General features: G+C 48.1%; 46 protein-coding genes and 4 pseudogenes. 22 read left to right on the forward strand and 28 right to left on the reverse strand.

Translation table 11 applies throughout. The annotated features are described in order from the left end of the window. The 11 genes from Q0986_RS13275 to ebsA form a co-directional block, all read right to left on the reverse strand. Nucleotides 1-347 (reverse strand): ATP-dependent metallopeptidase FtsH/Yme1/Tma family protein (locus Q0986_RS13275; RefSeq protein ID WP_299411015.1); only part of this gene is annotated, 347 nt, incomplete at its 3' end. A gap of 36 nt (nt 348-383) precedes the next feature. Further along, complete coding sequence (locus Q0986_RS13280) at nt 384-611, reverse strand: DUF2949 domain-containing protein (protein ID WP_299411018.1); 228 nt, start codon at nt 609-611, stop codon at nt 384-386. A gap of 171 nt (nt 612-782) precedes the next feature. Beyond that, complete coding sequence (locus tag Q0986_RS13285) at nt 783-980, reverse strand: electron transporter (RefSeq protein ID WP_299411020.1); 198 nt, start codon at nt 978-980, stop codon at nt 783-785. Between the two features lie 594 nt (nt 981-1,574). Next, nucleotides 1,575-1,727: a high light inducible protein gene (locus tag Q0986_RS13290; RefSeq protein WP_299411023.1), complete on the reverse strand. Its 153-nt coding sequence runs from the start codon at nt 1,725-1,727 to the stop codon at nt 1,575-1,577. A 311-nt stretch (nt 1,728-2,038) separates the two neighbouring features. Then, the gene (locus Q0986_RS13295) at nt 2,039-2,191 is read right to left on the reverse strand and encodes a chlorophyll a/b-binding protein (protein ID WP_299411026.1); all 153 of its coding nucleotides are present in this window, start codon (nt 2,189-2,191) and stop codon (nt 2,039-2,041) included. Nucleotides 2,192-2,254: 63 nt separating this feature from the next. After that, nucleotides 2,255-2,401 (reverse strand): chlorophyll A-B binding protein, encoded by a 147-nt coding sequence (locus Q0986_RS13300; RefSeq protein WP_299411029.1) that lies wholly within the window; start codon nt 2,399-2,401, stop codon nt 2,255-2,257. A 165-nt stretch (nt 2,402-2,566) separates the two neighbouring features. Next, nucleotides 2,567-3,385, reverse strand: coding sequence for a precorrin-4 C(11)-methyltransferase (gene cobM / locus Q0986_RS13305; RefSeq protein WP_299411031.1), 819 nt, complete (start codon nt 3,383-3,385; stop codon nt 2,567-2,569). A 54-nt stretch (nt 3,386-3,439) separates the two neighbouring features. Next, nucleotides 3,440-4,276: a prolipoprotein diacylglyceryl transferase gene (gene lgt / locus Q0986_RS13310; RefSeq protein ID WP_299411033.1), complete on the reverse strand. Its 837-nt coding sequence runs from the start codon at nt 4,274-4,276 to the stop codon at nt 3,440-3,442. A gap of 135 nt (nt 4,277-4,411) precedes the next feature. Then, nucleotides 4,412-4,660, reverse strand: a complete 249-nt coding sequence (locus tag Q0986_RS13315; protein WP_299411036.1) for a TIGR02450 family Trp-rich protein — start codon at nt 4,658-4,660, stop codon at nt 4,412-4,414. A gap of 43 nt (nt 4,661-4,703) precedes the next feature. Beyond that, on the reverse strand, nt 4,704-5,792 hold the full coding sequence (locus Q0986_RS13320) for a phosphotransacetylase family protein (RefSeq protein ID WP_299411038.1): 1,089 nt from the start codon (nt 5,790-5,792) through the stop codon (nt 4,704-4,706). Nucleotides 5,793-5,818: 26 nt separating this feature from the next. Then, on the reverse strand, nt 5,819-6,199 hold the full coding sequence (ebsA, locus tag Q0986_RS13325) for a type IV pilus biogenesis protein EbsA (RefSeq protein ID WP_299411040.1): 381 nt from the start codon (nt 6,197-6,199) through the stop codon (nt 5,819-5,821). A gap of 248 nt (nt 6,200-6,447) precedes the next feature. Here ebsA and Q0986_RS13330 point away from each other — a divergent pair, with 248 nt between their 5' ends. Further along, nucleotides 6,448-7,422 carry a radical SAM protein gene (locus Q0986_RS13330; RefSeq protein WP_299411042.1) on the forward strand — a complete coding sequence of 325 codons (975 nt, stop codon included), beginning with the start codon at nt 6,448-6,450 and terminating at the stop codon, nt 7,420-7,422. Continuing rightward, entirely contained in the window at nt 7,415-8,797 is a 1,383-nt protein-coding gene (locus Q0986_RS13335; RefSeq protein ID WP_299411044.1) for a glycosyltransferase family 2 protein, read from the forward strand. Before Q0986_RS13330 ends, Q0986_RS13335 begins: the two co-directional genes overlap by 8 nt. Nucleotides 8,798-8,953: 156 nt before the next feature. Here Q0986_RS13335 and Q0986_RS13340 read toward each other — a convergent pair whose 3' ends face one another. The 3 genes from Q0986_RS13340 to Q0986_RS13350 are packed head-to-tail and all read right to left on the reverse strand — an operon-like array spanning nt 8,954 to nt 13,676. After that, nucleotides 8,954-10,087, reverse strand: coding sequence for a CO2 hydration protein (locus Q0986_RS13340; protein ID WP_299411046.1), 1,134 nt, complete (start codon nt 10,085-10,087; stop codon nt 8,954-8,956). A 49-nt stretch (nt 10,088-10,136) separates the two neighbouring features. Further along, nucleotides 10,137-11,726: an NADH-quinone oxidoreductase subunit M gene (locus Q0986_RS13345; RefSeq protein WP_299411048.1), complete on the reverse strand. Its 1,590-nt coding sequence runs from the start codon at nt 11,724-11,726 to the stop codon at nt 10,137-10,139. Between the two features lie 48 nt (nt 11,727-11,774). Beyond that, on the reverse strand, nt 11,775-13,676 hold the full coding sequence (locus tag Q0986_RS13350) for an NAD(P)H-quinone oxidoreductase subunit F (protein ID WP_366918585.1): 1,902 nt from the start codon (nt 13,674-13,676) through the stop codon (nt 11,775-11,777). A gap of 730 nt (nt 13,677-14,406) precedes the next feature. Here Q0986_RS13350 and Q0986_RS13355 point away from each other — a divergent pair. The 7 genes from Q0986_RS13355 (at nt 14,407) to Q0986_RS13385 (ending at nt 21,089) form a co-directional block, all read left to right on the forward strand. After that, nucleotides 14,407-14,715 carry a carbon dioxide-concentrating mechanism protein CcmK gene (locus Q0986_RS13355; RefSeq protein ID WP_010469380.1) on the forward strand — a complete coding sequence of 103 codons (309 nt, stop codon included), beginning with the start codon at nt 14,407-14,409 and terminating at the stop codon, nt 14,713-14,715. Between the two features lie 109 nt (nt 14,716-14,824). After that, on the forward strand, nt 14,825-15,172 hold the full coding sequence (locus Q0986_RS13360; protein ID WP_299411050.1) for a carbon dioxide-concentrating mechanism protein CcmK: 348 nt from the start codon (nt 14,825-14,827) through the stop codon (nt 15,170-15,172). 13 nt (nt 15,173-15,185) lie between these two features. Next, complete coding sequence (locus Q0986_RS13365) at nt 15,186-15,473, forward strand: EutN/CcmL family microcompartment protein (RefSeq protein WP_299411051.1); 288 nt, start codon at nt 15,186-15,188, stop codon at nt 15,471-15,473. A gap of 221 nt (nt 15,474-15,694) precedes the next feature. Then, nucleotides 15,695-18,103, forward strand: a complete 2,409-nt coding sequence (locus Q0986_RS13370) for a ribulose bisphosphate carboxylase small subunit (RefSeq protein ID WP_299411053.1) — start codon at nt 15,695-15,697, stop codon at nt 18,101-18,103. 72 nt (nt 18,104-18,175) lie between these two features. Continuing rightward, nucleotides 18,176-18,727, forward strand: a complete 552-nt coding sequence (locus Q0986_RS13375; protein ID WP_299411055.1) for a hypothetical protein — start codon at nt 18,176-18,178, stop codon at nt 18,725-18,727. Between the two features lie 99 nt (nt 18,728-18,826). Continuing rightward, a complete protein-coding gene (locus Q0986_RS13380; protein ID WP_299411058.1) occupies nt 18,827-19,579 on the forward strand; it encodes a BMC domain-containing protein in 753 nt (250 codons plus the stop codon). A gap of 169 nt (nt 19,580-19,748) precedes the next feature. Next, nucleotides 19,749-21,089 carry an adenylosuccinate synthase gene (locus Q0986_RS13385; RefSeq protein ID WP_299411060.1) on the forward strand — a complete coding sequence of 447 codons (1,341 nt, stop codon included), beginning with the start codon at nt 19,749-19,751 and terminating at the stop codon, nt 21,087-21,089. A 47-nt stretch (nt 21,090-21,136) separates the two neighbouring features. Here the strand turns inward: Q0986_RS13385 and Q0986_RS13390 are convergent, their stop codons facing one another. After that, on the reverse strand, nt 21,137-22,201 hold the full coding sequence (locus Q0986_RS13390) for an acyl-CoA dehydrogenase family protein (RefSeq protein WP_299411062.1): 1,065 nt from the start codon (nt 22,199-22,201) through the stop codon (nt 21,137-21,139). A 240-nt stretch (nt 22,202-22,441) separates the two neighbouring features. Between Q0986_RS13390 and ndk the strand changes: the two genes are divergently transcribed. Together ndk and Q0986_RS13400 are read left to right on the forward strand one after the other, a co-directional pair. Next, on the forward strand, nt 22,442-22,891 hold the full coding sequence (gene ndk, locus Q0986_RS13395; RefSeq protein ID WP_299411064.1) for a nucleoside-diphosphate kinase: 450 nt from the start codon (nt 22,442-22,444) through the stop codon (nt 22,889-22,891). 68 nt (nt 22,892-22,959) lie between these two features. Next, nucleotides 22,960-23,631, forward strand: coding sequence for a DUF6348 family protein (locus Q0986_RS13400; protein WP_299411066.1), 672 nt, complete (start codon nt 22,960-22,962; stop codon nt 23,629-23,631). A gap of 461 nt (nt 23,632-24,092) precedes the next feature. Here the strand turns inward: Q0986_RS13400 and Q0986_RS23000 are convergent. Then, a pseudogene (locus Q0986_RS23000) lies at nt 24,093-24,207 on the reverse strand (integron integrase); the annotation flags it as partial. A gap of 350 nt (nt 24,208-24,557) precedes the next feature. Between Q0986_RS23000 and Q0986_RS13405 the strand changes: the two are divergent. From Q0986_RS13405 to Q0986_RS13435, 7 genes and pseudogenes are all read left to right on the forward strand, one after another. Further along, complete coding sequence (locus Q0986_RS13405) at nt 24,558-25,097, forward strand: hypothetical protein (RefSeq protein WP_299411068.1); 540 nt, start codon at nt 24,558-24,560, stop codon at nt 25,095-25,097. 203 nt (nt 25,098-25,300) lie between these two features. Beyond that, entirely contained in the window at nt 25,301-26,035 is a 735-nt protein-coding gene (locus tag Q0986_RS13410) for a hypothetical protein (RefSeq protein ID WP_299411070.1), read from the forward strand. 605 nt (nt 26,036-26,640) lie between these two features. Then, nucleotides 26,641-27,072: a hypothetical protein gene (locus tag Q0986_RS13415; RefSeq protein WP_299411072.1), complete on the forward strand. Its 432-nt coding sequence runs from the start codon at nt 26,641-26,643 to the stop codon at nt 27,070-27,072. Nucleotides 27,073-27,609: 537 nt separating this feature from the next. Then, nucleotides 27,610-27,984: a VOC family protein gene (locus tag Q0986_RS13420; protein WP_299411074.1), complete on the forward strand. Its 375-nt coding sequence runs from the start codon at nt 27,610-27,612 to the stop codon at nt 27,982-27,984. Nucleotides 27,985-28,015: 31 nt separating this feature from the next. Beyond that, nucleotides 28,016-28,129: pseudogene (locus Q0986_RS13425) on the forward strand (IS5/IS1182 family transposase); the annotation flags it as partial. A gap of 282 nt (nt 28,130-28,411) precedes the next feature. Continuing rightward, nucleotides 28,412-28,990 (forward strand): hypothetical protein, encoded by a 579-nt coding sequence (locus tag Q0986_RS13430; RefSeq protein ID WP_299411077.1) that lies wholly within the window; start codon nt 28,412-28,414, stop codon nt 28,988-28,990. A 218-nt stretch (nt 28,991-29,208) separates the two neighbouring features. Beyond that, the gene (locus Q0986_RS13435) at nt 29,209-32,334 is read left to right on the forward strand and encodes an alpha-mannosidase (RefSeq protein ID WP_299411079.1); all 3,126 of its coding nucleotides are present in this window, start codon (nt 29,209-29,211) and stop codon (nt 32,332-32,334) included. Between the two features lie 25 nt (nt 32,335-32,359). Here the strand turns inward: Q0986_RS13435 and Q0986_RS13440 are convergent, their stop codons facing one another. The 4 genes and pseudogenes from Q0986_RS13440 to prfB all read right to left on the reverse strand — a co-directional run bounded on the left by Q0986_RS13440 (nt 32,360) and on the right by prfB (nt 35,755). Next, entirely contained in the window at nt 32,360-33,127 is a 768-nt protein-coding gene (locus tag Q0986_RS13440) for a WecB/TagA/CpsF family glycosyltransferase (protein ID WP_299411081.1), read from the reverse strand. A 236-nt stretch (nt 33,128-33,363) separates the two neighbouring features. After that, nucleotides 33,364-33,828 (reverse strand): peroxiredoxin, encoded by a 465-nt coding sequence (locus tag Q0986_RS13445; protein ID WP_299411083.1) that lies wholly within the window; start codon nt 33,826-33,828, stop codon nt 33,364-33,366. A 160-nt stretch (nt 33,829-33,988) separates the two neighbouring features. Further along, entirely contained in the window at nt 33,989-34,648 is a 660-nt protein-coding gene (locus tag Q0986_RS13450) for a Fe2+-dependent dioxygenase (protein WP_299411085.1), read from the reverse strand. Next, nucleotides 34,645-35,755: pseudogene (gene prfB, locus Q0986_RS13455) on the reverse strand (peptide chain release factor 2). Before prfB ends, Q0986_RS13450 begins: the two are co-directional and overlap by 4 nt. A 330-nt stretch (nt 35,756-36,085) precedes the next feature. Here prfB and Q0986_RS13460 point away from each other — a divergent pair. Then, nucleotides 36,086-37,105: a sirohydrochlorin chelatase gene (locus tag Q0986_RS13460; RefSeq protein ID WP_299411089.1), complete on the forward strand. Its 1,020-nt coding sequence runs from the start codon at nt 36,086-36,088 to the stop codon at nt 37,103-37,105. Between the two features lie 11 nt (nt 37,106-37,116). On the opposite strand, the gene Q0986_RS13465 is transcribed toward Q0986_RS13460, so the two are convergent. Then, nucleotides 37,117-37,938 (reverse strand): class I SAM-dependent methyltransferase, encoded by an 822-nt coding sequence (locus Q0986_RS13465; protein WP_299411092.1) that lies wholly within the window; start codon nt 37,936-37,938, stop codon nt 37,117-37,119. Nucleotides 37,939-38,197: 259 nt separating this feature from the next. Here Q0986_RS13465 and Q0986_RS13470 point away from each other — a divergent pair, with 259 nt between their 5' ends. Further along, nucleotides 38,198-38,866: a hypothetical protein gene (locus Q0986_RS13470; RefSeq protein WP_299411094.1), complete on the forward strand. Its 669-nt coding sequence runs from the start codon at nt 38,198-38,200 to the stop codon at nt 38,864-38,866. Here Q0986_RS13470 and Q0986_RS13475 read toward each other — a convergent pair whose 3' ends face one another. Beyond that, a complete protein-coding gene (locus Q0986_RS13475) occupies nt 38,867-39,583 on the reverse strand; it encodes an ROK family protein (protein WP_299411096.1) in 717 nt (238 codons plus the stop codon). It abuts the gene before it with no gap. Between the two features lie 204 nt (nt 39,584-39,787). Between Q0986_RS13475 and Q0986_RS13480 the strand changes: the two genes are divergently transcribed. After that, nucleotides 39,788-40,387 (forward strand): redoxin domain-containing protein, encoded by a 600-nt coding sequence (locus Q0986_RS13480; protein WP_366918586.1) that lies wholly within the window; start codon nt 39,788-39,790, stop codon nt 40,385-40,387. Nucleotides 40,388-40,390: 3 nt separating this feature from the next. Here Q0986_RS13480 and Q0986_RS13485 read toward each other — a convergent pair whose 3' ends face one another. Further along, nucleotides 40,391-41,074 (reverse strand): DJ-1/PfpI family protein, encoded by a 684-nt coding sequence (locus tag Q0986_RS13485; protein WP_299411100.1) that lies wholly within the window; start codon nt 41,072-41,074, stop codon nt 40,391-40,393. Between the two features lie 83 nt (nt 41,075-41,157). On the opposite strand from Q0986_RS13485, the gene Q0986_RS13490 reads away from it, so the two are divergent. Next, complete coding sequence (locus Q0986_RS13490) at nt 41,158-41,892, forward strand: LuxR C-terminal-related transcriptional regulator (RefSeq protein WP_299411102.1); 735 nt, start codon at nt 41,158-41,160, stop codon at nt 41,890-41,892. A 31-nt stretch (nt 41,893-41,923) separates the two neighbouring features. Here Q0986_RS13490 and Q0986_RS13495 read toward each other — a convergent pair whose 3' ends face one another. The 5 genes and pseudogenes from Q0986_RS13495 to Q0986_RS13515 all read right to left on the reverse strand — a co-directional run. Continuing rightward, entirely contained in the window at nt 41,924-42,814 is an 891-nt protein-coding gene (locus Q0986_RS13495) for an aminotransferase class IV (protein ID WP_299411104.1), read from the reverse strand. Between the two features lie 92 nt (nt 42,815-42,906). Then, on the reverse strand, nt 42,907-43,236 hold the full coding sequence (locus Q0986_RS13500; RefSeq protein WP_299411106.1) for a DUF1825 family protein: 330 nt from the start codon (nt 43,234-43,236) through the stop codon (nt 42,907-42,909). 297 nt (nt 43,237-43,533) lie between these two features. Further along, nucleotides 43,534-43,719, reverse strand: a complete 186-nt coding sequence (locus Q0986_RS13505; RefSeq protein WP_299411108.1) for a hypothetical protein — start codon at nt 43,717-43,719, stop codon at nt 43,534-43,536. A gap of 37 nt (nt 43,720-43,756) precedes the next feature. Continuing rightward, nucleotides 43,757-44,173, reverse strand: coding sequence for an ATP synthase F1 subunit epsilon (gene atpC, locus Q0986_RS13510; protein ID WP_012165534.1), 417 nt, complete (start codon nt 44,171-44,173; stop codon nt 43,757-43,759). Between the two features lie 9 nt (nt 44,174-44,182). Further along, nucleotides 44,183-44,398: pseudogene (locus Q0986_RS13515) on the reverse strand (F0F1 ATP synthase subunit beta); the annotation flags it as partial.

Below are 44,398 nucleotides of genomic sequence, written 5' to 3' on the forward strand. Positions count from 1 at the left end.
GTGAACCAGCGATTGCTGGGGGGAGGGGTGGCGGCGAATTCAACTCCTTTAGCTTCCAGTAGTTTGGGGAGTTCTAGGTCGAAGATAGGCGTGGTTTCTAAGATTTGAGGCTTCTCACCTTCCGCTGTTTCCAATTGGTATCGAATCAAATCTTGGCCAACCGAAACCCTCGCCACCTGCTCATCCTGGACTTGCTCAATAAAGAAACTGTAAGGAACTCGTGGCACTTTTGGTCCCAATACAAAGGGAAGGACGAGATTCGCTATCAGCAAGATTGCAGGTAGAAATAACAGCAGACTAGTGATGAGGTTAGGACGGGGACGTTGAGGCTTATCTTTGATGGGCATGGTTCTCTTCCTAATCTTGAAGGGTCACTAAAATGTTTAGGCTGCTGAGGTCGATTCGCTCTCAGAGCGAACGGCAAGCTGCTCTAGCCACTCGAAAACTTGGTTCAGTTGCGATAGCGAGATAAAACCGAACTGCCAGAGAATGATGGGCAGTTGGCTGGCAAGCGTATGATGCTGTTTGACGGCGATTGCGATCGCATCATCAGCAATCTGTAGCTCCTTTTTTAAATATTGGATCAGCTTGGCTTGAGCAGAATAGTTCATGGCGGGGAGTCGTCAATGAGGATAGCGAGAAATCGAATTGCTGATAGCGATTGTTGGCTAGACAGTCATCTTCTTTATCGTATCTATCTCAGCAGAGATTTATCGGGAACTGTACTTAGAGTGGAACGAAGTGGATGAAGTGGATGAAGTGGATCGTCCAAGACAGCTGTTTTAGGCGAGCAGCCCTAGGCGTTTGCCATTGTCACGAGCAAGACGAATCCAATTTTGCCGCTGAGTGCGTTCAATACCCACTTGATTACAGAAGTTAGTAATGGCTTTGGAGTGCAGGGCAATAGCCTGACCTCTGAGCTTAGTGAATTTGGGTTGACCCACGGCGTTGCGCGTCAAGATGACAATAGGGGCAAACATAATAGACTCCGTTTGTAACTTTATGTTAACTATATTAACATAAAGTTACAAAACAGCAAGGTTTAAGCTAAATCTCGATTAAACTGATTTGAATGATTATATCGGCTGATATTCAGCAATGAATATATATTCAGATGCCATTTTTGATTCTTTTTATCTTTATATTAGCTATTCTCTTCAATTATTTATCTATATATAAGTGCTTTTAGAGGCTTTGTCTGTGAGATGTATCTGAGCATTTGTAAAATTTAGCAAAATAGTCTTTACAAAAAAAATGTCTGTCAATGATATTGCTTTACACAAATTTCACCTGGTCCATGCCATCAAGCTGAAGCAGTTGCCTGGATCGGTAGAAAATATGTTTGATGTGGATTGAGGGAGCCTTTGCAGATCAAGGGTTTTATAAGGCTCCATTACTTGAATGGCAATTTGTTTTAGCGCGTCGACTGTATAACAAAAGTTAATCTGCATAAGGCTGAGAATGGGAGTGACCCATCCATACAAAAAGCCCCAGCACAAGGCTAGGGCTAGAAGACAAGGAAGAAGAGAACATTTGAGGATAGCAGTTGTTTCGTATACTATCCGAGCTGAATCTTAGAAATGCAGTAGAGCTGCAACCTGGCCGACAATACCTTGTCCAGTCAGGATTTCGGTAATTAGGGCGAGGGAAAATCCCATCATTGCTAAACGACCACCAAAGGTCTCTGCAAAGTCAGTAAAGCCCCAGATTGGATTTTGTGTGCTCATGGTGTGACTCCGTAATTTGTATCTTTATATGAATAAATGTAACTTATAACGTAACGTTTTGTCAAGGAGAAAATAAAAAGCGATTTCTACGGTGCTCATCAATGAATGGGCCAAAACGGAAGTGTCTAGGCTGGCTTCAGCCCATTTATGGCAAAAAAAACTCCAGCTAAAGGGCTGGAGTGTAGAAAGGGTGACATATGTACTGAACTTTTGATAGTTTGTAGAATTTTCGAGTTAATTCTACGAGAAGGGTACAGCAGCATCGTAAAACTGCTGTTAGCTAGACGAGAGGAGAGAATAACGTCTAATCTTTACAGGCTAAACCAGGCGATGAGTTGACCAATAATGCCTTTACCTGTGAGTGCCTCAGTAATAATGGCCAGAGTAAACCCAAGCATGGCCAGACGGCCATTCCAAGTTTCTGCAAATGGGTTAAATCCAGTAAAAGAGGGTTGGTTATTCATAGGGATCGGATCTCCTAAAGTAGTAGGCATTGTGAATGCTCAGGTATTGAGAAGGGTGAACCCTTACATCACACCCCAGAAGTGGAGTAAGCCCTTGCCAGTGACCAGTTCAATCACAACAGCAAGATACAAGCCAACCATGGCCAGACGACCACTCCAAGCTTCAGCAAAAGGAGTAAATCCGAAGAAGTTATTAGAGGTATTATTCATGTCTGTAGACTCCGTAGACTCATGTGTGTTGTTATCTATGTGAATTAATGTAACAAAGATGTAAAGATATGTCAAGTCCGACGGCTATTTTTTGGGTGATGCTTGCTTGAATATGCTGTAATCTCCTGCCAGTCAAGGATGTAACGATAGCTTGCCGAGCTGTAATCAGCGTGAACCTGGCCGAAACAGATGTTGGTGGTGAGGGTGATACAGGCGCGAGCGGGCGTGGGAATGGTCTGTTGTTAAGGCGGGGCTGATCAGATAAAGCGTTGTCCGCACAAACTGATGTTCCTCAGTGGCGTGCGCCATCTCCGTGAGAGGAACAACCCATATTTGTTCATCCGGCCATCCCAAACGAAAACAGATGGCCACTGGCGTATCGGGGGCGTAGTGAGCCAGCAATCGCTGTTGGGCCTGGCTAACGTGGCGAGCACTGAGATATAAACAAAGGCTGGCTTGGTGAGCGGCTAAGCTGGCCAGTTCTTCAGCTTCGGGGACTTGGGTGCGACCACTGATTCGCGTCAAAATAATGGTCTGAACTAATTCTGGTACGGTCAGCTCTACCTGCAATTTAGCAGCCGCCAGTTGAAATGCACTGATACCAGGGATAATTTCAAAGGGAATGTCTGCCGTTGCTAGGGCCTGCATCTGTTCATGAACGGCACCATATAAACAAGGATCTCCCGAGTGCAATCGAACGACTGAAAGGTGCGATCGCACCTTCTCAATCATCATCGGCACGATATCTTCTAGCGTCTGGGTTGCAGTGGGAATCAATTCTGCACTGTCCTGGCATAGGCTCAGAACCGCTTTAGGAACCAAAGAATTCGCATACACCACCACATCTGCCTGTTGGAGGATCCGTTGCGCCTTAACCGTCAGCAAATCAGGGTCGCCCGGTCCTGCACCCACAATATAAACCGCTGGCAATAGCGATGTTTTGGACACAGGCTGCTCAAGCAGATCAGGAGAAGGGAGCGTCATAAGGTTTCAATTCAAGCTAAACATGAATAAAAAGAACAAGGCTACACAATGCGATTAAGAGGCCTGCTTGGTATCCGGTAAACTCCGCTTCAGCAAATACAACCAACTCAACCCCAAGAGACCAACGCCAATGCCGATCAAACTCACCACTTGAGCAATGCGTAAGGGGCCTAACATTAAACTATCTGTCCGTAATCCCTCTATCCACAGGCGACCCAGGCTGTATGTGAGTGCATAGGCCAGAAAGAGAGTGCCTTTTTTGGCCCGTGGAAACCGAAAGAACAAGGCCAACAGGAGCCCCAGCACCATCAGATTCCATAAGGATTCATATAAGAAGGTGGGATGAAAGTAAGCCGAGCTTTTATAGCCGAGTGGGCGGCGCTCGGAGGGGATAAAGAGTTTCCAAGGGAGATCAGTGGGATCACCAAAGGCTTCCGAATTAAAGAAATTTCCCCACCGACCGATAGCTTGCCCCAACACTAATGAGGGAGCCACTAAGTCAGCTAATTGCCAAAACGAAACCTTGTTCAGACGACTAAAAATCACTGCCGCCAGCATTCCACCTAGGATGGCACCATGGATTGCAATTCCCCCCCGCCAAATCGTGGCAACTTGGTCTAAATGTTGGCTGTAATAATCCCACTGGAAAAGCACATAGTAAATTCGGGCACAGGGAATTGCCCCCACAACGAGCCAAATGGCCAAATCACTAATCAGTTCTGGTTTGATCCGGCGATGCTTTGCTAGTCGCTGAGAGAGTTGTAGCCCTAAAACAATGGCAGCTGCAATGAGAACGCCGTACCAGCGAATGACCAAAGGACCCACTCTAAAAATCTCGGGTCCAGGAGACTGAAAAGCAGCTAAAGACACTGGCGAAAGATCAACGAACATGGTGACTACACTGGCATGGGTTCATTCGGAGGTTTAGCCCCAGTGCATAGTATCGCACCCCATGATTAAGAACCATCGTCTTGAACATAGATTTGCGGTTCTATGAGATACAAAGCGAGTCAAGGATAAACCCCCTCACTTCAGCGCCTGGGCTTGCTCCAGTAACGACTGCCAGCCAGGTTTCCATAGCCCTCGATTCTTTAGGGCTTGGGCATTCACCCAAAATCGGATCGTGTTATCACAAGCAGCAACCAACTCAGCAAACACGAGTGAGCCTTCATTTTTGCGATTAATCACCTGAAAGTGTCGCCAACCAAACGTTGAGGACTGGGCTGTCCATTTAGAGCCCACTAAGTGGGGTAATTTCTGCTTTTTCACACTCAAATTAACCGTTCAAAGGTAAATGATGGGCAACAACCCAGGAATTTTATTGAGGAACTGGAGATGTTAATCCCAGGGTCGCCAGAAGACGATCAATATCGCAGTGCTGATCGATCATTTCTCGCATACATTCAACCTTAATGCGTTCGTGGACTTGGGCACGCTGAAACGCTTGTTCAACCACTTCAACAGTGGTTAGAGTATCTGAATCCACTAGCAAGACGGGAATTTCCAGATCTTTTGCTCGATTGAGGACCAACTCATTGGGGGGGAAATGCCCCGTTAAAATCAAGCAGTGAGTTGAAGACTCCAAGGCAGCCAGCTGGAGATCGGTGCGATCGCCTCCCGTTACCACAGCCATATTCCGACCTTGTCGGAAATATTTCAAAGCAGAATTGACATTCATGGCACCGATCGTCAGCTCTTCCACCATCAGGTGGAGATATTCTTCCCCATAGAGCACCTCAGCTTTGAGTTGTTGAACCAGCTCAGAGACGCTCACGCTACGCAACAAAGCATTACTAGGCAATACGCCTAAAACAGGAATTTGCTGTCCTTCCAAGAACGATTGCACCGTAGTTTGAAGGAGATGGTGTTGCTCAGGATTGACATCATTAAACACAACACCAATCAGACGATCACCCAGACGCACTTTGGCATTCAGCAGTGCATCAATGATGCTTAGATTATGGAAGCGGCTGACTAAAACAATTTCAGCTTCTAAGGCATTCGAGATTTGTAGCAAGGAGAGGTCAAACAAGTACCCTTCCGTTAATGAACCTGGGCCTTCTAACATCACCAAATCGACATCATTACGTTTTTTAACTTGATGCAGCTGCTCAGTATAAGAAGTTGGATCATTCCCCTGTATTTTTTGCTGGATACGGTGAGCACTGATGGATAAGAGAGTCGGATACACTTGATCTGAGGCCAGTCCAAGGGCATCAGTAATAAACTGAACGTCGATATCCAAATCTTCTTCAGACTGTCCTTCGGTACAGGTTCCTACCGGTTTGGCATAGGCTAATCGATAGCCTTTTCCCATCAGGGATTGAGCGAGGCCCAAAATCGCAGCTGATTTACCACTGAAAGCCTCAATGGAACCAATCAGCAGATGTTTTGATGCCTGTTGCACTCCAAAAACTCCTCACAGATTCGATATTAATCATCTAGCTTTAACAGCTTACGATAGAAAGTCTTGGGAAAATCAGCAACTTTTGTGCGTCGATAGTTGGTAATGACTTCGATCAAAAACCCAATAAACTCAAAATTGGTAATCGTCAGCTCGTAATTCAAATCCCCATCATTATCAAACTGAATTCGGCACCGAGTTAAGTCCGCAGGTAATTTGGAGACATTCCATGTCGCCACAAAGGGAATATTATTTCCCCCCTCAATCCCCCGTTGTCCCTCCAAGTTGCTGTTTTGGTAAAGCGAGATAGCCAATGGGAGTAAGTCCCTTTTTCCACCTTGGTAGTAGGGAAGGTAAACATTAACGTCTTTTGGGGGGGCTGGCTGAATGGCATTTAAAACTTGGGTCATATCATAACGTCCTCATTGACCGATCAATCGATAAACCTCATGTATGCAGTATGGGCAAGTCAGCAATGAATTTTACTGTATAACCTGATTTTTCCTTGCTAGCCCCAAGGATTTGAACGCCCTATTACAATGGCATAATGTCAAGTACAACAAATATATATAAAGATATATATACAGTTTATGGTATAGGTGGTGGGTAGTACCAATCAATGTCTGCTGGTGAGATTCCCTAGCTGGAACACAAGATTATGGCTCCTTTAGTTGCAAATTACTATCTGACTTACCGTTGCAATGCACGATGTCATTTTTGTGACATCTGGGCATTAGACCCGGGGAAAGAAGCGGACTTCAACACCATTGAACATAATCTTAAGGACTTAAAGCGCCTGGGAGTCAAATATGTGGACTTTACGGGAGGTGAGCCGCTGTTAAGGTCAGATGTTGGCGAAATTTATCAGACTGCTAAGCAGCTTGGTTTTTATACCAGCATGACCACCAACACCATTCTCTATTTGCAAAAAGCACATGAAATTAAAGGGTTAGTAGATTTTCTGAATTTTTCCCTAGATGGTCCTGATGCTGAAACCCATGATCACTCCAGAGGCGTCAGAATTTTTGATAATTTGGTTGAGTCTGTAAAACTAGCACTTGATCTCGGAGAATATCCCGTTCTTAACCATACTGTTACGGCTCAAAACTATGAACGAATTCATGAGGTTGCAGAGCTGGGATCACGTTTGAGTGTTAGGGTTTGGTTAAATCCTGCTTTTACAGCTCACTCCAATTACAATGACAAAAAAAATCCCACCCCTGCAATTGTTGATGCTATTGAATCAAGCGCTAAACAGTATCGGAATTTAGGGTATAACAAGGCAGCATTAGAATTTATTAAAGCGGGCGGTAACGATACTCAAAATCCGAGATGTAAGGCTGTAGATGCCGTCATTGCCATCTCTCCCAATGATGAGTTGCTGTTGCCCTGCTACCATTTTGCCCAGACAGGCGTTCCGATTGAAGGTCGATTATACGAGCTTTATCGAGAGGCTGAGATTGTTGAGGAGTATCGTCAGTCCCAGGGTAAGCTGTCTGTCTGTGAAGGTTGTACCGTTTGGTGTTACCTCATCCCCAGCTTTTTCCAAGGTGTTGATAAGTATTGGGTTTTAAATCAAGTCAGTTATGTCGGAGAATTCCTGGCCAGAAAACGATTCTTGCAACATGTCTGAAGTAAAACCCCCTTGGCCCAAAGACGCACAATTCTCAGCACTCCCTGAGCTGGAATTAGATTATCCAGAAGGTGAAGGTCGTCGCCGGAAAGCGGCTTTGATGTTGACGCTGATCTGGAGTTGTACGATCGCATTGCATCTATTTTCAGTGGGATTTTGGGCCGTTTGCTGCCTGACCACTATTATCAGCATGCATTGGTTACGGATGATTCGGGCACCTGAACTTCCCAGTACCGAACCCTTGAGTCTAGACCAACCGACAACCGAATATCCATTTGTCTCTCTCCTGGTGTCTGCCAAAAATGAAGAAGCGGTGTTGGCCTCTTTGGTTAAGACCCTCTGCAAGCTCGACTACCCATCTGAGCGCTACGAAGTTTGGATTGTTGATGATGACAGTACTGATAAGACTCCAGAGGTTTTGACACAATTGTCAGAGGTGTATCCCCAGCTTCATGTCCTGAGACGGACGACAGGTGCAGGAGGCGGTAAATCTGGGGCACTGAATCAGGTCTTGCCTTTAACCCAAGGTGATTTTATTGGCGTTTTTGATGCGGATGCTCAAGTCTCATCCGATCTACTCTGCCATGTTTTACCTCTCTTTGATGATCCACAGATAGGAGCCGTTCAGGTTCGTAAGCAGATTGCCAACACGGATACCAATTTTTGGACCCGTGGTCAATCGGCTGAAATGGGCTTAGACCTTTACCTCCAGCAGCAACGGATTGCAGTTGGAGGAGTGGGTGAGTTACGAGGCAATGGTCAGTTCGTTCGTCGACAAGCATTGATCAGCTGTGGTGGATGGAATGAAGCGACGATTACCGATGATTTGGATTTAACGTTCCGACTTCATCTGAACCATTGGGATATCGGTGTTTTGCCTATGCCGGCAGTACAGGAAGAAGGGGTCACCCGAGCCGTAGCTCTTTGGCATCAACGTAATCGTTGGGCAGAAGGTGGGTATCAGAGATATCTAGATTATTGGCCATTGATTTTCCGAAATCGGTTAGGGCCTCGAAAAACCTTTGATTTAGTCGTATTTTGGTTTGCCCAGTATGTTTTACCAACTGCAGCTGTTCCTGATTTAGTGATGGCAACGGCACGCAATCAACTCCCACTGCTTATGCCGATGACAAGTGTTACCATGCTGCTGTCGTTGGTCGGAATGTGGAATGGCCTCGATCGGATTCGCAGGGCTGAGCGCGTTTCTCCTTCCATATTCTTGATGTTTTTGCAGACCTTAAGGGGAACTCTGTACACCTGCCATTGGTTCTTGGTTATGGCTTGTGTAACGGCACGAATGTCTATTCGACCGAAACGATTGAAGTGGGTGAAAACACTCCGGCAAGATGATTATCAGGTTTGTTTGCCTGATTAGATTATCAGAGGCGCTGAGAATACCCAGTTGGATTAAAGCCCATTTGGGAGATCTTTTGCGGATATATGTGTCAGCCTACGCGAAATTTAGAGCTTTAGCATATCCCAAACGACTTAAGAACCAGAATATAAACCAGATTCTGTCGAAAAGACATGGTTAAGCATTAGCCTGTAAAATTCGAGATTTAGTAAATCGGTTCATCCAATCTTCTAAATATTTGCGATTGGCTTTTTGTTCTTCCAAATCAGTAGTGGTTAGCGGGTGTGGTGCTAGTCCCTGAAGGGCAGCAGTGGTCACGCAAAACATCGATTTCTGAAAGGTCTGACAAATTTGAATTCTCAAGTCTTCTTCTTTCCGCAGACTTTTTTGATAAACCTCTGTCAAGTAGTCAGGCAGGTAGTGGCGCATATCTTGCATCAAAAGCGTCGGCGGAATCCCCGAACAGCCAATGGGCAGCGGATCCGCATAGAGCGCTCCATAGGCAAAGTCACTTTGGAACATGGGGATTTGGTACGCCTGGGCATTATAAGAAACCGTGCCGAGGAAAGGCGTTCCCCTAAAGAAAACTGCCTCAACATATGGAACAGCCGTATCCATCAAGAAGGTCAAGTTAGCAGACTTGGGAATAATGTCATAATCTGTACTGCCGATATTGACGGTATAGGTAATGGGCCGACTAGCATCTGCGACTAGCCCTTGCAAAATATGGTCCACCACTTCCGGGATGGTTTTGATTTCACCGGCATCATACCGATCCGAGAGATCAATAAAGATATCACTCATCACCCGCCAAAATTGTCCCAAACCGCTATAGTATGCCATTTGTCGGATTTGTTCAGGCAGAAAATCAGGGAAAGCCCGATCTAATCCCAACATAACTGGATTGAGTTTGAACTTAGCTTTAATAACTGGCTTAATTCCCTCTAAGAACTCGGGAGAGTCTAAGTAAGTATCTAACCCACCTCCCCCATGCCAAAACATGCTTTTCATGCAATATTCAGCATATTCATAGTTGATCCGGTCATGCCAGAGAAACTTTAAAATCTTGCCAGGATTGATCTCCCCATTAAAGTACTTAAACAGCGGAAAAAGTAATAAAAATTGGTGATCGGCAATATAGATTAGGTTGTTGGAATAAGCATCCAAAATAATTCCATAGCTTTTAAGAATTCCCACCACTTCCAAGACATGTTCTGGGGAATCTCTCAGCAGGGCTTCACCCGCTTCCAAGCGATGAATGAATTCTGCCAGTTGGTGTTTAGAGGGCTCTATTTGAGGCGTGCTTACCATAGCTGATGAGGGGTATAAGGAGGAACAAGTTGCAGAAACTAATGCAAAGCTAATCCGTAATTTCTATCTGAGGGCTAGAGGCCACAATAGAGCTAGAGACACTTGCCATCGATTGATCGGGGATATTGGTGATCATAATTTGTGGCGGTCTAGGATTGTAAGGAATCAAAGCAGCGATCTGAGTTTCACTCCAACGAACAATATAGTTGGGCTGAATCCCTAGTAAGAAAATGAGTGCCACTAAAATCGCGGCCGGGAGGCGATCAGACCATGTAACGGTAGGAATACGGTCTAACTCATCCGGTAAACGGCCAAAAAAGACCCGATTAATCATTAATAGGAAGTAAACTGCCGTCAATCCAGTAGCTATCATACAAACTAGCGTTTGCACAGGGAAAATGGGGTAGCTTCCTCTAAAGGTGAGAAATTCAGAGATAAAACCAACCATGCCGGGAATTCCAGCACTTGCCATGACGCCTAGGATCATCATGCTACCAATCAGGGGTAAGCCTCGCTCAGGATTGAGTAAGCCCCTGAGGAAAAACATATCTCGGCTGCCTGTCTTTTTATAAACGACCCCAACGAGCAAGAACAGTAAAGCAGAAATCAAACCGTGACTGACCATCTGGCAGACAGCGGCAATCATACTCAGTTCAGTGGAAGCTGCTGCCGCTAGCAAGATAAAGGCCATGTGGGCAATGGAAGCATAGGCCACCACCTTTTTCATATCCTGTTGTGAGATGGCACAAGAGGTCCCGTAAAGAGCACTCACCGCAGCCCAGATGGCCAGCCAGGGGCCTAAATATACCCAGGCATCAGGCAAAAGACCCACACCATAACGAAGTAGGCCGTAAGTTCCTAACTTCAGCAGCACGCCAGCCAAAAGGACGGAAACAGGCGTTGAAGCTTCTACGTGGGCGTCAGGCAACCAAGTATGTAACGGGAAGAAAGGAATCTTGATGCCAAATCCCAGCAGGATCCCCACCATCAAGATCAGCTGAAGTTTTAAGGTCAAGCCACTCGGGGTATCTGAGGCCCCCACAATAATGGCTCTTAAAGGTTCATAGGCAAAGCTAGAGGCCCCTGACAACCAGACGATCCCTAGGAATGTGGCCAGCAGAACAATACCAGAGAAGGCTGTGTAGAGCAGAAATTTAGTGGCGGCGTAGGATCGACGGGCTCCTCCCCAAATCGCAATTAAGAAGTAAAGAGGAATAATTTCCAACTCATAGAACAAGAAAAAGAGGAGAACATCTTGCGCTAGGAATGCCCCTGCCACACTGGAGTTAAGGAGAAGCATCAGGGCGTAATAGAATCTGGGCCGTTCGACTTCTGGGTCGGTACTCCAAATAGCGATAAAGGTCAGGAGACTATTGAGACCAAGCAAGGGCAGAGACAATCCATCTACTGCTAGGTGATAGTTAAGACCAATGGCTTTAATCCAGGGAACAAATTCCCCAAATTGCATGGTCACTTGCTTGGGATTGAACAGAATCGCAATATAGACTGTCCAAATAAATACAAGACCTGCCACCACTAAGGCTACAGATCGAGCATATTTATTGGCATCAATGCTTTTGGGCAAAAGTGCCAATAGCAAAACTCCAAATAGGGGGAACCATACGAGGACACTGAGCATTGGGTTAAGACAAACTCCTAACTAAAGCGAAGAAATTAGATGGTGGGGCTATTGACTAAGGAGTTCAGACCAATACCCAACAATGGCAGACCAATCATCTCTGAGCAGTAGCCATAAAATGGCACTGATGCCGACCATGATCGTGAGCAAATAGGATTGTGATTGGCCGGAGACCCCGTACTTGAGACCTTGTCCACTCAGCAAGGTGGCTTTACCTACGAAATTAACGATTCCATCAACAACATATTTATCTAGATAAGTTGTGAATTCGGAAGACAGGCGAACAATGGCAACTACAGTGAACTCATACACACGCTCGATGTAGAAGTCATAGGCCAACAGATCTTGAAAAAAGCGGAGATAAAACGTGGTCGGTCGGGAGAGAGAGCGTCTCAGTTCAAACACAGAACCCAATATCACACCGATCACGCCTGATGCGACCAAAATAGGGAGGCCGTAAGGGATGGAATATTCACTAAAGACGACATCAGATGGAAGAGGATGGAGCCACAGGGACCATTTCAATGGCATAAGCGGGAAAGCCAACACAGCCACAGTCATGGTCACCATCGGCAGTGCCATCAGCCAGGGCACTTCAGGTACCCGTCGAGTCTTAGGTTGGCGTTGCCCCAGAAAGATTAACCGAAAAATCCGAGTGAGACTGATGGCGCTGGTGGTATTCACAAAGACAAGTAAAACAAACAGCCAAACCGGCATATTCCACCCGCCCGTCAGCCATTGCTGCATCATGCGGAAAAAGCCCATGGGCAGAATCACCACTAAGCTGGCAGCCCCTACGACAAAGGCAGTGGTTGTCGCCGGCAGCCGCGACCACAGCCCACCCATTTCGGTCATGTCTTGACTGTTGGTACCTAGAATGACGGAACTAATACTGAAAAATAGGAGCGCTTTTGCGATCGCATGGGTGAGCAGCAAGGACAGGGCAATGTTCACTTGCCCTAAGCCCACGGCAATAAACACCAACCCCAAATAGGCACTGGTGGAATGGGACAAGGCTCGTTTAATATCCACCTGAGCGATGGAAATCAAGGAAGCGCCGACCGCGGTGACCCCCCCAATAATCAATAAGGTGTCGGAGGCAATCAACGACAAACTAAAAATCGGCTGTAGCTTAATCAGGAAGTAAGCGCCGATGGAGACCACCGCAGTATTCCGCATTACCCCTGCAGGATTGGGGCCTTCCATCGCTTCATCCAACCAGAGGTTTAACGGGAATTGAGCACAATTTCCCGTAGGTCCCGCAATTAAGGCCAGCCCCAGCAAAGCATCCGTTAGGGGAGGTAAAGCAGTAGATTCACTCCATGCTCTTAGGTCTGAAAAGGTCAATCCAGCCCCATAGCTAGTTAAGGCCACTAAACCCATCAATAGGATAATGTCACCAACTCGCTTAGTCAGGAAGGCATCCCGAGCTGCTGTCACCACCAGTGGTTGGGCATACCAAAACCCCACCAATAGGTAGCTAGAGAACGTTAGCATTTCTAACAAAGCATAGCTAAGAATCAGCGAGTCGCTAATGGCGATGCCTGCAAGCGCCCCTTCGAAAAAGCCCATCAGTCCAAAAAAGCGAGCGACGGACCAGTCCTTATCCATATAGCCAATCGCAAAGACCTGGGTCAGCAAGCTCAGAAAAGTAACTAGCTCTAAAGCACCAATACTGACAGGAGAAATTTCTATTGCAAAAGTTAAATTTAGATCTGCCACTTGCAGCCATTCATAGACCAGTTGTTGAGAGGGTTGGCCTAGAACTTGCTTGAAAACAATCGTGCCATGCAAGCAACTTAACAACGTCATCAAAATATTGAAATAAGCGACTGGGCGGGGCCCACTTCGCCGGATGAATCCTAATGACCAGGGGAGAGAAAATAGAGCCCCTAACAAGCCAAAAAAGGGAATCCACCAGATATGTTCAAAAAGAAATTGCGACAGCACGATTCAGTCAACTAGGGTTTGCAATGATTGGTGATACACTCACACCTTACTTAAAACTGTAAATCTTTATCTGCCCTATACAGCCAGGAATCTCAGATAAAAATAGTATCGAGGTTCATGAATTTTTCTCTGAATTGGAAGTAGAGAAATAAACAGAAAAAAATTCTTTATAATATTTGTTTTTATTTTATGACTATTATTGATTTATTTTTCATATGAGAATCATCGTAGCAAAATATGGTAAACATTAATAAATATATTTTATTCAATGGTGTTTATTGATAAAAATAAATTAGCCTCATCGCTTTTTAACGATAAAAGAAAGCTGATCCTGGAAATGTGTGCGGTTGATTTGTACGATTTCCACATTGCGATAAAAGATTCATCTATAACCTCTCGATTGAGTTGCTATGGGCTTTTACAGGTTTGAAGATCATGTATTGATTTTCTTCAATACCCTACGATATAGATCCCTAATACTTTGATGCTTTGAACGGGATGAGTTAGTTGAAGCATCTGCAAGGCCTGATTTATTATTAAATTTACTTATTGATTTAATTTGAATAAATAATCTACGTTTATATTGACAAAGCTGATCCCGGGTCTATATGCTGAGTTCTGCAAGCTTGAAAGTGCTTCCAAATAAAGCTGTTTAATAGCTTTCATGTAAGAATTTTTGGGTAGCAAAATTACCTATTAGTATTAGTGTTCAATAACAGGAGATGTGGCAATGCCAATTGCGGTTGGGATGATTGAGACGAAAGGCTTTCCTGCTGTGGTAGAAGCTGCAGATGCGATGGTTAAGGCAGCTCGCGTAACGCTGGTGGGCTACGAGAAGATTGGTAGCGGCCGCGTCACAGTAATTGTTAGAGGAGATGTTTCTGAGGTTCAGGCTTCGGTTGCAGCCGGAACGGAATCCGTCAGAAGAGTGAATGGGGGAGAAGTTCTTTCGACTCATATCATTGCTCGTCCTCATGAAAACCTCGAATATGTGCTGCCGATGAGTTACACGGAAGAAGTCGAACAATTCCGAACGTGACCGGTCTAACGCTATAGGTGTAACAGTTCACCTTGGATAAGTATTCAGCGGTCTTGTTCCTTACGCGAAAAGACAGCATTCATTAAGTGAGAGAATGGAGTTATAAACTATGTCGATAGCAGTTGGGATGGTAGAAACCCTCGGCTTCCCGGCAGTGGTCGAAGCTGCAGACGCCATGGTCAAAGCAGCTCGGGTCACCTTAGTCGGTTACGAAAAAATCGGAAGTGGCCGGGTTACGGTTATTGTGCGGGGAGATGTTTCCGAAGTCCAAGCGTCGGTTGCTGCTGGGACTGAATCTGTAAAGCGGGTAAACGGTGGACAGGTCTTGTCTACTCATATCATTGCTCGTCCCCATGAAAATCTTGAGTATGTGTTGCCGATGCGCTACACCGAAGAGGTTGAGCAATTCCGCGAAAGCATTAGTGGCCCTCGGGCACTCCCGATCCGTAAATCCTAGACACAAATTTTGAGTGAGAATTGCAAAAGTTCTAGGTACTGTAGTCAGTACCCAAAAAGCAGATAGCCTTCAGGGTACTAAGTTCTTGTTGGTACAGCGCGTTGATCAGGAAGGTCAGTTGCTACCTGAATATGATGTGGCTGCCGATTGTGTGGGAGCAGGTGTTGATGAGTGGGTACTGATTACTCAAGGCAGTGGTGCTAGGCAAATGCCTGGCTATGAGCGGCGGCCCTTGGATGCTCTGGTCATTGCCATCATCGATACTGTCTCGGTCGCCGGGGGCCGTATCTACAGTAAGTAATCTTGTTTGGAATGAGTTTCCGTTGATTCGGATCAGTTTCTTTGCTAACCCTCTAGGAGGTGTGGTTGCGTTAAGCCGGCTGTCGGTATCGACTCTGACTTATCCGCTGGGTGAATGTTGCTCAGACAACATCCTGGGTTAATTCCCCAGCCCAGTTAGCCTCCTCTGCTTTATGTCACTACTCACTCGCGATCGCGTTTTGTGTAGGAGAGATCATCATCATGGTAATCCACAGCCAATCAACATCAGCGCCCACTCGGGTAAGCGATGTGAATCCACAAGTGCATTCATCTGCCTATGTTCACTCGTTTGCGAACGTGGTGGGTGAGGTCTATGTGGGTACAAATGCGCTGATTGCGCCTGGGTGCACGATTCAGGCGGATCAAGGATCTCCCTTTTATATCGGCGACAACGTTAATATCCAAGATGGAGCAGTTATTCACGCCATTGAACCGGGTCGGGTTCGGGGGAAGGATGGTCAGAAGTACGCGGTTTGGATTGGTCATCATAGCTGTGTCACCCACATGGCCCTGGTCCATGGTCCTGCGTTTATCGGCGACAACTGTTTTATTGGCTTCCGCTCTACGATTTTTAATGCCAAAGTGGGTGATGGCTGCGTGATCATGATGCATGCCCTGATTCAGGGGGTAGAAATTCCCCCGGGTAAGTATGTGCCTTCGGGGGCCGTGATCACAAAACAGGAGCAGGCCAATCTCTTACCTGATGTATTGGACAGCGATCGCAAATTCACACAGCAAATTATTCATGTTAACGAAGCCCTGAGAGATGATGTCTCCGGGGTAAACGCGCAGACCTCTATTCGACCGGTCCGATCCACCCTCGGTCATTCTCAATCACACCGTTTTACTACTGATACCAAGCCAATGAACCATACCACCTTAGATGCAGCAATTGTGAGTCAAGTTCGGTCACTCCTTGCGCAAGGATATCGAATTGGTAGTGAGCATGCGGACAAACGCCGCTTCCAAACCAGCTCATGGCAAAGTTGTCCCCCCATTACGGGCAGCAACGAATCACAAGTGTTGGCAGGGATTGAATCTTGCCTGCAAGAGCATCAAGGGGAATATGTTCGGCTGATTGGTATCGACACCCAAGCCAAACAGCGGGTTTTAGAAACAATTATTCAGCGCCCGGATGGTCCGGTGAAGTCAGCTTCTATCAGCTCTGTCACCAAAACCATCAAAAATTACACCACCAGCCACATCACCACCAGTGGAAACCTGGATGCAGAGACGATTGCCCATGTGCGCTCCCTCCTGGGTCAAGGGTATCGAATTGGCACCGAACATGCCGATGCTCGCCGCTTCCAAACCAGCTCTTGGCAAAGCTGCTCCCCAATTGCCTCCCAGCAAGAATCTCAGGTCATTGCAGCCCTGGAAGCTTGTATTGCTGAACATCAAGGGGAATATGTCCGGATGCTGGGCATCGATACCCAAGCCAAGCGACGGGTGTTTGAAGCCATTATTCAACGCCCAGGGGATAAGCCCAAGGCCCCCTCTAAAGCGCCCCGATCTCCGTCCTCCTACTCCACCAGTTCAGGCAGCTATGCTAGCGCCAGTGCAGGCTCCAGCTCCAGTAAAGGTTTAGGTGCAGAGGCCATCGCTCAGGTCCGCTCATTGTTAGCTCAAGGCTACCGAGTGGGTTCTGAATATGCGGACAAGCGGCGCTTCCAAACTAGCTCCTGGCAAAGCTGCACGCCCATCAATTCCCAGCAAGAATCTCAAGTCATTGCTGCTTTGGAAAGCTGTCTAGCAGAACATCCTGGAGATTACGTCCGCTTAATTGGCATCGACCCGAAGGCCAAACGACGAGTCCTTGAAGCCATTATTCAGCGTCCTAGCAGCAACGGCAAATCCAGCGCTGCACCCGCGCCAGCTCCCCGCTCAAGTTCATCCAATTCCAGCGCGAGTCGTTCCAGCTATGCCAAGGTCGAAAGCAATGGTTCTAACTATCGTCCGGCTGGCGGCTTAGATGGAGCCGTGGTCAATCAAATTCGCTCCCTGTTAGCCCAGGGCTATCGGATTGGGACAGAGTATGCGGACAAGCGACGCTTCCAAACCAGTTCTTGGCAAAGTTGTACGCCCGTCAATTCTCAGCAAGAGTCTCAAGTGATTGCTGGCGTCGAGGCCTGCTTAGCTGAGCACCCCAATGACTATGTTCGTCTGATTGGTATTGATAAGCGCGCCAAGCGACGCGTATCCGAAACCATCATTCAACGTCCCGGTGGCTCTGGATCGGCCCAGAAATCGGCTGCAGCTCCCAGCTCTCGCTCCTATCAGGCACCGTCTGCCCCCAGTACTCGGGGACGGGGATTTAGCCCCAGAAGCAACAGCGGCGGGTTAGATGCGGATACCGTAGCCCAAGTGCGATCGCTCCTCGCCCAGGGCTATCGAATTGGCACTGAACATGCTGACAAACGTCGCTTCCAAACTAGTTCATGGCAAAGCTGTCCCCCGATTCAAGCGCAGCAAGAGTCCCAAGTGATCGCAGCCTTGGAAACCTGTCTGGCGGATCACCAAAAAGAATACGTTCGCCTGATCGGTATCGATACCAAGGCCAAGCGTCGGGTCTTAGAATCTGTGATCCAGAAACCTGTGGCAGCCCGCTAGATGCCATTTCACCCAGGTCTTAGTCTGAACGATCTTTCCATTCCTAGCCTAAGCGCCTAAGGTTCATCGCTAATGCAACTTTCACCCCCGCAACCGGTTAGCACCTCACATTTTTGTGTGATTGGGGATGTCACGATCCATCCCCACGCCAAAATTGCGTCTGGTGTAATCTTGCAGGCGGCTCCCCAAAGCAAAATCGTGATTGCATCAGGGGCCTGTATCGGCATCGGAGCGGTTATCCAAGCCTTTGAAGGGACGATTACCGTCGATAGTAATGCCGTTCTAGGGGCAGGGGTATTAGTTCTTGGTCAGGTAACCATTGGTATGAATGCCTGCATTGGTGATTGCACCACTATTATCAATACCGATATTGTGGCCCAACAGGTGATTCCAGAGGGCTCACTCATGGGTGATTCCAGCCGATCTACCCTTGATGAGTCTCCCAATGGTTCACCGTTGAATGATGCGCTACCCTCTAATCCGGTCAATCCGGATTGGCCCAGTCCTTCACCCATACCAAGTCCTGCGCCTGTGAGTAGTCCACAGAGGCAATCCCCAGTCATTGGACGAGCCTATGTGACCCAAATGCTACAGGTCTTGTTTGCTCGGAATTCATCCCCGTAGCCCCTAAGCCAATCAACCATTGCGGTTATTGCTAAACTGAACGAGACTTACTAGAGGATGTCTGGGTCCATTGTCTCCGTCTAGGTATTGCCTACCAATATGATTCCTGCCTCAAAGTTAAAACGGAAACGCAGACCCGATAGTGCTTTGGGTTTGTTGTCTACTCCCAGCTTTCCGGCAATTGTAGGAACAGCAGATGCCATGCTCAAAGCCGCCGAAGTGACCTTGGTGGGCTACGAGAAAATTGGGAGTGGGCTGTGCACCGTGATTGTCCGAGGCAATATTGCGGATGTGCGTTTAGCCGTGGAAGAAGGCAGTCGCCTAGCGGAAAAGCTGGGGCAAACGGTTTCCAAACTGGTGATTGCCAGACCCATGCCCAATTTGGAGGCGGTGTTTCCCATTGGTAGCCATCTGGTCGAAATTGCTCAGCAACAACGGGGCTACTCTCGCTTAAGTAACCAATCGATTGGCCTGCTGGAGACCCGGGGTTTTCCTGCGATGGTGGGGGCTGCAGATGCCATGCTCAAATCCGCTAATGTTCAGCTCTCTGCCTATGAAACCATTGGAGCAGGATTATGTACCGCCATGGTTCGCGGCTCCGTTGCCAATGTTGCGGTCGCCATCGAAGCAGGCATGTTTGAGGCCGAACGAATTGGAGAGTTAAATTCAGTGATGGTGATTCCTCGGGTTCTGGATGATCTAGAAGCCATGTTACCCGTGGCCAGCTGTTGGATCGAGAAACCCTTGCCCCTCCTCTTCTCCAATAGGGTGAAAGAGAAGGAAAAAGAGTTGGTGCCCTTAGAGAATCTAGAACAGCTCTCTCGCACCATTGAGCAAGAACCCGATACTTGAACTCGTATTTGAGGTATCAATGTCTCTGAATGTTGGGCAACATAATCCTGTTACCACAAGCAATTTCGGCATCAAGGGAATAGGAGCGTTCCTGACAGTAAGATTGACAGAAGTCTCCCCCACTGACGATAATTGTGGTTTGTTAAATCGTTGTTTTTAAAATAATCCCTTGGCTAACGTAGTTGTAATTGGTGCTCAGTGGGGCGATGAAGGAAAGGGCAAAATAACCGATTTGCTGAGCCGTTCAGCAGATGTGGTGGTTCGGTATCAGGGCGGAGTAAATGCTGGCCATACCGTCGTCGTTGATGACCAGACCTTTAAGTTACATTTGATTCCTTCCGGCATTCTCTACCCCAACACCGATTGCATCATCGGCTCTGGAACCGTGATCGATCCGAAAGTACTGATCGAAGAGCTAGATATGTTGGATACGCTGGGGGTGAGTACCAGCCATCTCTTTATTTCCGAATCGGCCCATGTCACCATGCCTTATCATCGGATGATTGATCAGGCTTCTGAGGAACGCCGGGGTGACCATAAAATCGGCACAACGGGCAGAGGAATTGGTCCCACCTATACGGATAAATCAGAGCGAACGGGGATCCGCATCCTGGATCTGATGGATTCCAAGGGAATGAAAAAACAATTGCGGTGGACGGTTAATTATAAAAACGTCATTTTGGAAAAACTCTACAATCTGCCTCCCCTGGATCCAGAAGAGGTGATTGCTGAGTATCAAGTCTATGCCGACCGTCTACGTCCTTTTGTGGCTGACTGTTCCTTAAAAATCTACGATGCCTATCAACAGCATCGCAATATTTTGTTCGAAGGGGCTCAGGGTACGTTACTCGATTTAGATCATGGCACCTATCCCTACGTCACCTCTTCCAACCCCGTAGCTGGCGGAGCTTGTGTAGGGACGGGGGTTGGCCCCACTATGATTGACCGAGTTATTGGCGTAGCCAAAGCTTATACCACCCGGGTAGGTGAAGGTCCCTTCCCCACAGAATTGCATGATGAGATGGGGGTGGCTCTCTGTGAACGGGGGGCTGAATTTGGTACTACCACCGGACGTCGGCGCCGTTGTGGCTGGTTTGATGCCGTGATTGGTCGCTATGCGGTCCGCATTAACGGTTTAGACTGCCTAGCGGTGACCAAGCTCGATATTCTCGACGAGGTGGATGAGATTAAGGTTTGTGTGGCCTATGAAATTGACGGCCATGAATCGAAGGACTTTCCCACGAATGCTCGTCAATTCTCTCGTTGTAAACCCGTTTATAAAACCCTCCCGGGCTGGAAACAATCTACTATTCATTGTCGGACCTTAGAAGACTTACCCCCCAAGGCATTAGATTATCTGAAGTTTCTAGCAGGTGTAGTAGAAGTCCCCATTGCTATTGTGTCTCTTGGGGCTGAGCGGGACGAAACCATCATCGTGGAGGATCCCATTCACGGACCCAAGCGAGCTTTGCTTTATTCCAACGGGGAAGCCCAAGCCATGTCTGCCTAGACAGTGATGAGATATTTAACGGGCTGGATTATAGAGCCATGCTTTCCTCATCTTTCTCCAGCCTTTAAACGAGCTAATGACGCTTCCATAACATCGGTCGTTTGCCCAAATACTGAGAAGGCTAAGGCTTCCCGGTAAACCCGCTGAGCAGGGTGATCCAGTAGATTGGCTCCACCTCGCCCACTTATCACAGCTGCATGGGCACAGCGATTTGCCAACTCAATGGCCCAGGCTCGAAGTCCAAGACGCTTTGGCAACGCTAACTCAGGGGATTGTTGTTCTTGATAAATAGCCTGGCGGCATGATTGCAACTCTCGGTCTAAGGCTTGTCGAGTAGAGTGCACAAAGTCTGGCCGCTTCCCACTAGCGAGAATGTCTAGCCCTGCTTGAGCACATCCTAAAGCAAAGAAGCTATGGTGCAAGCTGTTTTTCTGGTCATTGGTATGGATCCAGCCTGGTGGACGGATGACGACCACTGCTTCTTGTGGGAGTTGCCAACGGTTTAACCGCACCTTCACCGTCCGTGTCGACCCCATCGATGCTAAAGACAATGGAGGGCTGCAACCAATCAATCCTGCTGCTGGTTGGGAGACCGTTGCCAAGGGTACCAGCCCAAATATCGCCCGTCCATCTGCCAGTTGTGCCCCGAGAATAAAGTGTTGAAAACAGCCCTGTCCGGTTACCCAAGGAACCTCACCTGTAATTTCATAACCCGATTCTGTAGGCACTGCCTGAACTGGAGGCGGGTTTTGACGACGCAGATGAGAAAAGCCAATGCCAATCAACACCTTACCGCTACTCAAATAGGGAAGATATTTTTCCTTCAGAGCCGTATTGGGACTGCGAGCAATCAAAGCAGCAGCACTTTGATGTTGGGTTTGCAAAAACGCTAAGGCCCCCGAATAGCGACTCACCTGTTCTTGAAACTGGCGAAAGGTCAGTTCATCCAGATCGTGCCCACCCCATTCCTGAGGGACTCTTAGCCCCAGCCACTTCCGATGCCCCAACTGATGCAACGCTTGAAAAAGAGACTCAGCACTTTGGTCAATCTGCATGGCTTGCGGTGCAATCTCGTCTTGCAGATACGTTTCGGTTTGAATTAAGAATGTCATTGCTTATGGCCAAGAACGCCTCTCGGAGGGAATGGTGAAGCTCAACTGGCTGGTATGGTGCTGGTGTTGCTAATGCACACCATTGTAGGACGAGTTGAGGGGAGCGATGGGAAGTGCTGTTATTCTGTACCTTTCTCCTAGCAAGCGATATCCCCCTATGAGGGTTTCCCTACCTTTACAAATGCCACATCTTTTCTGAGCATAGATAAGGATGTAAACCCTGAAGGGAGTATTGATTCTGTGGAACGAACATTTTTGGCCGTAAAACCAGACGGTGTCCAGCGCGGTCTGGTGGGGGAAATTATCAGCCGTTATGAAGCCAAAGGGTTTACGTTAGTGGGTCTAAAACTGATGGTGGTCAGCCGCGAGCTAGCAGAACAACATTACGGCGAGCATAAAGAAAAGCCTTTCTTTGGTGGCCTGGTCGATTTTATTACCTCTGGTCCCGTAGTAGCCATGGTTTGGGAAGGCAAAGGCGTTGTGGCTGCGGCCCGTAAGATTATTGGTGCCACCAATCCCCTCAGTTCTGAGCCCGGAACCATTCGCGGCGATTTTGGTATCGATATTGGCCGCAATATCATTCATGGATCGGACGCCGTCGAAACGGCCCAGCGAGAAATTAGTCTGTGGTTTAAGGCAGAAGAACTCGCCGATTGGTCTCCCACCCTCACCTCCTGGATTTACGAATAAATCTGCCTTGCACTCATCTCTGCGCTAGAGGTGAGTGTTCGGTCTAGCTCAAACATTGTGGTATTTGCATGGCAACCCTTGCAGATGTTTTAATTCGCCTCTTTAAAGCCCAAAATATTCCCTGTGCCGTGGTCGAGGGTTGGGTGTTGCCCTATGGTCAAGCCCCAGGCATTCGCGGCATTTGGCATCCCCCAAAAAAAGGCGGAGCCGGATGCCTAGATATCGAAGTCTTACTGCCCGATGGCCGCTTACTGATTGACCGCTGTGCTGGCCTAGGCGAAGACAACAACGCCATCATGGATGGGGTGCAAAATTTTCTGCTGGGTTCTTTTCCGGTGCTATTGGCGAGCTTTTATGGCAAAAACGATCCAGAGCAAGTCACCACTAAGCGATGGTCTCTAGCTGGCAGCACCTGGACCGCCTATATCGGTGACTTTTCGCGACGGGCTTCCCAAGGTATTGATATGCCTGTTCCCAAGTCAGCCTTTACCGCCATCGAATCTGCCATTGAGCAGTCTCCTCTGTCTGCAGATGTCCATTGGTTCCGCACATTCTATTGTCATATCAGTGCCCAGCAAGTCTTCGAGGCTTTAATGGATAACCAGCCCTGGCCCCAGGGTGAAGCGGCCTTAAAGGGTATCCCTTGGGAAAAATGCGATGGCTATTACAGTGTTAGGAATTTTTTGATCCTGCAAAAAGAGGTTTCCCATAACACCTATGCCTTACCCACAAGTCTTTAAATGAAGCGCTGGAAAGCATACACACATCTCCTGTGGATCTCGTACCATTCTGCATTCGCCCCCCCAGCCCCCCAACCTTGGGGGGAGAAACCCACAATCCAGCTTATTTCCCCCCCAGAATATAGCCTTCGGCATTCAAGAAAGGGGGGTAGGGGGGCCAGTGCAATATTTTTGACGTTCTCTCTAATTTTTATGTGCATCCTAGCTTTTTTAAAAGCATAGAACCTAACAACTATAAGGTTTACAGGAGTTGTGGGTAAAGCATAGCCCATAACACAGGCTAACCGTTATCTTCGCGGCAACTGGGTTGTATTCCCCTGGGCATCCTAGAGATCAAGCAAGAGGTCTATTCTGCAAAAAGTCTGATGTTGTGATCGTTTAGCACAAGCTGCATCCATCGTTTCAGCCAGAAGCTGTTTGAGAATGTATCGGTACAAAAATATCAGGGCATAGAGGGCTCAATTTTGGGTTGAGGCAGAAACTCAGAAGGGCTTCAACTTCGAGTTCAGCCATTACTTTGGGATGACGTTTGTTGTGGCAGAGAATAAAGCGTCGGATCCACTGCACATAGTTTGTTCGGGGCTTGCTTGGTTCGCACTACATCACGGACTTGTCAAGGAGTTTACGGGGTAGCATAGAGTGCCTGTTAATAACCAATATTGAAACTTATACGGTTATTTTGCCTGTTAACGTTCCTCCTTACTGCATGACGGATCTGCTGAAAATGCTTTTCTTATCTTATATGTAGACATTCAGATTCAAGTTTGCATATCGGTAAATCTCCGTAAGGTTTGGTTTTTGATTAGAGATGCTAATGTATAGACAGCTTGGCTTTAAGACATAAACTACTTCTCAATTTATTTCGTGTTAGGAGGCAATTTGCCTCCTAAATATAGTTAGACTTCGAACTCTGAAACATTTCAAGAATGTATGAACACTTAGATCCCTTAAAAAAGAAACTGTTGTCCCTAAGTGTTGAAACGGTTCCTGTTCCATGGAAATGTGTTGGGACAATCTCTGTCGGGGGATTACGTTCAGTAGGTTTTGATAAAGAATCTGAACATTTATTAATTGTCTCTTCACAAGGACGATGTGTTATCGATTGTCGTACAGGTGAGAAGGTGGCAAGAGATTATGATGACTTTGATGACGATGAAATAAGTCTAGAAATTCAAGGAATTGGTATTTTAGCCAGTCAAAGAATTAGAGTGGCTGGACTTTTTGGTGGTGGTTTACCAAACACAACTGAAGATGGTTGGAGACTTGAGAGCGTTACAATCAATTGGCCAGAGCAAATGATAATGTTATTGCCGCCCGATTCCGGCCTGTATGGCAGTCTAATGAAACGTCCAGATATCATGACGAAAGTTGTTGAGGATTCTTGCCTCAGGGCATATGGTTTTTCTTATACAGGTCAGTCATTTATATTTGCTACGACCAGTGACGTGACTGTCTTTTCGAGATAGTTACTATGCTAAATTGGTCTAACCAGCCCATGCAAGAGGACGCTTAATCTTAAGTTGCTGTATGGCGCTTTAAATTTCTGTTCGCGCCCCTGATGGGGTGGCCGTTAGCAATCCGCAACCCTAGTACAGCTTCGTGTTGAAGTACACAAGTTTTTGAATGGTTGTATTATGTTTGCTCAGCAGCCTACTTGTTAGAAAACGACATGACTTTAAATCGTCCATATAAACGAATCGCTCGACCGTTCAACATGCCAAATGGCTCATATGTTGGTGGGACGATTGATGAGTCATACCTTGCTGATCACAATTTTGCGCCAGATCGGACGACTGCTATTAGGGGGTATCATGCCATCGAAAATGATCTGCGTCGCGTCTTCGAATTCGTCGAACCACATCAACAGAATTTAGATACGTTTTCTACTCGGTTATACGAAATATTTCTTCGCGCTTCAACCGAATTTGAAAGCAATTGCAAATCAATTCTCGCCGCTAACGGATATTCTCGTGCTGGAGATTGGAATATGGGCGACTATAAAAAGATTGAAGCCGCAACTCGCTTGTCAGAATATCAAATTCGATTAACCATTTGGGCTGATACTCCTCGCGTTCTTCAACCGCTAGCACCTTGGTCAACTGGCGGCAGTCTGCCATGGTATCAAGACTACAACACCGTCAAACACAACCGTAGCGATAAATTCAAACTTGCAAACCTGAAAAATACAGTTGATGCCGTTGCAGCTTTGTTTGTCATTCTTTTTGCACAGTTTAACATTCTCGCTTTTAGTGCACATGAATTAGTTTCTTCGCACGGAGATTGGAATGGTTGGCTTGCCTATCACAATTCAATCTTTTGGATTAAGCTACCGACTGGCTGGACTACAAGCGAATGCTATGGGTTTGCATCACTTACACCGACTTTCGGTGCATTCTCGTTCTAAACAATCTAAATCCAGTTAGAGCTCAGCCCCTAATATCACATTTCAGTCTTAATCATACTTTTTACTGTGTTTGTTTCTGTGGCTTATTGGGATTGCTGTGGCTATACTTTGGTAGTGCCTTTTGCGTTGTTTGAGCGATCGCCTCTAGCGTAAAAGTTTTGCCATCTTATAGGTGTTGCCTAACACGCCAATGCAGGTGGATACTCGAAGCACTCTACTAGTAAACGCTTTAAATTAATTTTCGCACCCCTGATTGCCCATCCGTAAGACTTCAAAGGATAGAATCCGCCGAGCGCCTATCGCTTTCGCGACAGGCGCAAAACTGCGTTTGTCGGCACCGCTTCGATTAAGAATACATGCGAGAACCCCGTTTCACGATTGGCATCGCCCTTACGATCGGTTGGATAGCGATCGCGGGCTATCTTTTGCTGAAGGATCCAGCAGTGCTGGCGAAGATGACACCCAGCGACTGGGGGAGCTTCCTGTCCGGCGCATCTGCACCGCTCGCGTTCTTATGGCTTGTCCTTGGCTACATTCAGCAAGGCGAAGAGCTTAAGCTCAGTACAGAGGCCCTTCGCCTTCAAGCCGAAGAGTTAAAGAACTCGGTGCAGCAGCAGCGAGACTTGGTTGAAGTCTCTCGCCAGCAAGTCGAAAGCGAGCGAGAAGCACTCGCCTACGAACATAGAGTACGCGAAGAGACCTCCCTTCCAAGGCTAACGCCAAGCGCCGCCGGAGGGTCCTTTCGAGGTGACGGCGAATCTACCTACAGCTTCTCAATCACGAACTATGGTCACGCTGCCACAGGCGTCATGGCTGACCTGAGCCTCCCGGATCAAGCATTACACCGAGTTGTCGATCTGCCGCTATTGGAGACTGGCGCAAGCCAGCGCGTCTCGTTCAACATCCAGGGCCCGCTACAAGGAGCTGACGCCCGCCTGTGGCTTCGCTGCACTGATGGCCTCGGTCGTCCACAATCGGTGCTCTACTCAGTGGAGCGGGTGGATGACTCGCCCCACGCTGTACTCTTAGTAACATAAAAAATGAACTAGAATCGGCAATTGAAGCTGTAGACTCTCTTCAAAATGAGGCTCAGCAAAACAAGGAAGAAGTCGGTAAACTCCAAGAGCGTATCCAAGAATTAGAGGAAGACAAAAGTACTGCTGAAAATTTTTTACAGCTTCCTCAGGATTCGGTTATTCGCCTAATTGACCGTGCTACATCAAAAGGCAAGAATAAGGGGCGAATTGAAGGTCTGATCATTGGCATAATTACCGGGGTGATTTCTAGTTTGGCAGTTTGGATTTTAACTGAAAAGGTTCTCATCACAACCCCTGAAGCCTTTAGGACTGAAGTGAAACCCTCAATTTCTATACCTGCGCAGTCCGACAAAGATGTCAGATGAGCTATGGTTTTACTCACATTTATTACTCTTTTGCCTAACCAGGCCATCCAAGGGATGCTCGCAATACAATACCAGTTAAGATCTTTATCTTTCTGCTCGCATCCTTGATGGCTGAACCGTTAAGCCAGACAGAATGTGCTCTCTCTCCAGGCGAAGAAGAACAGAGGTGCCCGTGTTTGACCATATCAAGTTCGGCGTTCGCGACTTTGCAGTGAGCAAAACCTTCTACTTGAAGGCGCTCAAACCCATTGGAGTGACTGTTGTCACCGATTGGCCTCCAAACGGTGCTGAATTTAGTCAGCCAACAGGCAAAAGTTCACTGTGCCTGTACCAAACAGACGAGGAGCCCGCGCATCTACACATAGCATTCATCGCCGAAAGACGGCACCAGGTTGACGCGTTCTACTACGCCGCTCTGAGCGCAGGCGGGCAGGACAACGGGCCGCCAGGATTACGTCCTCAGTACAGCGGTCAGTACTATGCGGCATTCATTCTTGACCCCGACGGGCATAATATCGAGGTGGTCTGCCATGAGACGGAGGCCTAGCATCTAGTTGCAAGCGACTCTGAACCCCAGACTGAAGATTTTCAAAATTCTGTCCGAGCGCTATCGCAATCATCGCCGTCGCTACTCCCTTTGGTGTAACTTGATTGCAGCCCTCTATAACGACGAGTTATCTCTTGCAGCTTAAGGGGTGGAAGTCAGCATTAGCACATTGTGAAATGAATATTGCCCCTCTGGCACTGTGCAGCCCGCCGCCAGTTTTGTCCGCTCAGTCGATTATGTTGGAACCCGCACGATCTTGATCAACCTAGAAGTCTCTTTCGATCGCAACCCCTATTTCCATGAAGTCAATTGTGGGTACAGCGGAAGAGATTCTTCCCGCGCTACTGCAATGAGAATTCCAAAATGGATACCGAAAAATCGGCCTTTAAGGGTGATATGGGTGTGTAGTTGGGGGTTGATCGGCCTGATGGCGTTTTGTATCGCCCAAGTGATGCTGATTCAGCGCACACCCCTCACTCAGCCTGCTCCATTGGTGGGGGCATCTGCGATCGCACTCCCCAATACCGACGACCCAGAGCAACTGTATGTGTTCTCTCAAATGTTAGGGCGCATCCAAGTCTTCGATACCAACGGCACTTTTCAAACTAGCATTGCCACGCCCACTGTTAAAGGAGAGCTGACGCTTTGCGGTGGGGGAGAGCATCCGATTCTTTTAGTCACACCCTATTTCAGAAAACCTTACTACGAGCTAAAGCAAAAGCAATTTATCTGGGTTGAGGATCAACCCCTACCTGGGTTTTGCCAGACGTCTAAGCCACAAACCACTGCCATTGGCCAATATCGCTACAGGCTCAAGGACTGGCCAAAGCGGGTCACCTATCGTTCGATGGGCCAACATCAGGAGGATATCCTAATCCCAGGCAATTGGTGGATAGCTTTTTCAGGTTCATTACCCTTTATTTTGGGGTATGGCCTATTGGGAGGAGGGTTACAAATTCTGGGATTGATACTTCTCTACTCCCATAGGCATCAAGAGCAGTCTTAGATCTGCCAAGTGTGAAGTTGAATGGGGGCAGCAATACGCTGAATCAGGTAGGAACATAACTCGTTTGCTGTATAACCTCTCTAAAAGAGACTTTTATGGCAGTAACAATATTCACCGTTAAGCATTTCGGAGCCTTCAACTTCCGCCTATACTGCTGGATGACGACCAACATATCTTTGATATTCTTCAGATCACCCAACTTTTCTATGACATAGCGTATGCCGTCAAATTCCCCTTCAGACAGCCTCCAGCACCAGAATTCCGTTGATGCTGCCATTTTGAAACTCCGTCAACTGACTCAGCGAGATGTTCAAACCGATTGGCAACGATGGTCTGGCGATCTTCCCGTCGAGAAGGGTACAGATCCACAAACTTGGCAAGCATGGTCATCAGGTCCCTTAAACGAACGCGCGCATATCGACTGGCCCCAGGGACAGCTTGTGTTGTGGTTAGGACAAGTAATCTCGGTACCGACGGATCAGTATCACTATCCGCTAGCAGACTGTAAGCTCCGGTTGGCGTTGACCTGGTGGGCCGAACAGGCCGAAATCTTTATTAATGGCGAGCTAGTCCAAGCTGGAGACTTGTATGACTGCACGGCTCGCATCCTTTTGAGCACTGCGGCTCAACCGGGCGATCAAATTGCTGTTGCCCTTCGACTGGTTAGTCCGGGACATGATCCAGGGGCGTTGGTGCGATCGCAACTGATCTACGAACCCTCTCCCCCTCTGCTTGATCCAGGCAAAGTGGCCGACGAACTCGCCGTTTTACAGGGCTATCTGGCAACATTTTCACCCACTGACCAGGCTAGTTTGGAGACCGCCGTCGCTACCATCGACTGGTCTCAGGTGAGTCATCCTCAGGCGTTTAGCGATAGTCTGGCGCAGCTCCATCAGCGACTGGCCCCCTGGAAAGCCTGGTTGCAACAACGCCAAATCAACTGGATCGGCCATGCCCATCTAGATCTGGCTTGGCTATGGCCCGTGGCTGAAACCTGGGAAGCGGCAGAACGGACCTTCCAATCGGTGCTCAATTTGCAGGCCGAGTTTCCTGAACTGATTTTTTGCCATTCCTCCCCCGCCCTATATGCCTGGATGGAACAGAATCGACCGGACTTGTTTGCTGAGATTCAAGGCCAAGTGAACAAAGGGACCTGGGAAGTAGCGGCGGGACTATGGGTAGAGCCAGAACTGAATTTGGTGAGTGGTGAATCCTTGGTGCGCCAGGTCCTCTATGGTCAACGCTATACCCAAGCAAAATTTGGCTGCATCAGTAAGACGGCCTGGTTACCCGATAGTTTTGGGTTTTGCTGGCAGCTTCCTCAAATTTTGAAGCAGGGCGGTATTGACTATTTCTTGACTCAGAAACTGCGCTGGAACGATACGACGGAATTTCCCCACGAGGTCTTTCGGTGGCGATCCCCCGACGGCACCGAGATTTTGAGCATCATGCTACCGCCCATCGGCGAACAGATTTACCCGGTCAAAATGGGCACCTATGCTCAGGAGTGGGAAGCTTCAACCGGGGTGCAAGAGTGTCTATGGCTGCCTGGCGTCGGGGATCACGGGGGCGGTCCCACGCGCGATATGTTGGAAGTGGCCCGTCAATGGCAGCAATCCCCGTTATTCCCCAAACTGCAGCCCACCACGGCAGAACACTTTTGCCAGCAGGTGGCGGCTCAAATTAAAGCGGTCCCCGTTTGGGGAGATGAGCTTTATCTAGAGCTGCATCGGGGTTGCTATACCAGCCATGCCGACCAGAAACGCTACAACCGAGAGTGCGAAGGGTTGCTGTATGAAGCGGAACTGTGGAATGCGATCGCAACCCGTATCCTCGACCATCCTTATCCCCAAGCAGACCTAGAACAGGCCTGGAAAAAAGTCTTGTTTAACCAGTTTCACGATATCTTGCCCGGCTCATCAATCCCTCAAGTGTTTGTCGATGCCAACCGCGACTGGGAAGCGGCTCAGCAGTCTGCCTCCCAGCATTTGCAGCGGGGGTTAACTGCGATCGCAGCTGCCGTTGACTGTCCTCCTCCTCCCACATCAGGGAGTCAGCCTGTGGTGGTGTTTAATTCTCTCAACTGGCAGCGCTCAGAATTAGCATGGGTTCAACTGCCTGATCCGCAGCAACAGTGGCAGATTACCACTGCCAAGGGAGAAATACTGCCTGGGCAGCGTCATCCCGATCAGCCTGCACTGTGTTTCAAAGCCGATATCCCGGCCATCGGCTATCAGCTTTATTGGTTAACACCTGTTGTCCAACCGGAGCCATCCAACCCTCCCCCTCATCATTGGACCTTAGAAAATGACTATTTACAGGTGCAGGTTAACGAGCAAACGGGAGCGCTAACTCAAATCTGGGACAAAGTGGCTCAGCGACAGGTACTGTCTGGCCCAGGCAATCACCTCCAGTTTTTTACCGATAAGGGTCAGTATTGGGATGCTTGGAATATTGATCCGGACTACGAAAATAAAGCCTTGCCAGATGCCAAACTGCAATCCATTGAATGGTTAAGTCAAGGCCCCCTTCAGCAGCGGGTGCGAGTCAAACACCAGTTTGGCCAATCACACTTTTGCCAAGATTATGTCCTGGATATCGATTCCCCCCTGCTGAGAATTGAAGCCACGGTGGATTGGCAGGAAAACCAGGTGCTCGTCAAAACCGCTTTTCCACTGACGATTGCGGCGGACCAGGCCACCTATGAAATCCCTTGTGGAGCCATCCAACGCCCCACTTTGCCGAATCCCGAATTAGACCCCAGAGAACAGGCGAAATGGGAAGTGCCAGCCTTGCAGTGGGCCGATTTAACCGATATCCACCAACACTATGGGGTCAGTCTGCTGAATAACTGTAAATATGGCTATGATGCCCAACCCAATCAACTGCGATTAACGCTGCTGAAAAGTCCGAATTGGCCGGATCCAGGCTGCGATCGCGGCCATCACCAATTTACCTATGCGCTTTACCCCCATGCCCAGACCTGGCAGGTCGCCCAAACCACCCATAAAGGGTATGAGCTAAATCGACCGCTCCATACACTTGTTGTATCCTCTGAAGATCAAAGCAAGCTTGGGTTACCGCCACAGCAGCAATTCTTAAATCTTGGAGCTGAGAACCTAATCCTGATGGCGTTTAAGGCAGCAGAGGACGATCCTCAACAATGGGTGATGCGCTGCTATGAAAGCCATGGAGAGCGTGTTATCCCCACCTTTGAAAATCGCTTAAACCTCCAAGTTCAGCAGCCGATCGACGTGCTTGAACACCCCAAGAACATCCAACTGGATCAAATCTCATCTTGGCAAATTACCTCTTATCGTCTGGTCCCCGCAGATGATCACTAGCTGCAGGGACTCCATGGATGGCGATTCAGAACAGAGCGGACCAGCAACGATAGCAAATCTGCTTGAGGGCCAGATAAACAAACAGTGGAATTGACGAAACATAGCGCTTCCACAGCCGCCTAGGCTCTTGGATCAGTCGATAAAACCATTCCAACCCCATAGCTCTCACCCAACTCGGGGCTCTGCGGTGAATGCCTGCGTAGACAGGGAACGCGCCGCCCAAACCAATCATGACGGCATTAATCTTTTCTTTATGGTTTGCCATCCAACTTTCTTGCTTAGGACATCCCAGGGCAATCATAACCACGCCCGCCCCACTATTATTAATTCTCTGAATTAAGTGGCGATCTTCTGCAGACGTCAACGGTCTAAAGGGTAACGGTTCCATATCGGCAATCAACAGATTGGGAAATTCCGTCAGCAATCGTTTCCTCATTCTTTGTAATATCGGAGCCATCGAACCGAGAAAATAGACACTGATGTTCTGCTCGGCTGCTCGCTGGCAAAGGGCTCGCATCAGATCGAGACCGGCGACCCGATTTTGCTTTTTCGCTCCCATCAGCTTGAGCATCCACACCAGCGGCATCCCATCCGGTGTCACCATATCTGCTTTCTGCATCACTTTCTTGAAGCTGGGTCTTTGGTATGCCTCCACGAGCATATGGGTGTTGGCCACACAGATACACTTACTCTGCCGCCGCTTGGCCCAGGCTAAGATAACCTCCATCAGCACATCAAATGGTGCAGCAGTCACTTGAGAACCGATGATATCTAGGCGAGGAGGTTCTTTCACAACAGCAGTTTGCTTTAGCACAGATGATTTAGGTTGCACTTTAGGGTTTCAATGTAGATAGCTTGAAGGTGAGCTGCCAGCGAACAGCGATTATTTTACTTGAGAATAAAAATAAGTAGTTTTATTCCCATCTATTTTAGATATCAGCACTCTTCTAGAAAATTACGCAGTTAGGTTGAATTTTTTTTGAGAGACTCAAGATGGGTAACTTTCGAGACCTTCAAGATAGACAATCTTTAAGATGCATTTGACAAGGTTTGAACAATTTTGAGGGATTCGTCGATATGTCCCTGAAAATTTAATTGCGAATTAAACAGATGGCGAACGATGCCGTTGGTATCAATGACATAGGTGACCCGACCTGGCAAAAGCCCCAACGTTGAGGGCACACCAAAGGCCTTACGGGCCTGATTGCGCTCATCACTCAACAAGATAAACGGCAACTGGTATTTGTTGACAAACTGCTGATGAGAGGTGGGAGAATCGCTGCTGATGCCGATCACCTCTGCCCCTGCGTCCTGAAAAACGGTATAGCTATCTCGAAATCCACAAGCTTCTTTGGTGCAGCCTGGTGTATCGTCTTTGGGATAAAAATAAAGGACAAGAATTTTTTGCCCTAATAAGCTCTGCAGATTAACCGTTTCGCCAGCTTGAGTCTTTAGCGAAACATCAGGAACGGGATCACCAACATTAATTGCCATTTTAGGGAGGATTTAAGGTTACTACCCACCTCCAGATGCTATCAGAGAACCTTAAAAAGATTATGAGAGTCAGATAATTTTTCTCTGCTCAGGGAGAAGCTTCCAAGATATGGGGTGATACCAGTTACTTCAGCCTCACCTCAGCAAATCCAGCGTCCTTTTATTCAGCCCACTGTCGGAGCAAGTTAGCATGGCTCTTAGAAATCAGATCGAATTCAGGAGTCTTGCCCTGGGTAGCAAAGAGCGATCGCCTCGCCGTATCGAGATCAAATAAGATCTCTCGCTTTTGCGGATCACGGACTCGACTTTGTACCCAACCCACGGCCACCAGACGAGTTCCGGTGGTGACGGTTTCTACACTATGAATGGTGGAAGACGGATACACAATCGCAGACCCCGCTTCTAATTTATAGGTATGAACACCATCGGCCAATTCCACACAGAGTTCTCCTCCTTCATAGTCAGCAGGAGAATTGAGAAATAGCGTAAAGGAAATATCGGAACGAGAGCCGCCCATAAAGGCGTTATCCACATGATCCCCGTAGGACATACCCACCTGATAACGACTAAATAGTAGGGTATGGATCGAGCGGGGTTGGACCGCCACTTTAAACAGCGGATGACGGAGGAGAGCTGCTTTGATCCGCTCTCGCAAATCGGTACTACAATCGGCTTTGCTGTGAAGTTGGGTGTTGTGTTTGACGAGTTTGGCATGCCAGCCTGCCGTCGTTTTGCCATCCACAAACTCTGCCGACGCTAGGATGTGAGTGATCTCGGTGAGTTCATCGGCAGTGAGTACCTGGTCAAGGGTCAAGATCATGAGGCGATTTGATTCTCCTGGCGCAAGTAAGCCTCAATAAAGTTATCCAGATCACCATCCATGACGTTATCAATGGCGGTCGTCTCTTGATTCGTCCTCAAATCCTTGACCATTTGATAGGGATGGAAGACATAATTACGGATTTGATTGCCCCAGGCGGCTTCCACTGCATCTCCACGAATATCGGCAATTTCTTGGGCTTTCTGTTCTTGGGCAATCACCAGAAGTTTTGCCTTTAACAGGGCGAGGGCCTTCTCTTTGTTTTGAAGTTGCGATCGCTCCTGAGTACAGCGCACTGCCAGCCCCGTGGGGACATGCACAATCCGAACCGCCGTCTCCACTTTGTTTACATTTTGGCCGCCCTTGCCTCCCGAGCGAGACGTGGTAATTTCCAAATCCGTGTCGGGAATATCGAGTTCTACCTCATGGTCCAATTGCGGCATCACTTCCACCCCAGCAAAACTGGTTTGGCGTTTGCCGTTGGCGTTAAAGGGGGAAATACGGACTAGACGATGCGTGCCTTTTTCGGCTTTGAGGTAGCCATAGGCGTAGCGACCTTCAATTTCCAGGGTGGCGGATTTGATGCCCGCTTCTTCACCTTCCGATAGTTCAGCCAGATGGACCTTATATCCTTGGCGCTCAGCCCAGCGGGTGTACATGCGCAATAACATCTCGGCCCAGTCTTGGGCATCTGTGCCGCCTGCCCCTGTATTGATGGTGAGAACAGCGCCCACTTTGTCGTAGGGACCGGAGAGGAGCTGTTGTAATTCCCACAGATCCAGCTGTTGATTGAGCTGTTGAAGGTTACTTTCAGCCTCCGCGAGCAGCGCCGTATCTTCTTCGAGTTGCAGCAGCTCAACTAAGGCCTCGGCATCCTCTAAGGTTCCCTGCCAGTCTTGGAGTTGTGTGACATGGGCTTTCAGATCGTTGAGGTTCTGTAAAACTTGCTGCGCTTTAGTTTGTTCCTCCCAAAAGTTGGGTTGAGCGGCGAGTTGCTCTAGATCGTTAATTTGGGCATTGAGGGCAGGCAGGTCAAAGATACTCCTGAGTTTTACCCAGGCGCTCAGACAACTGTTCCACTTCTCGTTTTAGCGCTAGTACTTCCATCATCTAACCCAGTCCGTCAACATATCAAACCCCTCTTAAGGAGAATACTTCAATTTTAATCGTGGTCAAGCCTACCTTTAGAATCAAACAAACTTACGCATGCCGCGTTGCTGACTAAGGAGCAAGTGTTCCTATTCTTTCGCGATCTTAAAAGAATGCTGTGACTGTCCTCCGCTGAACAGCAGAGTTTGTATGGTAGACAGTGGGCATCTGCCCAGGTCCGATCAACCATTCTGTTAACGGCCTTTTTTCTAAAACCTCTGAGATCGCTTGACCATCTTAGGGGGAATCTTCAGTTAACGCCTGTGATTCACAGGCAGGGAGTTTTTTATGTCCATTGCTCATGCCCCAGATTTGGTGGTCAGACCTGCCCCTCGCAACTTACCCACAGCCAACGATCTCGCGCCACTTCCCCTTCAGCGGCCCTTGTTAATGATCGGTCACGGCACCCGCAATCCCAACGGCAGACAATGTTTTCTGGATTTTGCAGACCTCTACCAAAAGCTAGATACCTCTCGGCCTGTATTTCCTTGTTTTTTGGAACTGACGGGTCCCAGTATTCAAGAAGTGGTTGATCACTGTGTCGAACAGGGCTATACCGAACTCTCCGCCTTGCCGATTTTGCTGTTTGCTGCTCGTCACAATAAGTTCGATGTCACCAATGAGCTTGATTTAGCCCGCAAGCGCCACCCCCAACTTCAGTATCACTATGGTCGTCATTTCGGCATTACCCCTGGCATCTTAGACCTGTGGAAACAGCGGTTAGAGCTGCTGGATACCCCCGAGCATAATCCTCAATGTGTCTCCCGAGAGGAAACCGTTCTTCTCTTTGTGGGGCGGGGGTCTAGCGACCCTGATGCCAACAGTGATGTCAGCAAAATGGCCCGCATCCTTTGGGAAGGCAGCAACTATCAGACCGTGGAAACCTGCTTTATTGGCATTACCCATCCCCGTTTAGAAGAAGGATTTCGTCGGGCACGGTTATACCAGCCTAAGCGGATTATTGTCCTGCCCTATTTCCTATTTACAGGCACCTTGGTGGAAAAGATTTTCGATATCTCAGCCCAACAACAGGCTGCCTATCCAGACATCCAAGTCACCTGCTTGCCAGAAATGGGGCTGCATCCAGCCTTGGTGCAGGTGCTGCGTCAGCGGGAACTAGAAACTCAGATGGGGCAGGTACAGATGAATTGCGAGCTGTGTAAATTCCGGCTGGCGGCGCTCAAGGGCGAAGAGCCCCATAGCCATAGTCACGACCATGGGCATCACCACCATCATGGGCATGGCCACGCCACCCTCAATGTAGATAAGGCCGCAGATTACCACAATCGCATTTGGCAAGTGCCCTAAACGTGAAATCCCTATGGGGTATTTAGTCCATCTTGCGGGTGGGGGCATATCCCTGTGGTCAGTTGATGAATCCAGCCTAAATATTGGGTGTGAACCCTTTCAAAACCCGCTGCAATCATCCAATCCTGCACGCTCTCTTGGGCATAAACGGTAGCATAGGGTTCTCGGAACAGGCGAATCAGCCAGTCTGTATGGCGGAGGCGTTTTTGATTGCCATCCAAAATGATCAGTTGCCCACCGGGTTTGAGCAGGCGGCGGCATTCTTGCAAGATCAGCCGAGAAATACGTGGTGGCATTTCATGAAACACCATGCAAATCGTCACCACATCAAATCGTTGCTCCGCTAAGCCCGTGTTTTCTGCTAAGCCATGCTGCCAATGGATCTGGAGCTGGGCCTGTTGGCTTTTGTGTTGGGCATGACACAGCATGTGGGGCGATAGGTCCAAACCCATCACCTCCGCTTGAGGATGAGCGTCTTTGAGCATTAACGTCATGGAACCCGTGCCACAGCCTAAATCGAGGATCTGGCAGGGCCTATCCTGAATCGATTTCATCACTTGCCGCCGAAGATGAGTTTCGTTGGGAGGACAGGCAAAGGCGGTGACGGCATCATAGGTGACGACCGCTTCTTTGCAGAGATAGCCCCCCTCTACGCCATGGAAATTAGGAATACGATAATACTGCGGGTAGGTCACCTCGGGATTGCCGAGCGCCTGACATCCGGCTTCCCAATCATAGGTATTGTATTGTTTCTGATTGTCAGCACCGATGAGAATCCGTACAAAGACTTTGATGCAGAGTTGCCATAGTGCTTGAGGGACAGTTGTCTTCACAATCTTGGTGTTTGATCGACAGTGCAGTGAGGCCATCGGGCAGCAGCGAGGCCCAACCCCTTACAGATGAACGTTACCGCAATAGCGACCTTATGGCGCTTATCTCTCTATCGAAACATCAATCGGACCCGATTTTGCGTTGTCTCCTCACCCCGCGTAATATACTGATCAGCGAGTGCGATCAGTATCACATTCAACTTAAGCAAAGCTGGTTATTCTCGAAGAGAATTGTTTATCTCTACTCATTCCTCTCTGATTGATGGCTAATTCCAAATTTTTGCTAAAAACTCTGGCTGCAACTGCGTTCCTAGCCCTTGCACCACAAGTTGCCCAAGCGTCACCTACTGGAACTTGGCTGTCACAGCCTCAAATTCGCTACCACGTGTCCTCGAATACCTTGGATCAAGCGATGGCGAAAATTAAGCAGCAGAAATACAAAGTGGTGTTTCTCGATTTTCGCAATGTCTCAGATGAGGTGCAGCAACAGGTGAGTCAAGTCGCCCGTCAGCATGAGCTGAGACCTGTGGTGTGGATTCAGTCACCGCAGTTGCGATCGCTCACCGTACCGCAATTAGTGCATGAGGCCCGCCACACCGATGGACTCCAAGTGGATGATCACTACTTTAAGCACTACTCCCACCAAGACTTCTTCAAGCTTCGCCAGGCTTACACTAAGTCGATTTACTGTAGCATCCAGCCCTTTCAGGCCAAACAGCTACCCTCTGGCGGCTGTAATCAAATTGACGTGCAATGCTATACCCCCAGCAGTCTGGGTAAGTGTATGAAGCTAGCGGATGGCCTGAACGCTGTCACTAGCCTGTCTGCCCAAGGGACCTACAAGCATCGGCAAAAGCTGGCCGGACGTCGATTTAACGTATTTTTGTGGCCTTACAGCAACAAATTCTTTAGAACGGCTAGTCAGAAATAGTTAGCCCTGATCTCGCCAAAGGGCGATACCACCCAGAATACCCGCCCGATTGCTGACAATTTCAACATTGTCGGGCAAGGAAATTTGGACCCGTTTGGTTTCGCCTCCTCCCATATACAGCCGGTCATAGTTAAACAGGTGCTCTAAGTTCTTGATTGCTTTCGCTAAATGGCGATTCCAGGCTTTTTTACCCTTTTTCTTCATCGCTTTCCGACCTAGCTGCTGCTCATAGGTTTTGTCCTTGATAAAGGGATGATGAGCAATTTCTAAGTTGGGCACGAGGTGGCCGTTGATAAACAGGGCCGAGCCAAATCCTGTTCCTAGGGTAACTACAAGTTCTACCCCTGTGCCTGAAATTGCCCCATAGCCTTGGATGTCGGCATCATTGGCTACGCGCACGGGGGCATCCAAACGCTCGCCCAGATTTGTCGCGAGGTCATAGTCAATCCATTCCTTATTCAGATTGATGGCGGTTTTGATGACGCCCTTTTGGACAACACCCGGAAAACCCACGGAAACACGGTTGAAGTCTCCTTGCCCTTTGGCGAGTTCAACAATGACATCTAAGACGGCAGGAGGATTGGGATACGAGGGGGTTTCAATGCGCTGCCGCTCGGTAACGGGCTGACCATTTTCGTCTAAGACCATGGCTTTGATGCCACTTCCCCCAATATCGACGGATAAGACTAACAGGGATTCATCAGCAGGGGTACCCATCTGTTTTCCTTGCACATTTGACATACTGTGACTCAGCTAGTCTAGACCAAAGTGGTTGAATTTTTGACATCTGCTTGGAATCCTTGTCAGAACTAGGTTTGGTTGATCCGTTTGCTGATGAGGTTCTCGGTGCTATCGCTCAGTCTATTCTCAGTATGGATCAGTAGAATAAGCCGTACCCTTACGTTAAGCGGAGTGATGATGATGAGTTTCTTTCAACTTCAACGGCGTAAACTCTTGTCGCTTTTTGGACTAGGGGCGGCATCCGCAGTTGGAACGGTTTTGTTGCCGCGATCGCAAAATCGTTCCGTCGCTGCCTTGGATCCCACTTCACACTCATCTCTGTGGGCAAAGCGGGATGATGTGAACTTGGGCCAAATGCTCCATCCCTTTCAAGGCATTTCCCAGTGGCTCAATTCTGAGCCTCTCAGTACTTCTGACCTAAAAGGGAAAGTCGTTCTTGTTCAGTTTTGGACCTTTGGCTGCATCAATAGCCAGCGCACCCTTCCTTACGTCACTCGTTGGCACCAGCAATATGTTGATCAGGGTCTACAAGTCATTGGAGTGCATACCCCAGAATTTAAGTATGAACATGATGCCAGTAACGTCCAGAAAGCCCTAGCGGAATACCAAATTGCCTATCCCGTGCCCCTAGACAATAATTATCAAACCTGGAAAGCCTATCGAAATCGCTACTGGCCCCATCTGTTCTTAACCAATCGGGAAGGCGTGATTACCTATCACCACATTGGTGAAGGAGCTTATCAACAAACTGAGCGTACTATCCAAGCGTTGCTGGGTTAAAGCTTACACAGAGGTCGCAATCTTTTGGACCTGTAGCTGAAAAGCATCTACTAACGGTTTACCGGCTTCTAGCAATTGGGCGGTTAAGGTTTCCCCTGCTTGTTCTGGAGATCCTGCTTGAAAAGGCGGCTGAGGATTATATTCCATCATAAGCTGGGCCATCTTAGCCGTTGCTTTATCGTAGAGTAATTGCAAAAGGGTCAAGCCTAGATCAATTCCAGAGGTTACCCCTGCACCAGTTATGCGATCGCGATCAATCACCACTCGCTCAGACACCACATCCACGCCAAAGCAAGCTAACTGTTCTCGGAAGGCCCAGTGGCATGTAGCCTGATACTCATCCAACAATCCTGCTGCAGCTAAAATCAGAGATCCAGTACAAACACTGGTAACATATCGTGCCTTTGCCCCTTGCCGTTGTAGAAACTTCAGTGTTTCTATATCCCGCATGACCTCAACTTGGCCCATCCCGCCTCCAGGAACGCAAAGAACATCTAAGGGAGGGCAATCGGTATAAGTAATCGACGGAAGCAGGGTAACACCTTCGTTACTGGTGATCGGATCGACCGTTTTTCCAATTAAATGCATTTCGGTATCGGGCGGAAAGGCCAAGACTTGATAAGCGCCCATCACATCTAATTGCACAACACCGGGATAGATTAAAAAGCCAATATAAAGAGGAGCCATATCTAGCATCATCTGGGAAGAACGCCCCCATCTTAAAAATTCCAATCCAACCTGGATAGTCCTCAAGTGGGTACACTTTCGATATGAGTCAGCCACCCTTACTTCACAGCTTTTTCCAAGCCTTAGCGTCGGCACCTTCAGAACAAGCATTGCGGTCTCGGTTTATGGATGGTGTTAGCGCCTATTTTGGGGTGCAACGCTGGGGCATCTATCTCTTTGATCACCAGCAATCCCTCTTGAGTTACGACGTTGAAGGCGTATCTTCTGCCTTTGTGGAACGTTATAACCAGATTGGTAAATCGGTTGACCATGTCTTGGCCTATGTTCAGCGATATCATGCTCCTGCTCATGAACAAATGGTGTTTCCAGCAGAGACATGGCAGCAATCCGAGCTTTATCAACGCTGTTGTGCTGAATACGATCACACCCACATTATGACGGGGCCAATTGTGGGGCAGGGACAGATGATTGGCACCATTCATTTTGCTCGTGTTGGTCCTACACCCGCGTTTTCTGATCACGATTTAAGCAACTTGGGGGCGGTTTGCACTCATCTATCCGCTTGTCTCGCCATGCTTCGACAGCAAACTCTCCTGGTGGAGAATGCCAACTTGGGCAGCCTGACTTCCCGAGAACTTCAAATTATCCAGCTCGTTGCCCAGGGGTTAACCAACACTCAAATTGGCCAAGAATTGTGGATTACCCAAAATTCTGTCAAACAAGCACTGAAGCGTATCTTTAGGAAATTAAAGGTCAGTAGCCGAACAGAAATGGTATTCAAAGCCAGAGATATCATTTCAAATGACAGCTCCTCTTAAACTGCTAGAGCACTAAATATTGCCCCATACATTAAATACTCAGACTAGCCGTATTTTGCTCAAAGCTACGGCTTTCCTTCGCCATCAACTTCAAAAATTCTTCCCATAAGAATCGCGTTATTTTCCCCGGACACTGCGGGAGTTGATACTCGTTGATTTGGTTCACAGGCATCATAAGGCGCACAGAAGAACTCAAAAATGCTTCTTCCGCCGACCATAAATCCTCTGGCTTAAGAATGACTTCCTCACAGGGAATGCCATGAGTTTGTAGAATTCGCCATAGAAAATGACGGGTAATGCCCTTCAAAATCCCTACTTCTGCGGGTGGGGTTTGTACCACGCCTTCGCGAACAATCCAAAGATTGCTGGTTGTAGCTTCAGTAATTTCGCCCTGCTGATTGAGCATGAGCGCATCTTCAGCCCCCTGCTGCTGGGCTTCAAGCAACGCCAAGATATTGTTGAGATAATTGCCTGTTTTCGCTGCAGGGGAAAGCGCTTGGCGATCATTGCGACGCCGCTCGCTTATGACTAGGTGTAAGCCGTTCTCGGACAAGACTGGCTCTGGTGAGATTTCTGAAATGACGATCAGTAAATTGGGTTGGAGATGAGGGCTGGGTTGGAGAGTAATTTTAGTTTCCGTGCCCCGACTAACCACAATGCGGATATAGGACTCTTGCCACAGTGCTTTCTGGAGGGTGCGCTCCACTTCTGATTGAATATGCTGATCGCTCCAGGGCACATCCATGTATAGATATGCTGCAGACTGTCGTAAACGATCCAGATGTTCTTGCAGCCCAAAGTGGCGACCCTGAAACGTCCGCACCACTTCGTAGATGCTGTCCCCATACAAAAAACCGCGATCTAAAATAGAAACCGTCGCAGATGCAGCTATCACACCGTTGAGATTTGTCAGTAGACTCATGGCCCGCCAATCCAAAGTACTACAGACAATCTACCTGAACAGAACCCCATCCCTAATCTGAGCAAAGAATCCTGAAATCAATTTATATTTATTTACCCAAAGGGATTGGATTCTACTTCTTGCTTCATCCGTTCTAAAGTGCGATTCATATTGTCAAACATTTGCTGGGGGGTCATACCAAACTGCCCGAGCTGTGTCTGCAGCTGTTCAACCGTCATCCGGGCCATAAAATCATCGGACAGTTCAAAGCGTTTCATAAAGATGCGATAGCGGTCCATCATCTCTTCCATACGTTCGATGTAGAGCACTTTGCCATCTCGATCAAATTTGCCGTAGCTTCCCCCTAACTGCATGAGGGATTGATAATCCTCAAACAGTTGTTTTGCCTCCTGCTGCACAATATCAGAATCAAAAAATCCCATGATTAAACGTGATGTCCTTCGAAAGAAAGTAATGGGTAACGGTATATGTCTTTATGGTACCGCTTTCTATCCTGCGCTCCCAGAGGTCAGGATTAGGGGAAACCGTAATTGAAATCGCTTACTCCTTCACTCATTGTGCCTGTTTAGCCAGTTGAGAGGGGGGACAATCAGTGGCAATTTGAAAAGGGACCTTTCTGAAAACGGTTGGGGTTCCCCTGGTTCTTGCACCTCGATATATAAATGGAGGCCAGAACTCCAACCAGAATTGCCGCTATTGGGCTTTGCCTACCCCCGGTATCAGGGTAGTAGTCCCGCAGGAGTATCTTCAACCCCAGTCGACTCTGGCAAAATGGCAGCTGTATTTTGACGGTGATCGGGCGGGAGAGTATGGTTATATAGCCATCGAAGGAGATCAGCCATCAGGGCACTCACCGATCGCAAAACATCGTTGGGTAACTTCCATAAAAAAGAACTGAGCCCCACAAATGCAGGACTCAGAACAGTCAACAACCAATGAAACTTAGATATTGACGACTTCGCCAGAGGCTTGAAGCCGAGCACGGGCACGTTTGAAGTCACGTTGGGCTTCATAACGCTCTTGCTTATCTTCGCTTTGCTCCGATTGATCTAATCGAGCTTGGGCGGCCGATAGAGTGGAACGGGCTTCTTCCCGATCAATGGTGTCACCGCGCTCAGCACCGTTCACCAAGATCACCACTTCATCGTTTTCAACTTCAACAAAGCCACCCATCAGAGCGATGGAAACCCAGTCTTTACCTGGTCGAACCCGCATTACGCCGACATCAAGGGCCGAGAGTAAAGGTGCGTGACCAGATAGAATACCGAGTTGGCCTGTGGTGCTGGGCAGAATGACTTCTTCAGCCGCAGAGTCCCAAACCGTTTTGTCGGCAGCAATGACTCGTACTGTTAGTGACATAATGCCTCCTTACTTGCCTTCGGCTTTCATTTTTTCAGCTTTGGCAATGGCTTCATCAATATCACCCACCAGATAGAATGCTTGCTCTGGTAAATCATCTAGCTCACCACCAAGAATCTTTTGGAAACCAGCGATGGTCTTTTCTAGAGAGACATACTTACCGGGGGAACCAGTGAACACCTCAGCCACGAAGAAGGGCTGAGAAAGGAAACGCTCAATCTTACG

The sequence above is a fragment of the Acaryochloris sp. IP29b_bin.148 genome (assembly GCF_028285565.1).
In the GTDB taxonomy this organism is placed as follows: Bacteria; Cyanobacteriota; Cyanobacteriia; order Thermosynechococcales; family Thermosynechococcaceae; genus Acaryochloris.

Excerpts from the sequence above, each read along its gene's own strand:
- Q0986_RS13280 (WP_299411018.1), bottom strand. The coding sequence starts at position 611 with ATGAACTATTCTGCTCAAGCCAAGCTGATCCAATATTTAAAAAAGGAG.
- Q0986_RS13285 (WP_299411020.1), bottom strand. The coding sequence starts at position 980 with ATGTTTGCCCCTATTGTCATCTTGACGCGCAACGCCGTGGGTCAACCC.
- Q0986_RS13290 (WP_299411023.1), bottom strand. The coding sequence starts at position 1,727 with ATGAGCACACAAAATCCAATCTGGGGCTTTACTGACTTTGCAGAGACC.
- Q0986_RS13295 (WP_299411026.1), bottom strand. The coding sequence starts at position 2,191 with ATGAATAACCAACCCTCTTTTACTGGATTTAACCCATTTGCAGAAACT.
- Q0986_RS13300 (WP_299411029.1), bottom strand. The coding sequence starts at position 2,401 with ATGAATAATACCTCTAATAACTTCTTCGGATTTACTCCTTTTGCTGAA.
- cobM (WP_299411031.1), bottom strand. The coding sequence starts at position 3,385 with ATGACGCTCCCTTCTCCTGATCTGCTTGAGCAGCCTGTGTCCAAAACA.
- lgt (WP_299411033.1), bottom strand. The coding sequence starts at position 4,276 with ATGTTCGTTGATCTTTCGCCAGTGTCTTTAGCTGCTTTTCAGTCTCCT.
- ebsA (WP_299411040.1), bottom strand. The coding sequence starts at position 6,199 with ATGACCCAAGTTTTAAATGCCATTCAGCCAGCCCCCCCAAAAGACGTT.
- Q0986_RS13330 (WP_299411042.1), top strand. The coding sequence starts at position 6,448 with ATGGCTCCTTTAGTTGCAAATTACTATCTGACTTACCGTTGCAATGCA.
- Q0986_RS13335 (WP_299411044.1), top strand. The coding sequence starts at position 7,415 with ATGTCTGAAGTAAAACCCCCTTGGCCCAAAGACGCACAATTCTCAGCA.
- Q0986_RS13340 (WP_299411046.1), bottom strand. The coding sequence starts at position 10,087 with ATGGTAAGCACGCCTCAAATAGAGCCCTCTAAACACCAACTGGCAGAA.
- Q0986_RS13345 (WP_299411048.1), bottom strand. The coding sequence starts at position 11,726 with ATGCTCAGTGTCCTCGTATGGTTCCCCCTATTTGGAGTTTTGCTATTG.
- Q0986_RS13355 (WP_010469380.1), top strand. The coding sequence starts at position 14,407 with ATGCCAATTGCGGTTGGGATGATTGAGACGAAAGGCTTTCCTGCTGTG.
- Q0986_RS13360 (WP_299411050.1), top strand. The coding sequence starts at position 14,825 with ATGTCGATAGCAGTTGGGATGGTAGAAACCCTCGGCTTCCCGGCAGTG.
- Q0986_RS13370 (WP_299411053.1), top strand. The coding sequence starts at position 15,695 with ATGGTAATCCACAGCCAATCAACATCAGCGCCCACTCGGGTAAGCGAT.
- Q0986_RS13375 (WP_299411055.1), top strand. The coding sequence starts at position 18,176 with ATGCAACTTTCACCCCCGCAACCGGTTAGCACCTCACATTTTTGTGTG.
- Q0986_RS13380 (WP_299411058.1), top strand. The coding sequence starts at position 18,827 with ATGATTCCTGCCTCAAAGTTAAAACGGAAACGCAGACCCGATAGTGCT.
- Q0986_RS13390 (WP_299411062.1), bottom strand. The coding sequence starts at position 22,201 with ATGACATTCTTAATTCAAACCGAAACGTATCTGCAAGACGAGATTGCA.
- Q0986_RS13400 (WP_299411066.1), top strand. The coding sequence starts at position 22,960 with ATGGCAACCCTTGCAGATGTTTTAATTCGCCTCTTTAAAGCCCAAAAT.
- Q0986_RS13405 (WP_299411068.1), top strand. The coding sequence starts at position 24,558 with ATGTATGAACACTTAGATCCCTTAAAAAAGAAACTGTTGTCCCTAAGT.
- Q0986_RS13410 (WP_299411070.1), top strand. The coding sequence starts at position 25,301 with ATGACTTTAAATCGTCCATATAAACGAATCGCTCGACCGTTCAACATG.
- Q0986_RS13430 (WP_299411077.1), top strand. The coding sequence starts at position 28,412 with ATGGCGTTTTGTATCGCCCAAGTGATGCTGATTCAGCGCACACCCCTC.
- Q0986_RS13435 (WP_299411079.1), top strand. The coding sequence starts at position 29,209 with ATGCCGTCAAATTCCCCTTCAGACAGCCTCCAGCACCAGAATTCCGTT.
- Q0986_RS13445 (WP_299411083.1), bottom strand. The coding sequence starts at position 33,828 with ATGGCAATTAATGTTGGTGATCCCGTTCCTGATGTTTCGCTAAAGACT.
- Q0986_RS13450 (WP_299411085.1), bottom strand. The coding sequence starts at position 34,648 with ATGATCTTGACCCTTGACCAGGTACTCACTGCCGATGAACTCACCGAG.
- Q0986_RS13460 (WP_299411089.1), top strand. The coding sequence starts at position 36,086 with ATGTCCATTGCTCATGCCCCAGATTTGGTGGTCAGACCTGCCCCTCGC.
- Q0986_RS13470 (WP_299411094.1), top strand. The coding sequence starts at position 38,198 with ATGGCTAATTCCAAATTTTTGCTAAAAACTCTGGCTGCAACTGCGTTC.
- Q0986_RS13475 (WP_299411096.1), bottom strand. The coding sequence starts at position 39,583 with ATGGGTACCCCTGCTGATGAATCCCTGTTAGTCTTATCCGTCGATATT.
- Q0986_RS13480 (WP_366918586.1), top strand. The coding sequence starts at position 39,788 with ATGAGTTTCTTTCAACTTCAACGGCGTAAACTCTTGTCGCTTTTTGGA.
- Q0986_RS13485 (WP_299411100.1), bottom strand. The coding sequence starts at position 41,074 with ATGGCTCCTCTTTATATTGGCTTTTTAATCTATCCCGGTGTTGTGCAA.
- Q0986_RS13490 (WP_299411102.1), top strand. The coding sequence starts at position 41,158 with ATGAGTCAGCCACCCTTACTTCACAGCTTTTTCCAAGCCTTAGCGTCG.
- Q0986_RS13495 (WP_299411104.1), bottom strand. The coding sequence starts at position 42,814 with ATGAGTCTACTGACAAATCTCAACGGTGTGATAGCTGCATCTGCGACG.
- Q0986_RS13500 (WP_299411106.1), bottom strand. The coding sequence starts at position 43,236 with ATGGGATTTTTTGATTCTGATATTGTGCAGCAGGAGGCAAAACAACTG.
- atpC (WP_012165534.1), bottom strand. The coding sequence starts at position 44,173 with ATGTCACTAACAGTACGAGTCATTGCTGCCGACAAAACGGTTTGGGAC.